Origin of the sequence: Microbacterium schleiferi (assembly GCF_020781975.1) — a bacterium.
GTDB lineage: Bacteria > Actinomycetota > Actinomycetes > Actinomycetales > Microbacteriaceae > Microbacterium.
Genome location: NZ_JAJGNI010000002.1, coordinates 171347 through 229017, shown reverse-complemented (window position 1 = coordinate 229017; position 57671 = coordinate 171347). Strand labels below are relative to the sequence as shown.

Below are 57671 nucleotides of genomic sequence, written 5' to 3'. Positions count from 1 at the left end.
CGGTGAGATGTAGAGGATGCGGGTGCCCGCGGCATCCTGCGGGGTTTCAGCCTTCTCCCGGAACACACGGTCGATGGCCCACAGGAATGCCGAGAGCGTCTTGCCGGAACCGGTCGGAGCAACCACGAGCGCGTGGCGGCCCGCCGAGATCGCCTCCCACGCGCCGGCCTGAGCCGGGGTCGGTGCGGTGAATGCGCCGCGGAACCAATCCTGCGTGGCAGGACCGAACCTCTCGAGCACATCCGCCATCCCCCTATCTTCGCCCGCCCCACCGACATCCGGGGCGGTCTCGGTCCCAGCCCGCAGCGAACTCCTCAGAACGGGCGACGGATGCTGCGTGGGGCGCCTGCGGCCACGGTAGGTGGCCCGATCTTGAGGAGTTAGCGACGCTGTGCATCGCGGGGTTCGTCCCGGCCCTGACGCAGAACGTCGACGCGAACGGGGCTGCCCCAGCGAGTTGACAGACGAACCGGGCGGCGCCGCCCCCAAGGGAGTACCGTGACGGTGAGCAAAGGAGCGACCATGGCATTCGACCAGGTGGTGCACGGACGGCAGGACGATTTCGAGGCCCGGCACGGCGACCGTGGACGGTTCACGTTCGCCAAGCACGTCGTTGTTCCCAAAGAGGGCACTCAGCTACAGGTCTCATTCATGGAGATCCCGCCGGGTCAGTCGGCGTACCCATATCACTGGCACGCTGGCGTCACCGAGGCCTACGTCATCCTGTCGGGAACGGGTCGGGTGCGTACCCCGGGTGCTGAATTCGACATCGGCCCGGGGGAGGTCGTCGTCTTTCCACCCGGGCCGGCGGGCGCGCACCGGATGACGGCTACCGGCGGTGAGCCGCTCCGGTACGTCGACCTGGACACGACATCCGAACAGGACGTGATCGGCTACCCGGACTCGCGAAAGACGATGGCGTACACGACCGCCCGCCCCACGATGCTCTTCCGTGACGACGACGCCGTGGACTACTACGACGGTGAGCCTGACGCTGGGTGAGGGGCGAGACCGGGTGAGCGGGTGACGCGGAGCGCACACATGTGAGCGCGGACGTGCGAGAGTGACGTACGGAGGATCCCATGCGTGCCACCCCAACCGTCCTCGCCGCGACTCTTCTCACCGCGTTCCTCGTCGGCATCGGCGCCGCACCCGCCCTCGCGGAGCCCGGAACCGGCCCCGGCGTCAGCGATCCCCCGCGGGCTTCGACCGAAGCCACGGTCGTCGCGATGCGGCACCAGAGCGGTCTGTTCGGAGCCCAGGAGACGGCGATCACCGACCCGCAAACCCCCTACCCGACGACGATCACCGGCTCGGGAAGGACGGTCGAGACAGCGCAGATCGTGCTCAACGACCCGAGCTCGAGCAGCCCGGGCGACATCCCGTCGAGAACTCGGGAACGCTCGCCGCCGGCACTCCGGCGGGAACGACCCGGGTGGTGACCCTGTCGGCTGTGCCCGCCGGCGCAACGTGCATCGTCACGCAGACCGCTGACGGGCACACTGCCGATGCGGTGCTGGCGTCCACCACGACGGTTCCGGCATCCGTTGTTGCGGTGGCGAACTCCACGGTATCGGCGACGGTCACCGACGCCTTCGCTGCACCGACGCCAACGCCGACACCCACCCCGAGTCCCACCTCGACCCGGCTTCCCGACACCGGAGCGTCGGCGCCGCCATCCTGGGGGATGCCGGCGGCTCTGCTGACCGCGGGGCTCGCCGTCATCGCTCTCGACCACGTTCGCCGTCGCTCGCGCGCATCACGCTAGCCCGGGGGTTCCCGGTGGCGAACTCCTCAAGACCGGGGTTCTACAGCCGCCGCGGAGCGGAAACGCAGCTTCCTGGCGCCGAGATTGAGGAGTTGGCTACGCGCCGGACTCGGGTTCGACGTCCCCTGCCGACGAGTCTTTGACTGAGCCGGCCGCCGCGTCTGCCGCGAGGCCTGCGACGAACTCGAGTTTGTCGAGCACCGGAGTGGACAGGACGAACGGGTAGAGGTCGTCGTAGCCCATCGACCGGTTCATCATGTTCAGAGCGGTCGACAGTGGCATCCACGTCTTCGTGACGCGCTCGCGGAACGAGGCGGTCGGCGCGGGGCGGAGCAGGCCGAATTCCTCGGCGGTCTGGATGCTGTCGCTGATGTGAAGGTAGTGGGCCCAGGTTTCGGCGAAGTCCTCCCACGGGTGCATCGTCGCGTATTGCGAGATGAAGTGCTGTTGCCAGTCATCCGGAGCACCTTCGGCGTAGTGGCGATCGATCGCCGCCTGATAGTCCTCGGACTCGTCGCCGAAGAGCTCTCGTGCGCGGTCGCGCGTCTGGTCGTCGGTGATGAGAAAAGACTCGTAGTAGTGCCCGATCTCATGGCGGAAGTGACCGAGCATCGTGCGGTACGGCTCGTCGAGCATCGCCCGCACCTTCTCGCGGTGCGCATCCTCTGCCTCGGCGAGGTCGATCGTGACGATGCCGTCAGCGTGCCCGATCGTCACCTGTTCCGCAACGCTCGAGAGCAGGTCGAAGGCGACGCCGCGGGGGTCGTCGGTGCGGTCGAGAATCGGGATGCCGAGCTCGTCGAGCTCCGCGATGAGGTGGCGTTTGGCGCGTTCGGCGGGAGCGTAGTTCGAGATCCCCTCGAGGTCGGCGTCGTTGGGACGTGTGCGGGTCAAGCCGCAGCTGAAGCACAGCCCGCCGGCATCCGTCGTGAGCCAGGTGCAGCCCGATAGCCCCAGGTTTGCGCACACGTGCCAGACGCCACCCTCGGCATCCGTGTACGTGCGGTCGTCGGTATCGAGCGGCACGATGTCGCGCTCGGCGCGGGAGTATCCCAGCGGTGTCTCGCATGAGACGCAGACCGAGTTCTCGAAGAACAGGCGATTGCCGCAGACCCGGCAGGTGTAGGACTTCACGGGCGAATCCTCGCACACGAACACGACGTGTCAGGAGGGCTTGCGCTCGCGGCGATCCGCGTCCGCGCGCAGGTCGCAACGGCGCATGGAGTCGGCGGCGCGCCGGGCGGACGGGCTGGATGCCGGCGTGTCGCGCACAAACTGCGCCGTTGCGACCTGGGGCCGGTGGGGCGGAGTCGTCAGGATGCCGGGGTGGGGGATGCCGGTGCCGGGGCGACGTCGACCGAGACGCGCAGGGTCGAACGCTTCGCGGTGGTGAAGATGATGCCTTTGACGGGGGAGACATCGCCGTAGTCCCGCCCCCAGGCGACGGTGACGTAGCGGTCGTTAGCCCACTGGTCGTTGGTCGGGTCGATCGCGAGCCACTCGTCAGATCCCGGCATCCAGACCGCGAGCCATGCGTGCGAGGCGTCGGCGCCGACGATCCGCTCGCGACCGGGCGGCGGCTGGGTCGCGAGGTATCCGCTCACGTAGCGCGCCGCGACTCCGTGGCTGCGAAGGCACGCGAGGGCGAGGTGCGCGAAGTCCTGGCAGACCCCCGCACGCGTCCGGAACACCTCGGCTACCGAGCTGGTGACCGTGGTCGCCGTCTTGTCGTAGTCGAAGTCGGCCTTGATGCGGTGCATGAGGTCGGTGGCCGCTTCGCCGATCGGTCGCCCGGGGGTCAAGGATGCAGCGGCATACGCGTGGGCGTCGGTGACGTGCTCAGCCTTCGGGGACTCCACAGCGAACTCCGCGGCGGCCCAGGCGCCGGGCGCATCAGGATGCTGCACCGGACGCGATTGCTCCCAGGGCAGCGCCAGCGCCGCACCGTCATAGCGGGGTGCTTCGACGGTCACGTCGGTGCGCGCGTCGACGACCAGGCGCGTGTGGGGCACAGTGACGTGGAAGTACGTCACGACGTTGCCGAAGGCATCCCGCTCGTGGCTGATGTCGTTCGGCTCGGGATCGATCGTCACGGTGTGCGACGCGATCTGCTGCCACGCGACCGGTCTCGGGGCCACGTGCGCAAGCCCGAGACTGTTGCGCACATCGTCGCTGTATTCGTAGACGGTCCGGTGCGACACCGCGTACTTCATGCGTCGCTCCTCACGAGAGTGCCCCCGTGAGTTCGGTCAGCGACAGCGATGCGTAGGTCTGCAGCGGGGGGCCAGCCGAGAAGTGCAGTGCCTCGATCGCCCGCGCGATCTCACGCAGCTGCGCATCGGCATCCGTGAGGGTGTCGTGGAGCGTCGACCGGCGGTCATCGATGGCCATTGCGAGGTCGGCGACCTGTACGTCCGCGATCTGGGCCTCGAGCTGATCGAGCAGTCGCTCGGGGCGAGTCGACCCGGTCGACAGCGGCTGGGCGGCCAGGTGCTCCCGGATGCGCGCCACGGCGAATCGCAGTGATCGGGGGTTCTCGGGGTCACGGACCAGCAGATCGATCACGCCGCTCGCGTAGAGCCCGCCGCGGTACCGGCGGCGGTGCGTGACCACGCTTTCGCTGGCACGCAGCACCGCTTCGAGAACTTCTTGTTCGACGTCGCCGACGAGGCGGTCGACCATCGTCGCTCGCAGCAGGATGCCGATCTGCAGCGCGCGCTCGATGGCCCGCCCGGTCTCGATCATGTGCCAGCCGGCATCGCGGATCATGTTCGCCGAGGTGCCCTGCAGCGCCAGAAGCGCCGTGAGCATCTGTCCCGCTGCCTCGCCGATGCCGTGGGCGTGCGGAGTGATCCGCAGGGCAGCGCCGGCGCGATCGGTGGCGGCGAACACCCGCCAGGTGTCGGCCGAGAGCTGATCGCGCACTCCCTCGAGGGTCGTCCGCAAGCGTGAGAGCGAGTGCGCCACCGAGCCGGGACGAGCGCCGTCGAGCAGTACCGACCGGAACTCGTCGTCGAGGTCGAGCCACCGCGTGCCGCACAGGCGCTGCGTCGCGCCCACGAGCACCTGGGTGCTCTGCGCCGCGGTCAATCCGGGTGCGGTGAGCTGATCGGCATCCGATCGGATCGCGAGAACGAGCCGCAGCAGATCCTCAGCGCGCTCCGCGTAGCGTCCCGACCAGAACAGGTCGTCGAGTGCGCGCGGGGCCACCTCGGGGACTGACTGGACGACGGCGACCGTTGTGGCGTCCGGCAAGCCTTGATCGAGGTCCGCCGGATCGGCCTTGAGAACCCACACGTCCTTCGATGCGGTCGGAAGTGCGGCGTCAGCGACGGCGGTGGCAAGCCCGCCGATGAGCGGACGGTAGGTCGACTGATGCCGGAGCGTGAATGTTCGCAGCACCACCGGCCTCGCGTCGACCTGGCCGGGCGAGCGCCACGTCGGTGCCTGCGAGAGCGGGAGGAGCTCTTGCGCGGCGAAACGGTGCGGGCTGTGCCGTATGCTGTCGACGAGCCGGGCGGGGTCGGATGCGTCGAGCGGTGTCCGAGGCCCGTCGATGGCCCGAACGACAACCGTCGGGTCTGCTCCGAGCAGCCGCGGGGTGAGCAGGTCCAGAGCGTCAGGATCGCCGCACCACCAGGTCGGCGTCGACGCGAGGCGCAACTGTTCGCCGAGCAGGCGCTCGCACAGCGCGGGAAGGAACGGAAGCAGCGCCGGGTTCTCGAGCACACCGGCGCCGAGCCCGTTGACAAGGCGCACGCCGCCCCGGCGAACCGCCTCGGTCAACCCCGCGACGCCGAGTTGCGAGTTTCCCCGCAGCTCGAGGGGGTCGCACCATTCGGCATCCACGCGACGCAGAATGACGTCGACGCGCTCCCGCGGTGTCACCTCGGGCCATCCTGCGGGTTTCATCCAGACCTTGCCGTCTCGCACGACGAGGTCTGCCCCCTGCACGAGCGGGAAGCCGAGCATGCCCGCCAGGAATGCCTGGTCGTAGGCGGTTTCTGACAGGGCGCCGGGGGTGAGAACCACGACGCGTGCATCGGGGCGGGCATCCGGTGCCGCCGCGATGAGCGCTTCGCGCAGAGCGTCGAAGTAGGGCTCGATGCGGTGCAGCGTGGCGCCGTGGAACAGCTCGGGAACGACCTGCGAGACGATCCGGCGGTTCTCCATCGCGTAGCCGAGCCCCGAGGGTGCCTGCACGCGATCGGAGATGACCCGCCACTCGCCGTCGCCGTCGCGCCCGAGATCGGTGGCGCTGAACAGCAGGGGGTGCGGGTCGGTGGATCCGGTTCCGGCGACCGCCCGGATGTAGCCGGCGTGCCCCAGCACTGTCGCTGCAGGCAGGATGCCTTCGCGCAGCATCCGGCGCTCGCCGTAGACGTCCACGAGCAGAGCGTTGAGGAGTTCGGCGCGCTGCGCGAGTCCGACATCGAGCTTGGCCCAGTCGCTGCTGTCGAGCACGAGGGGCACGGGATCCAGGCGCCACGGCTCGGGTTCGGAGTCGGCCGGGTTGTAGGTCACGCCGTCATCGGCCAGGAGTGCCCCGACTTCGCGGTTCAGTCGCGACAGGTCGTCGATGGTGAGGGTGAGTGCTCCGGGGGCCATCGCGCGCCACGCGGGTCGCAACGTGCCGTCGGGTGCGATGACCTCGTCGAAGCGCGCCGAGGATCCCCGGGGTGAAGCGAAGGGCAGCGTGGGTTGGGTGACCGCGGCGGCATAGTCGCGGAGGACGCTCACGCCGGGGCGATCCTGCGCAGGTCGAGGGTGTGCGGATAGTCGGCGGATGCCGCGTGGCGGCCGCGCTCGCGGAGGGCGCCCACATCGACGTGCCCGGGAGTGTGTCCGTGGGCCTCGAAGCGGCTCGCACGGCGAGCCTCAGCCTCGAACGCGTTCACCGGCGGGTGCTTGTACGCCCGTCCGCCCGGGTGGACGACGTGGTAGGTAGCGCCGCCGAGGCTCGCCTCGGCACGCGTGTCGATCACGTCGACGGTCAGCGGCGAGTGCACCTCGATCGAGGGATGCAGCGCCGACCACGGCTGCCAGGCGCGATAGCGCACGCCCGCGTAGAACTCGCCGAGCGTGCCGGTCGAGGTGAGAGGCACAGGTACACCATTGCACGTCACAAGGTGTCGGCGCTCGTCGATGCCGCGCACCGTGACCTGAATGCGCTCCACAGAGGAGTCCACGTAGCGCGCGGTTCCCGATCCCGTGGCTTCTTCGCCGAGCACGTGCCACGGTTCGATCGCCTGCCGAAGTTCGAGTTCGATGCGTGCTCCGGGCGCCGAGATCCGAGCCAGCCCGATGCGCGGGAAGCGGAACTCTGCGAAGGCGTCGAGCCAGGACTGCTCGAACGGGATGCCCGCGCGGTTCAGGTCGTCGACGACGCCTTCGATATCGAGCAGCGTCCCGTGAGGGAGGAGGAATTCGTCGTGAAGGCGCGTTCCCCAGCGCACGAGCGGCTCGTCGTAGGGCGTGTCCCAGAACCAGGCGATGAGGCTGCGCACCAGGAGAGCCTGGACGAGGGCGAGTTCGGGATGCGGCGGCATCTCGAATCCGCGGAGTTCGAGCAGCCCGAGGCGTCCCCGGCTGGAGTCGGGGCTGTACAGCTTGTCGATGCAGAACTCGGCCCGGTGGGTGTTCCCGGTCAGGTCGGTCAAGAGGTGGCGCAGGGCCCGGTCCACGATCCAGGGGCGGGCGCTGCCGCCGGCGGCTGCAGCCTCGGCATCCAGCCGCCGCAGCTCGCGCAGCGCGACCTCCATCTCGTACACAGCCTCGGGCCTGCCCTCGTCGAAACGCGGAGCTTGGCTCGTGGGGCCGATGAACCGCCCCGAGAAGAGGTAGGACAGGCTCGGATGCCGCTGCCAGTAGGTGATCAGGCTTGCCAGCAGGTCGGGGCGACGAAGCAGCGGCGAGTCGATGGGCTGAATGCCGCCGATCGTGATGTGGTTGCCGCCGCCGGTTCCGGTGTGCAGGCCGTCGAGGTCGAACTTCTCGGTGGACAGGCGGCTGCGCCGGGCAAGGTCGTAGAGCGATGTGGTCAGCTCGCGCTGCTGCGCCCACGACGACACCGGCTGCACGTTCACCTCGATGACGCCGGGATCGGGGGTCACGACGAGCTGCTCGAGCCGCGTGTCGGGCGGCGGCGCATACCCCTCGATCACGAGACGGATGCCGGTGGCAGAGGCCGCCTGCTCGAGGACGTGCAGCAGGTCGGTGTAGTCCTCGAGGTGCGCGACCGGGGGGAGGAAGACGTGCACCTGACCATCGCGGGCCTCGAACGCGACAGCGGTGGTCGCGGTGGTTGCCACACCCTGCAGCGACACGTCCGGGATCTCGGGCTCGCGAAGCGGTGACTCTTCGAGATACGAGGGTTCTGCCGTCAGCTCCGGGGGTGTCCACGACACCGAATCCAGCGGCAGGCGCAGGCCGATGGGGCTCGTGCCGGGGCTGAGTACGAGCCGGCCGCGACGGAACGTCCACACGGGGCTCGTCCAGTGCCCGTCGGTCGTGAGGGGCAAGACCCAGCCGGTGGGGGTGTCGACATCACGGTCGAGGGCGGCGAGGTCGTGCTCGTCGAATCCCTCGACGTCGGTGGGTTCACCGGCGGGCTTGCGCACCTCCGCCGCCAGCGCCGCGAGCGGGTCTTCGTAGGCGGGCAGCAGGCGGCTATTCGGGATGCCGAGGGTCTGGGTGACGCGCCGGGCCAGGGTTTCGGCATCCGTCGTCGCGCCTGGCTGGGGTTCATCGGACCACGGGTCGGCGAACAGGGACGGGTCGTTCCACAGCGGCACCCCGTCTTTGCGCCACTGCAGCGCGATGTTCCAGCGAGGCAGCGGCTCGCCCGGGTACCACTTGCCCTGGCCGCGGTGCACGATGCCGCCGCCCGCGTACCGCTCGCGCAGCTTCTCGGCGAGCGTGTCTGCGAGCTCCCGCTTGTGGTCGCCGTCGGCGTCGGTGTTCCATTCGGGGGCCGTCGTATCATCGACCGAGATGAACGTCGGCTCGCCGCCCATGGTCAGGCGCACATCCGCGGCGGTCAGCCGTTCATCGACGGCCTCGCCGAGCTCGTCGATGCGCTGCCACTGCGCGTCGGTGTAGGGGCGGGTCGTGCGGGGGTCCTCGTGGATGCGGCGCACCTCGTTGTGGAACGAGAACTCCACCTCGACAGCCTCGGTAGCACCCGAGATGGGGGCAGCCGACGAGGGTTCGGGTGTGGCGCTCAGTGGAATGTGGCCCTCGCCCGCGAACAGGCCGCTCGTGGCATCCAGCCCGATCCAGCCGGCTCCAGGAATGTAGACCTCGGCCCACGCGTGCAGGTCGGTGAAGTCGGCGGCCGGCCCGCTGGGCCCGTCGAGCGACGCCTGGTCGGGGGCGAGCTGGACGAGATATCCCGAGACGAACCGCGCGGCCAGCCCGTACTGGCGCAGCAGGCTCACGAGCAACCAGGCGCTGTCGCGGCACGAGCCGATGCCGCTGCGAAGCGTATGGTTTGGGGTCTGCACTCCGGCTTCCATCCGCACGCTGTATGAGACCCGCTGCTGCACGGCGCGGTTCAGGTCGGCGAGGAACGTGACGGTCGGAACTCCGTCCTCGGGCAGCGGCGGCAGGGTCTCGCGCCATCTTTGGGCGCGACCGCTGCCGGGGACAGAACGCAGGTAGGGGGCGAGATCGGATGCCAGGTCCGGGCGGTACTCGAAGGGGAACCGCTCCGCGTACTCCTCGATGAAGAAGTCGAGCGGATTGATGACCATCATGTCGGCGACCAGGCCCACCGTGATCTCGAGCCGGTCCACCTTCTCGGGAAAGACCAGGCGGGCCACCCAGTTACCGAAGGGATCCTGCTGCCAGTTGACGAAGTGGTTCTTCGGGCTCACCTCGAGCGAGTACGCCTCGATGGGGGTCCGTGAGTGCGGGGCCGGCCTCAGCCGAACGAGGTGGGGTGCGACCGAGATCGGCCGGGCGAACTCGTACGCGGTGCGGTGCTCGAGAGCCACCTTGATCGACATGCACACAGCGTGGCGGAGAACTGTTGCGCGCGGGTTACGGTTTGCCGACCAGTCCGACCTGTCCCGACCCTCAGAGCGCGGCGAGTTGTGCGTCGAGGAACTCGCGGACGTCGGCGAGTTCCTGCTCCGAGACACTGTGCGTCAGTCCCGGGTACGCGCCGCCCGAGAGCGTGGCGTGGGCGGGCAGCCACTGCATCGTGTGCTCAACGAGCGCCTGGGGGATGACGTCATCGTGCGTCCCGCGGCCCCAGAACACCGGCGGCTTTCGCTCGGCCATCGCCGCATCGCCCTCCAGGTCGCCCGGGGCCACGTAGCCGCTGAGGTTGACGGCGAACGCGAACCGGTGCGGCTCCAGCCGCAGCGCTTGCATCGAGACCGCCGCACCCTGCGAGAAACCGAGAAGCCCGACCGGGTCGTCGCCCGCGAGGGTGTCGACCCACTCGATGAGGCGACGCGCGGCGTCCGTCACCCGCGACGGGTCGCGGCCATCCAGTCCTTCGATCGGATACCAGGAGTATCCCGGCGCGGGCCACGGGGGCGTGAGGGGTGCGCGAACGGCGGCGACCGTGACGTCCGCCGGAAGGTACGGCCGTAGCCCGAACAGATCGTGTTCGTCGGACCCGTAGCCGTGCAGCAGCACGAGCAGCGGCCGTCCGGCGCGGTCCTCGGGGTCGCTCGACCAGAGGACCGTATCGTCGGCGAGCGCCGGCGTGTCGATCTCGCTCATGGCCTCAGGGTATACAAGAGACATGCCGGTACGGACCCCAGACCCTGACCCCAACGAGCGCGATGACGAGGGAGCGCCCCGCGATCCGCTGGGCGGGATCGGCTCCTCGTTCGGTCGCGCCGGTCATCCCGTCGGCGACGGAAGCTTCGGATCTCCCGCCCCCGGCAACGCCTCCAATCCGGGTTGGCTCACCGACATCGAACTCGCCGAGGCGCGACGGCGCCTGCCCATGCTCTACGTCGAGGCGCTCCCGGTGCGCACTGACGGTGTGGGCCTGGTCACCGAGGTCGGCATCCTGCTTCGCGCTACCCCCCTCGGTGAGATCACCCGCTCGCTCGTCTCGGGGCGCGTCCGCTACGGCGAGACTGTTCGCGACGCGCTGTTCCGCCACCTCGAGAACGACCTCGGACCGATGGCGTTCCCGCTGCTGCCGCCACAGCCCGTGCCGTTCACGGTCGCCGAGTACTTCCCGATTCCGGGCGTCAGTCCGTTCTTCGATGACCGTCAGCACGCGGTCTCGCTCGCGTTCGTCGTGCCCGTGACCGGCACGTGCGAACCGCGCCAGGACGCGCTCGAGGTCACGTGGATGTCGCCGCAGGAAGCGGCATCCGACTCGCTGGCGGACGAGATGGAAGGTGGCAGGGGAACGCTCGTGCGCCTTGCGCTGGCCAGCGTCGGCGCGCTGCGCTGACTCCCGGAGAGTCGATGCCCACCAACGTCCAGCTCGTCGAGTTCGCCGTCGGACTCCCGATCGCTCTAGGGATCTCGTACCTCATCGCGCTCGCAATGCGGCGGCTGTTCCGAGAGCGCCTCCCCCTGTCGCTCCCGGTGATGATCCTCACCTCCGTGGTAGGGACCGCGATCGGGCTCTTCATCGCGGGATGGTTCGTCGTGGACGCCCGCCTGTGGACGCCCTTGACCCTGCTGATCGCGTTCGGTTCCAGCATCCTGGTCACTTTCGCCGTTTCGGGGCTGTTCGTCGGTCTGCGGCGTGACCCCGGCAAGGTCGACATCGGCGCGCTGCTGGCTGCCGGAGAATCCGATCGCGTCGAGTTCAAAGAGACGGCGCGGTGGAACGTGCGGGAGAACAAGAAGGACGCGCGGATGGAGCAGGTGGTCGCAAAGACCGTCGCCGCCTTCCTCAACAGTGGCGGCGGAACTCTGGTCGTGGGCGCCAGCGACGATGGCGAGGCTCTGGGGCTTGGCCGCGATCTCGCGACCCTTCGCACTCCCGATGCCGACCGCTTCGAGCTGTGGTTGCGCGACATGCTCTCCACGCTCCTGGGGCGCAACGCGGCGGCGTTGCCGATCGTGAGGTTTCCCACGGCGCCGAACGGGGAGATGGTCTGCGCGATCGTTTGTCCGCCCTCGCCACGACCCGTTTTCGTGACGCAGGCGAAGGACGGATCCTCGACGGAACTGTGGGTTCGGGTGGGCAATTCCACGCGCTCCTTCGCGGTCGACGAGGCTGTCGAGTACGTTGCGCGGCACTGGGCTCGTCGGGGCGTGCTGCGACGCACGGCCGATCCCAAGCATCCCGCTACCTGATCGTCATCTGGGCGCGGTACGGTGTGTGCGCTCGGGGGAGATTGATCCCGCACGTCCCGGAGGACCGGATGCCCGACAACGCCCCATCTGCTCACACCGACGCATCGCTGTCGACTCCGTTCGATGAGCTCATGAATGCTGCGCCGGATTCCAGGTTCTCGACGGGCGGCACCGGATTTGCCACTGTCTTCCGTGGCTACGACCGCGACGACGTGGATGCCGCGGTCTCGCGGCTCACGGCGAACCTTGCGACTGAATCACAGCGCGCCGCCGAGAGCGCCGCGCGCGCCGACGCCGCCGCAGAACGCGTTGCCCGCCTCGAGGGGGATCTCACCGCCGTCCGCGCCCAACTGGCAGAAGCCGAGAGTCGCATCGCTGCGCTCACCGAGGAACTCGCCGACGGTTCGGCAGCCTCGCCGAACCGGCGTCATTTCGAAGAGGTGCTGCGGGTCGCCGAAGAGCAGGCGAGCACCATCATCCACAACGCCACGAACCAGGCCGACAAACTGCTCCAGGCTGCAAGCGCCGAAGGCGACAGTCGTCGCGCCGAGGCCGAGGCCGATGCCGCGCAGATCATCGCGCGGGCGAACAGCGAGGCCGAGCAGGTCCGGCTGCGGATGCAGACGGAGCTGACCGCTCACACTGCTCGCCTCGAGCGTGAGGCCGCAGCGTCGGCGGATGCTGTCGTCCAGGCCGAGCAGGAGGCGGCAGCGATCCGTACCGAGGCGGAGAAGGCTGCGGCTACCACTCGCGCCGCTGTCGCGCGGGAGACCGAGCAGTCGCGGGCCGCCGCTGAAGAGGCGGTGCGCGAGCTGCGGATGCGGGCTGCTGAGTTCGAGGAGTCGCTGACCCGCCGTCAGGATGACGCGCAGCAGGAGTTCCTGGTGCTGCACAATCAGGCGGTCGCGCACGCCGAGCGCATCACGACCGACGCGAACGCGCAGGTGGCTGCGGCGCTCGAGCATGCGCAGCGGATCACCGCGAAGGCTGACGACTTCGACAAGCTCATGCGTTCACAGGCGCAGCAGATCGAGGCAGACGCACGGATGCGTGCCGCCGAGCAGCTCGACCGGGCGCGGGAGAAGGCGCAGCGCATCATCGACGCCGTGACGACCCAGGCCGACACGGTGCTCCGCGACGCGGAGGATCGCACCCGGCAGCTGCGCTGGCAGCAGCACCAGCTCACGAGCTTCATGGCCGAGGTCAAGGAGATGATCCGTCCGGACGGTGTGAGCGCGCAGCCCCCGTCATCCGAGTGGGAGCCATCCGAGTACCGCGACGCCGCCGCGGGTGCCGACATCGCGCCGACCGGAGACGGTGCCGCCGAGCACGCGTAGTCTGGCCGGAGCCCGTGAGGGAGGTTCGGCATGGTCCAGGTACGCGTCGCCGGGGTGGCGATGGACTCGATGGCACAGCACGTCATCCTGCTCAAACCGCTGGGTGATGCTCCCGGGACCGGGTCGATCGTTCCCATCTGGATCGGTGCCCAGGAGGCGACATCCATCCTCGTCGCCGTCGAACACGCGGTGACACCGCGACCGCTTGCTCACGACCTCATGTCGGTGATGCTGAAGCAGTTGCACGCCCAGGTGACGCGCGTCGAGGTGACCCGGATCACGGACGGCACGTTCTATGCCGAGATCACCATCGTCCACGGCGACCAGGTTCTTGTCATCGACGCGCGACCATCGGATGCGATCGCGTTGGCGTCGCGAACGGGGGCCGCGATCTGGGTGGCAGACGCGGTTCTCGAGGAAGCCGGCATGCCCGACATGCTCGACGAGGATGACGCTGAAGTGTCAGTCGACGAGTTCAAACGCTTTCTCGACGAGGTCGATCCCGAGGACTTTCGCGGCTGAGCGTCTCGGGGCCGGCGCCTGAGGTGCCGGTCGAGCCGCGTACCACCAGGGTCGTCGGCAATTCGATGATGCGCGCTTGTGGGTCGGCGCCGTGGGCGATGGCGACGAGTTCATCGATAGCGGCCGCCGCCATCTCACGAATCGGCTGGCGAACCGTCGTCAGGGCGGGCTGAACCCACTTCGCTCCCCGCACGTCATCGAACCCGACCACGAGAACGTCCTGTCCCACCCGCATGCCGAGGTCGGCGGCGGCGCGATACACCCCGATGGCCATCTCGTCCGAGATCGCGAAGACGCCGATCGGCCCGGATGCCGCGGCCTCGCGCAGCGCGGGAAGGCTTGCGCGCCAGGCGCCCGGGGAGCTCCAGTCCGCGCGGATCCGGTGAATGGTGGCGGTCGGATGCCGGGAACGCACCGTGGTCTCGAAGCCGTCCACGCGTGCACGTCCGAAGCGGTATGACGGTGCGGCATCCATGACGATGAACTGCTCGGCTCCGGCGTCGAGCAGGTGCTCTGCGGCCGCAGCTGCGCCGGCTCTGTCGGTCGTGCGCACACTGGTTAGCGAGATCCCCGCCTCCGCGCGCGGATCCATCAGCACGATCGGGATACCCGCGTCGCGCAGCACCGCGAGCTGCGCGGCGGTGGGCAGGATGAGGCCGAGGACGACCCCCGCCGACCCGCGACCCCGGATCCGCAGGGGCCAGTCGTCGTCTGGGGTATCCCGCTCTGCCGTGAGGACGAGGTCGAATCGATGGCGCGCTGCGGCCAGGTGCGCGCCGGCTGTCACTTCGTCCGCGTAGGGGTCGTGGAAAGCCCCCAGCACCAGGTCGAACAGACGCGAGGTTCCCGTTCGCGGGCGTCCTCTGCGAACGCCGGTGTTCGAATACCCGTGCCGCTGTGCCGCGGCAAGCACGCGCGCCCGCGTCTGCGCTGACATCTCGCCCTTGCCCCGCAGCGCGCGGGACGCTGTTGAGACGCTGACCCCGCTCTCGGCGGCGATTTGGGCAAGAGAGCTCACGCTCCGATTTTTGCGCAAAAGTGAGGAAGCGCGCGACGGCGAGTGGCATCCTGGTGCGCGGATCGCGAGAGAAGGGCGATGTCGATGGGGATATCCAGTTCACCCGTCCTGCGGGTCGCCATCGTCGGCACCGGCTTCATGGGCAAGATGCACGCCCACGCGTGGCGCACCGCCCACCGCTTCTTCAGAATGGATGCCGTCCCCGAGCTCGCCGTTCTTGTCGGGCGTGACGCGGAACGCGCTTCCGATGCCGCCCGCGACTTCGGGGCGCTCGCAGCGTCGACCGACTGGCGGGAGGTTGTGGCGCGATCAGACATCGACGTCGTCGACATCTGCACGCCAGGTGACACGCACGCGGAGATCACGCTTGCGGCGCTCGCCGCCGGAAAGCACGTGTTGTGCGAGAAGCCGCTCGCCAATAGCGTCACCGATGCCGACCGCATGGTCGAGGCCGCAGCTGAAGCTCCCGACCTCGTTGCGATGTGCGGATTCAGTTATCGCCGCACGCCGGCGCTGTCGCTGGCCAGAGAACTGATCACAGCCGGGCGGCTGGGTGAGATCCGGCACGTCCGGGCACAGTATCTGCAGGACTGGCTGAGCGAGCCCGACGCTCCGTTCACCTGGCGACTGGACAGGCACCGTGCCGGCTCGGGAACCCTGGGCGACATCGGTGCGCACAGCATCGACACCGCCCAGTGGCTCACCGGCGAGCGGATCACTGCCGTGTCAGCGATCACGCGAACGTTCGTGACCGACCGCCCCGAACTCACGGAGCAGGTCGGACTCGGCGGGCGAGCCGTCGACGGCGCGGCCCGACGCGACGTGACAGTCGACGACGCCGCCGCGTTCACCGCCACCTTCGCCGGCGGCGCGCTGGGCGTGTTCGAGGCAACTCGCATGGCGACCGGCAGGCGCAACGCCAACCGCATCGAGATCAACGGATCGCGCGGATCGATCTCCTTCGACTTCGAGCGCATGAACGAGCTCGAGTTCTATGACGCCACCGATCCGGCAGGCGAGCAGGGCTTCCGTCGCATCCAGGTCACGGAGCCGCAGCATCCGTACGCGGCAGCCTGGTGGCCCGCGGGCCACGGGCTTGGATACGAACACGGCTTCACGCACCAGATCGTCGACCTCGTGCGCGCGATCACCAGCGGGGCGCCGGCATCGCCCTCGTTCGCTGAGGCTGCGCAGGTGCAGCGTGTGCTCGCTGCCGTGGAAGACAGCGCGGCACGGGGCAGCATCATGACAGCCGTGGAAGGAGCACCATCATGACCACCAGACAAGCTCTCGTCGTCCGCGGCGGGTGGGAGGGGCACCGACCCGTCGAAGCCACCGACCTGTTCATCCCGTTCCTGGAGTCCAGTGGATTTTCGGTGCGGGTCGAGGACTCGCCCGAGATCTATGCCGACGAGGCGACCATGCGAGCAACGGACCTCGTGCTGCAGTGCTTCACGATGTCAGAGATCTCGCAGGATGCCCTGGCGGGACTGCGGGCGGCCGTGAGGGGCGGTCTGGGGTTGGCCGGCTGGCACGGGGGGATCGCGGATTCGTATCGGAACAGTTCGGATTACCTGCAGTTGATCGGCGGGCAGTTCGCGACGCATCCGTCGAAGAGTCCGGACCTGTGCACGGGCGACCAGAGCGATAACTATCTGCCGTACACCATCGAGATGACAGACCTCGGACGCGAGCACGAGATCACGGCGGGAATCGCTGACTTCGAGCTCACCACCGAGCAGTACTGGGTGCTCCACGACGATCTCAACGACGTGCTGGCGACCACGACGCATCCGACCCAGCCCTACCACCCCTGGCATCGCCCGATCACATCTCCCGCGATCTGGACCCGGTTGTGGGGAGCTGGACGTGTCTTCGTCGCGACGCCCGGCCACAGCCTGGATGTCCTCGAGGACACCAACGTCCGCACGATCATCGAGAGGGGGCTGCTGTGGGCAGCACGCACGGCGTCGGAGTAGTCGGACTCGGGGTCATCTTCGCGCAGTACCGCGAGACCCTCGTCGGGCTCAGCGACATCGCGATCGTCGCGGTAGCCGACCTCGATGAGGCTCGCGCTCAGGAGGTCGCTGCGACGATCCCCGGATGCCGCGCCCTGAGCGTTGCCGAGCTGATGGCGGACCCTGCCGTCGACACCGTGCTGAACCTCACGATCCCCGCCGCGCATGCCGAGATCGCGCTTGCGGCTCTTGCCGGCGGCAAGAACGTCTACGGCGAAAAGCCGCTCGCGGCAACGTTCGCGCAGGCCCAGGCCATGCTCGCCGCGCGCGACCAGGCGTGGGTGGGTGGTGCACCCGACACGGTGCTCGGAACCGGCATCCAGACCGCCCGCGAGGTCGTCGATTCGGGGCGGATCGGTGCGCCGCTCGCGGCGACAGCCACCTGGGTAGCTCCGGGGCACGAGTTCTGGCACCCGAACCCCGACTTCTACTATCGCGAGGGCGGGGGGCCCCTCATGGACATGGGCCCGTACTATCTGACCTCGCTCGTCCACCTCCTCGGGCCCGTCGAGAGCGTCAGCGGCGCATCGTCGCGCAGTCGCGACACGCGAACCATCGCGTCGGGCCCTCGCGCGGGGGAGGAGATCCCGGTGGAGGTCGACACGTATGTCACGGGCACGCTGCGGCACACCGGTGGCGCGATCTCGACCGTGGTGTTCAGTTTCGACAGCGTGGCCACGCACGCCACGCCCATCGAGGTCCATGGCGAGAGCGGCTCGATCACAGTTCCCGACCCGAACATGTTCGAGGGCGACGTGCAGGTGCAACTGCTGGGCGCGCCGGAGTGGCAGACCGTCGCCCCGTCAGCCGGCTACGGCGGCGCCGGGCGGGGCATCGGACTCATCGATCATGTTCGAACCGGGGCGGACCGCGCCAGCGGAGCCCTCGCCCTCCACGTGCTCGAGATCATGACGGGGCTGCTGCGCTCTGCCCGCGAAAACGCGCCTTTCACCCTCACAACCACGGTCCAGCGACCGGAGCTGGTTCCGCTGACCCCTGCATCCGACTGGAGATGAGCCCATGACCGAAACCGCACGTGCCGTCGTCGACCTCGACGTCACCGGCTCCCGGATCAACCGTCACCTCTACGGCCACTTCGCCGAGCACCTCGGCCGCTGCATCTACGACGGGTTCTGGGTCGGTGAGGACTCGCCGATCCCCAACGAGCGCGGCATCCGTCTCGACATCGTCGAGGCCCTGCGCGCCGTGAACATCCCGAACCTGCGCTGGCCAGGCGGGTGCTTTGCCGACGAATACCACTGGCGGGACGGCATCGGTCCCCGCGATCAGCGCCCCCGCATGGCCAACACCCACTGGGGCGATGTCATCGAGAACAACCACTTCGGCACGCACGAGTTCATGGACCTGTGCGACATGCTCGGCGCCGACCCCTACGTGAACGGGAACCTCGGTAGCGGAACCGTTCAGGAGATGAGCGAGTGGGTCGAATACCTCACCCGCGACGATGACAGCCCGATGGCGCGGTTGCGGCGTGAGAACGGTCGCGATGAGCCCTGGAGGGTGCCGTTCTGGGGCCTTGGCAATGAGGCGTGGGGATGCGGTGGCAACATGTCGCCGGAGCACTATGCGCAAGAGGCCCGTCGCTACGCCACCTTCTGCCGCAACCACGGGGGCAACGAGCTGACCCGCATCGCCGCCGGTGCCAACGAGGGCGACCTGCGCTGGACCCGCGCCCTCATGGAGGCGGTGAACTGCCTCGGCTGCACGAAGGACGACAACCCCGTCTACCAGGCGATTTCGTTCCACTACTACACGCACTCCGGAACGGGCATCAACACCGAGGATGCGGCGGGCTTCACCGACGATCAGTACTACCGGACCATGGCGTACGCGGCAGGCATCGAGCGGATCCTCGCGTCCCACGTCGCGCTGATGGACGCCTACGACCCGCGCGGGCGCATCGACCTCGTCTGTGATGAGTGGGGCACGTGGTGGAACGTCGAGAAGGGCACGAACCCCGGATTCCTCTTCCAGCAGAACACCGTGCGCGATGCTCTGGTGGCAGGCTTGCACTTCGATATCTTCCACCGGCACGCGCGTCGGTTGACGATGGCCAACATCGCCCAGGCCGTCAACGTGCTGCAGGCCATGATCCTCACCGACGGCGAGAGCCTCGTGCTGACACCCACCTACCACGTGTTCGAGATGAACAAGGGTCACCAGGATGCGTTGCAGCTGGGCGCTCACGTCCTCGAGGTGCCGAGCGAGACGGTGGGGGATGAGGACCTACCGTTGTTGTCGCTCTCGGCATCCGTCAAGGACGAGACCGCCCTGGTGTCGTTGACGCACCTCTCGGCACACGACGACCTCGATGTCCGCATCGACCTGCGCGGTCGTGCTGCCACCGTTGTCCGTGCCCGGGTACTCACCGCCGAGAGCGCGTCGGACTTCAACGACCCGAGTGCACCCGATCGGGTGGCGCCGGTGTCGCTGGAGACGCGGATCGAGGACGGCATGCTCTCGGTGCGGCTCCCGGCGCACTCCTTCGCGACCGTCGAGCTCAATCTGGGTTGAGGGAGCCCGCGCGAGGTGCCTCAGGCGTTTGTCGCGCGGGCGATCGCCTCGATCAGGGCGTCGATGTCGGACTCGGTGGTGTCGAAGCTGCACACCCACCGAACCTCGCCGACCGAGGCATCCCAGTCGTAGAACCGGAAGCTCTCGCGCACGCGCTCGGCAGCTCCCGGCGGCAGGGTGGCGAAGATGCCGTTGGCCTGCGTCTGCTGTGTGAAGCCGACCCCGGTGATGGTGCCCGCGGCGATCGCTTCCTCGAGCCCACGCCGCAGCCGCGCTGCCATCGCGTTGGCATGGCGTGCGTTACGCAGGAACAGGTCGCCCTCGTACAGCGCGACGAGCTGGGCTGAGACGAACCGCATCTTCGAGGCCAGCTGCATGTTCATCTTGCGCAGGTAGTGCAGCCCCACGGATGCCGACTCGTTGAGCACCACGATCGCTTCAGCGGCAAGCGCCCCGTTCTTGGTGCCGCCGACGCTGACCACATCGACACCCGCATCCGTCGTGAAGGCATGCAGGGGGAGGCCCAGGGCCGCGGCGGCATTCGAGATCCGAGCGCCGTCCATGTAGAGGAGCATTCCGCGCTCGTGGACGTGGTCCGCGATCGCCCGGATCTCGGCCGGCGTATAGAGCGTGCCGAGTTCGCTCGACTGCGTGATGGCGACAACCAGCGGCTGAGCGCGGTGTTCATCACCCCACCCCCACGCCTCGGTGTCGATCAGCTCGGGCGTCAGCTTGCCGTCGGGAGTCGGGATCGTCAGGAGCTTGATGCCGCCGACCTTCTCGGGCGCGCCCCCTTCGTCGCTGTTGACGTGTGCCGTGGATGCCGCGATCACCGCCCCCCACCGGGGCAGCATCGACTGCAGTGCCGTGACGTTCGCGCCCGTGCCGTTGAAGACCGGGAACACCTCGACGGGCTTGCCGAAGTGACCAGCGAACACACCGTGGAGCCGTTCGGTCACCGAATCGGCGCCATACGCGGGCTCGTGATCGACGTTCGCGGCGGCGATCGCTGCGAGCACCTCGGGATGGATGCCTGAATAGTTGTCGGAGGCGAAGCCGCGGGCGTGGACGGGGGTGCTGGTCACCGTCTCAGCCTACGGTTCGCGCAGGCGTGCACTCGCGAGGCCGTCATGCGTCGCCAGCCCGGATGCCGGCCGTCGAGGCGATCACCGGGCGCATCTTCTTCTCCAGTGCTTCGTAGAACATCGACAGCGGGAACTCGTCGTCGAGCACGGCATCCGTGTAGCCCGAGAGGGGGCCAGCGAGCACGTCGTCGGGGAGTCCCCGGTTCCAGCGCGAGGCGGGGTGGGGCGGCAGCGTGTGGCGGATGAGGTCGTAGGCCGCCAGCCAGTGCACGGGCTTGGGGCGGTCGATCGATGCCCAGTACAACTCGTCGATGCTGTCGGCGAGCGCAACGACGGCGGCAGGGACGGCGTCCCAGTCGATCGACAGGGCGGTATCGGTCCAGTTGAGCACGCCGCGCTGATGCAGCCAGGCGAACAGCAACTGCCCGCCCAGCCCGTCGTAATTGCGCACCCGGGAGCCCGTGATCGCGAAGCGGAAGATGCGGTCGAACACGACGGCGTACTGGACCAGTCGCGCGTGTTCGAGTGTTTCCTCCTCGGTCCCGCTCAGCGGCTCTCCGCCCTCGAGCCGAGCCTGCAGCCGCTCGTGGATCCGCACGCTCTCGCGGAACGCCGTGAGGTCGCAGCGCAGCTCTTCGAGGGCGTACAGGAAGTACGGCATCCGCTGTTTGATCATGAACGGGTCGAAGGGCAGATCGCCCCGCATGTGGGTGCGGTCGTGGATGAGATCCCACATCACGAACGTGCGCTCGGCGAGGGCGGCGTCATCCAGCATTCGAGCCGCGTCGGCGGGAAGGTCGAGCTTCGTGATCTCGGCCGCCGCGCGGACGACCCGGCGGTAGCGGGCAGCCTCGCGGTCCTGGAAGATCCCTCCCCACGTGAAGGTCGGGATCTCGCGCATCGCCACGGTCTCGGGAAAGAGCACAGCAGAGTTCGTGTCGTAGCCCGACGTGAAATCGATCAGGCGCAGCGAGACGAAGAGGGCATTGCCGTAGTCGGTGCTCTCGAGCTCGGCGACGAATTCTGGCCAGATGGCCTCGACCAGCACGGCTTCGACGTGGCGCTGCCTCGACCCGTTCTGCGTGTACATCGGGAAGACGACGAGGTGACGGATGCCGTCGACACGCTGCCGCTGCGGTTGGAACTCCACGAGCGAGTCGAGGAAGTCCGGGATGCCGAATCCGCTCTCGACCCAGCGGTTGAAGTCCCGGGTGAGGGCGTTGAGGTAGTCGCTATCGTGCGGGAATGCGGGTGCCAGCTCCTCGACGGCGCGCATGATCGCCCCGACGTGCTCGCGGGCGGCGGCGTGATGCGCGGCATCCGGAATCGAGCCGTCGGCAGCCTGCAGCGGGTGCAGCGCCTCGGCTGCGGACTTCAACGCAAGCCAGGCCGCGGACACCTCGACCGAGGCGGCGATCTCGGCGGGCGCGAGGGGAGTGAGGGGTGCGGGGGACGACAGGGTCGACATGAGGCCTCCGAACGTAGGGTCGTCGCGATTCTAGATTTTCTCCGTTCCTAATGCGTTTGGGCAGGAATATTTCCGGCTTTCGGCCGTTGCGGTCGATAGGCTCGTTCGCATGGTTCCGGAAACGCTGCTCCCTCGGCTCGATGACGACACCGATGCCCGCATCCTGCGCGCGCTATCGGTGGATGCGCGTGCGACTCTCGCCGACCTGTCAGCGGCAGTCGGTCTGTCGGTGTCGGCGGTGCAAGCGCGGGTGCGCCGACTGGAGAGCCGCGGGATCATCACGGGCTACCGGGTCGTCGTTGATCCCGAGGCGGTCGGGAAGCCCCTCGCCGCGTTCGTCGAGATCACCCCCCTCGACCCGGCTCAGCCCGACACGGCCCCCGAGCTGCTCGCCCACCTCGAGGAGATCGAGGCGTGCCATTCGGTTGCGGGAGCGGCGAGCTACCTCCTGCTGGTGCGGGTCGCCACTCCGCGGCACCTCGAGTCGCTGTTGCGAGAGGTTCGCGCGGCAGCCAATGTGAGCACGCGAACGACCGTCGTGCTCCAGACGTTCTACGAGAACAGGCCGGTCGCGCCCGCTGCCCGCACCTGACGCGCGGCAGCTGCGGGTCACGTGTTCTGCGGGAACCCCAGGTTGACGCCGCCGTGCGAGGGGTCGAGCCAGCGAGACGTGACAGCCTTCTCTCGCGTGAAGAACGAGAAGGCCTGCGGTCCGTACGCCTTCGCGTCGCCGAACAGCGACGCCTTCCATCCGCCGAACGAGTGGTACGCGACCGGCACCGGGATGGGCACGTTGATGCCGACCATTCCGACGCTCACCTCGCGTTGGAACCGTCGCGCTGCGCCGCCGTCGTTCGTGAAGATCGCGGTGCCGTTGCCGTACGGGCTCGCGTTGATGATCTCGATCGCCTCGTCGTACGCGCCGACGCGCACGACCGACAGGACCGGCCCGAAGATCTCGTCGCGATACGCGGCAGACGAGGTCGGCACGGCGTCGAGCAGGGTGGGACCGAGCCAGAACCCCCCGGGTTCGCCGTCGACCTCGACACCCGCGCCGTCGACCACGACCGTCGCACCGTCGTCGCGGGCGACCCCGATGTACGAGGCCACCTTGTCGCGGTGCGCCGCCGTGATGAGCGGGCCCATGTCGCACCCGCGCAGACCGTCACCGGTGCGCAGCGTCGCCATGCGTTCGGCGATCTTGTCGACGAGGGTGTCCGCGATCGAGTCGACCGCGAGCACGACGGACACCGCCATGCACCGCTCGCCCGCCGAACCGAAACCGGCATTGACCGCCGAGTCGGCCGCGAGGTCGAGGTCGGCATCCGGCAGCACCAGCATGTGGTTCTTCGCTCCGCCCAGAGCCTGCACGCGCTTGCCGTGCGCGCTCGCGGTCTCGTAGATGTACTTCGCGATGGGGGTCGAGCCGACGAACGACACCGACGCGATGTCGGGGTGCTCGAGGATCGCGTCGACGGCCTCCTTGTCGCCGTGCACGACCGAGAGCACTCCCGCCGGCAGCCCCGCCTCGGCGTAGCGCTCTGCGATCCAGTTCGCCGCCGAGGGGTCCTTCTCGCTGGGCTTGAGGACGACCGCGTTGCCGGCGGCCAGGGCGATCGGCAAGAACCACAAGGGAACCATGGCGGGGAAGTTGAAGGGACTGATCACACCGACCACCCCGAGGGGTTGGCGCAGAGTGTACACATCGACGCCCGTCGACACGCTCTCGGAGTACTCACCCTTGAGCAGGTGCGGTGCGGCGCAGGCGAACTCGACGACCTCCAGGCCCCGGGCGATCTCGCCGTGAGCGTCGGCGAGCACCTTGCCGTGCTCCGACGTGAGGATGCGGGCCAGCTCCTCCTTGCGGGCGTTCAGGATCTCGCGAAAGGCGAACATGACGCCCTGCCGCTTGGCGAGGCTCGCGTCACGCCAGGCGGGTGCCGCGGCGGTCGCGGACGCGACGGCGGCGGCGACGTCGTCGGCTCCGGCCAGGCGCACCTCGCGCTGCGCTTCGCCGCGCGCCGGGTCGTACACCGGTGCCGTACGGGTCGAGGTGCCGGGCCAGGCGGCGCCGCCGACCCAGTGATCGAGGACGGGAAGATCGGACATCGGAGTGCCTTTCGTGAGGCGGGCGGTCTCGGCCGCGCCGGAGGGGGTCAGAGAGCGGCATCCAACAGGGCGAGCACGTCGTCGTAGATCTCGACGGCGCGCGCGACCTCGTCAGCGCTGACGGTGCACGGCGGCACGACATGGATGCGGTTGTCGACGGTGAATGGGAGCAGGCCGCGGGCGAGCATCTCGGACTTCGCCCGCGCGATCTCGCCCGCGCGCAGCGGGTCGCGGGTGTCGCGGTCAGCGACGAGCTCGAGGGCCCAGAACACACCCTCGCCGCGCACTTCCCCGACCACGGGATGGCGTTCGGCGAGGTCGGTGAGCGCGGGGGCGAGCACGTCCGAGCCGATGCGCCGCGCGTTCTCGACGATGCCCTCCGATTCCATGGCGTCGATCGTGGCGACGATCGACGCGGCCGCCAACGGGTGGCCGCTGTAGGTGAGGCCACCGGGAAACACGCGATCGTCGAACGCGTGAGCGATGGGGGCGCTGATCAGTACGCCGCCGATCGGGACGTAGCCAGAGTTGACGCCCTTCGCGAAGGTGATCAGATCGGGCACGACTTCGTGGCCCTCGAAGGCGAACCAGCGACCCGTTCGCCCGAACCCGGCCATCACCTCGTCGAGGATCAGCAGGATGTCGAACTCGTCGGCCAGTTCCCGCACCCCCGCGAGATAACCGGGCGGGGGCAGGAGGACCCCGGCGGTTCCGGGGATCGACTCGAGCAGGATCGCCGCGATCGTCGACGGACCTTCGGCTTCGATCACGCGCCGGAGATGGTGGAGGGCGCGTTCGCACTCCTGCTCGACGCTGTCGGCCCAGAACTCGCTGCGGTACAGGTATGGGCCGAAGAAGTGCACGTGGCCGCGAGCGAACTCGTTCGGCATCCGTCGCCAGTCGCCGGTCGACACGATCGCCGCCCCGGTATTGCCGTGATACGAGCGGTACGTCGAGAGCACTTTGTCGCGTCCCGTGACCAGGCGTGCCATTCGGATCGCGTTCTCGTTCGCGTCGGCCCCACCGTTGGTGAAGAAGACCTTCTCGAAGCCATCCGGTGCGTGCGCCACGATGCGCTGCGCGGCACGACCGCGCGCCAGGTTCGCAGCGGTCGGCGCGATGGTCGTCAGCACATCGGCCTGTGCCGCGATCGCCGACGTGACCGCCGGATGCTGGTGTCCGATGTTCACATTCACGAGCTGGCTCGAGAAGTCGAGGTATCGCTTACCCGACTCGTCCCAGAGCTCGGTGCCGGAGCCGCCCGCGAACACGAGCGGTGACAGCGCCGCCTGCGCCGACCACGAGTGGAACACGTGCGCACGATCGAGATCAAATGCTTCGCTGTCGGTGGTCATGAGCCCTGCTTCGTGGGGGGTGATGCCGGGTCGGCCGGCGATGCCGACCGACCCGGCGCGGGAGTTACTGGCCGCCCTCGGTGAGGGTGACCTCGATCGGGGTGTACGTCGCCGAGACGTCGTAGCCCTCCTCGACGAGTTCCGCGAGCGCCTGCTCGATGTACTCGTTCGAGTACGCCGACGCCGGCGGCTCGGCCGTGATGAGGTTCAGTCCGTCCTGGTTGACAGCCGACAGGGCCCCGGCGACAGTCTTGTCCCAGGCTGCCGGGTCCATCACGCCGAACTCCGAACCGTTCCAGATGAGCTTGTTGACCTCGTTCATCATCCACTCCTGGTGCACGGGTCCCACCGGGAAGGCAGCTTCGGCGTTGATCGCGTAGTCGTAGGTGATGGCGGCTGCCTCGACGGGATTGTCGCGGGCGTAGATCCAGCCCTTGGCGATGGCCTTCAGGAACCGCACCGCCGCATCGGCGTATGCCGGGTCGGAGGCCAGGCGCTCGGTGTCGGCCCAGATCGCGTCCTGCAACATCGCGCCCTCGGTCTCTTCGTACGAAATGACGTTGAGGTCCTCGAGAGTGTAGAGCTCACCGGTCTCGGGGTTGACGGTCTCGAGCACCTGCGCGAGTTCGTTGTAGGTCATCGCTTGGGCGGCGTCGACGTCTCCGTCCAGCAGCGCGTTCATGCTGAAGTCCTGCGTCGTGATCGACACCGTCGTGGAGTCGAGGTCCTCGGCGGCCATCGCCGCGAAGATCTCCCACTCGTTGCCGAAGCCCCACGAGCCGATCCGCTTGCCCTCGAAGTCGGCGACGCTCTCGATCCCCGAGTCGGCCCACGACACCTGGGTCGTCCCCGATTCCTGGTAGACCTGCGCGATGTCGGTGAGTTCCGCGCCGGTCGCCTCGAGGCTGCCGAGCACCTTCGGGACCCAGGCGATCGCGAAGTCCACGTCGCCGGCGATCAGCGCGTCCTGCGGCACGATGTCACCGCCCGAGGGGACGATCTCGACATCGTCGAAGCCCTCTTCGGCGAAGTAGCCCTGGTCGAGGGCGACGTAGTAGCCCGCGAACTGTGCTTGCGGCAGCCATTGCAGCTGCAAACTCACGGACGTGAGCGGCTCGAACTCGCCGCTGTCTTCGGTCGTTGCGGGTTCGGATGATCCCGCGCACGCCGCCAGTGCGAGTGCGGCGACGGTGAGGGTGGATGCGGCCACGAGGCCGCGTCTGGTGCTGTGTCTCACGGTGTTCCCTTCATCTGTGGGGTGCTCTCTCGGTGGTACGGGTGGTGCTCGATGCCGGTTAGACCGGCATCCTTCGGGTCGCCAGCCGCTCGAGCAGCGAGGTGACCAGGAAGAAGAAGAGGCCGATGATGATTCCGCCGAGGACGAAGGCCCAGGCGAGCGCGGCCCGCCCCGACTTGGCGTACGTCGCGATCGCGGTGCCGATGCCGTCAGCGGGCCCGCCGAAGTACTCCGCGACGAGGGCCGCGATGACCGCCAGCGAACTTGCGATCCGCAGACCCGTCATGAGGTAGGGCAGGGCCGTCGGCAGGGTCAGCAGTCGGAAAGTCTGCGCCGACGTGGCAGCCGACGCGCGGAACAGGTCGCGGTGCACGGGCCGGCTCTGCCGCAGGCCCCGCAACACGTTGACGAACACCGGGATGAACGCGGCAAGACCTGCAACCGCCTGCCTCCCGAACTGGCTGGACGCCCCGAACATCGTGTTCAACACCGGCGTGATCGCGACGATCGGAATCACCGCGAGCGCCGCGACGAGGGGGGCCAGCATCCCGTCGATCGGCCGGATCGCCGCGGCGAGCGCGGCCAGCGCGATGGCGATGAGCGATCCCGCGATGAGCCCCACGAAGGCGTTGGTCGCGGTGACGGCCATCCCCTCGGCGATGATGTTCCACCGCAGCACGAACTCCTGCGCGATCGCGATCGGACTCGGCAGCATCCGGGGCGCGGCGGCTGCGACGTCCACGTACAGCACCCAGGCCACGAGCCCGAGGATGCCGACCCCGACGGGAGCGGCGGTGCGCACCCACGACGGCAGCGCGGGAGCGGTGGGTTCGCGCAGGCTCATCGTTCGTTCGCCCTCTCGATCTTCGAGCCGTGCAACGCTTCGCGTACAGCCGTGACCCGCTCGAAATAGGCGGGGGACTCGCGCAGGTCGTCGTCACGCGCGTCGCCGAGTCCCACCGTGACGACTTCGGTGATGCGGCCCGGTCGCGGGCTCATCACGACGACACGGTCAGACAGGAACACCGCCTCGGGGATCGAGTGCGTCACGAACACCACCGCGGCGCCGGTCTCGGCGGCGATGCGGGTCAGCTCGGACTGCAGGTACTCGCGGGTCATCTCATCGAGCGCCCCGAACGGCTCGTCCATCAGCAGCAGGCGCGGACGGGTCGCGAGGGCGCGCGCGATTGCGACACGCTGTTGCATCCCGCCCGACAACTGGTCGGGATAGCGTTCGGTGAAATCCGACAACCCCACGAGTTCGGCGAGCTCCGCGACCCGCGCGGCGCGTTCCGGCTTGGCGGTGCCGTGAAGCTCGAGCGGCAGGGCGATGTTCGCGGCCACAGTGCGCCACGGCAGCAGTCCCGCCTGCTGGAACGCGATGCCGTAGTCCTGGTCGACCCGGGCGCGCGCCGCGGGTTTGCCGAAGATCTGCAGATCCCCGCTCGTGGCCGAATCGAGATCGGCGATCAGGCGCAGCAGCGTCGACTTTCCGCATCCCGAGGGCCCGATCAGCGAGACGAACTCGCCGGCCGCGACTTCGAGATCGACGCCCGTCAGCGCCGTGACATCGCCCGCCTTCGTCGGGAAGAACTTGCCCACGTCGCGTGCGTGCACGGCGGCGGTCGCGGTCGGCGCGGTCGGTGTCTGAGGGGTCATGCGGTGGCCTCTCCTCGTCGGTAGCGGTGGAGTCCGACCCCGATCAGCGCGACGGACCCGGCGGCGATCAGACCCAGCACGATCGAGCCGAAGATGGGTCCCCACGGGGCGGCCGGATCGCTGGATCCCTGGCCGGCGAGTTGGATCAGCATCCGCCCGATTCCGCCGCGCATCCCGATCGAGACCTCTGCGACGACGACACCGAGCACGGCGTTCGCTGCCGCCAGGCGCAGCGCGGGCAGCAGGTGGGGTACGGCGGCGGGCAGCCGCAGGTGGCGCAGCGTCGACCAGTACCCGACGGCGTAGGTGCGCATGAGGTCGACGTGGATCCGGTCGGGGGCTTCGAGTCCGCGCAGAGCGCCGACAGCGACGGGGAAGAACGCGAGATACGACGCGATGACGGCGACCGACAGCCATTGCGGCCAGCTCGTCCCGCCGCGGTCGATCTGGTTGCCGATCGCGTTGATGACCGGGGCGAAGGCGATGAGCGGGACCGTCTGGCTTACGACGATCCAGGGCAGCAGCCCCCACTCCAGCAGCTGCCAGCGCTGCATCACGAGTGCCAGTGCGCCGCCGACGATGACGCCGAGCACCCACCCGACGGCGGCGATTCCCAGCGTCGTGACGGCCGCGATCGCGACTGTCGCGATCAGCGGCGGGGTTTCCCCCCCGCTGGTCGGCTCGAACAGTCGCGCGAGCATGTCCCACACGTGCGGCATCGCACGGTCGTGGGTGCGGGGCAGGATCATGACCCTCGAGCCCGTCTGACCCTCGACGGCGCCGATCACGACACCCTCCGCGGGCCCCAGGAACTTGTAGGCCTCCCAGAGCAGCACGATCGCGAGCACGCCGAGGATGCCCCAGCCCAGTCCCGTCGCCCTCCGGCTCATGTCTGCAGCCGCTTCACTCGCCGTCACGCCTCACGACTTGGCCGTGACCTTCTCGCGCAGGGCCGGGATCACGGTCTCGCCGTAGACGCGGAGGGTCTCCTCCTTGTTGTCGTGCTGCAGGTACCCCGCGAACTGCGTGACGCCGAGCTCCCGTAGCGCCCCGAGCTTGGCGATGTGCTCTTCGGCGGTGCCGAGGACGCAGAATCGGTCGACGATCTCGTCGGGAACGAAGTCCACGTGGTCGTTGTCGCTCTTGCCGTGGGAGTTGTAGTCGTACCCGGTGCGTCCCGCGATGTAGTCGGTGAGAGCACGCGGCACGCTGCCGTCGGTGCCGTACTTCGCGACGATGTCGGCGACGTGATTGCCGACCATCCCCCCGAACCACCGGCACTGGTCGCGCATGTGCTCCCAGTCCTCGCCGATGTACATGGGGGCCGCGACGCAGAAGTCGATCGACTCGGGGTCGCGGCCGGCTGCCGCTGCGGCATCCTTGACCGTCTTGATCATCCAGGCCGCGATGTCGAGGTCCGCCAGCTGCAGGATGAATCCGTCGGCCACTTCGCCCGTGAGCTTCAGCGCGAGCGGCCCGTACGCTGCGACCCAGACGTTCAGCTCGGACCCCTGGCTCCACGGGAACTGCAGCGTCGATCCCTTGTACTCGACGGCTCGAGAGTTCGCGAGCTCCCGGATCACGTGGATGGACTCCCGCAGTTCGGCCAGCGTCGACGGCTTGCCGTTGGTGACCCGCACCGCCGAGTCGCCGCGCCCGATGCCGCAGATCGTGCGGTTTCCGTACATCTCGTTCAAGGTCGCGAACACGGATGCCGTGACCGTCCAGTCCCGTGTCGCGGGGTTCGTCACGAACGGGCCGACGACGACCTTGCGGGTCTCGGCGAGGATCGCTGAGTAGATCACGTACGGTTCCTCCCACAGCAGGTGGGAGTCGAAGGTCCAGACGTGGCTGAAACCGTGCGCTTCGGCCAGCTTCGACAGCTGGATCACGCGCGACGCGGGAGGATTCGTCTGCAGGACGACACCGAAGTCCATCGTCATCGCCTCACACCAGGTACTGGCTCAGGCCGCGCTTGACGAAGCTGCCGTCGCCCTTGCGTCCGAGGTACTGGCCTGCGTCGACGATCACCTTGCCCTTGGAGATCACGGTGTCGACGTGCCCGTCGATCTCGAACCCCTCCCAGGCGGAGTGGTCCATGTTCATGTGGTGGGACTTGCCGGTGCTATGACCCAGGTCGTCGACCGGGAGGCCGATGGAGGTGTGACCGTTCGGATCGTAGACGACGATGTCGGCATCCGCCCCGGGCTGGATGACACCCTTCTTGCCGTACATGCCGAACATGCGCGCCGGGGTGGTGCTCGTGAGTTCGACCCACCGCTCCAGGGTGATCTCGCCGGTGACGACGCCCTGGTACATGAGATCCATCCGGTGCTCGACTGAGCCGATGCCGTTGGGGATCTTACGGAAGTCCTCCAGGCCCAGGGTCTTCTGATCCTTCATGCAGAACGGGCAGTGGTCGGTGGAGACCATCTGCAGATCGTTGGTGCGCAGGGCCTGCCACATGTGGTCCTGGTGGCCCTCGGCGCGCGAGCGCAGCGGCGTCGAGCACACCCACTTGGCGCCCTCGAACTGGCCCCACTGCTCGCTCGAGGCGCCCAACTGCTCTTCCAGCGACAGGTAGAGATACTGCGGGCAGGTCTCGCCGAATACGTTGAATCCGTTGTCGCGAGCGGCCGCGAGCTGCGCGACAGCCTGTTTCGCCGAGACGTGCACGACGTACAACGGCGCCCCGGTGATGTTCGAGAGCATGATCGCGCGGTGGGTGGCCTCTTCTTCGGCCTGCCAAACGCGGGCCTTGCCGTGGAAGAAGGGTGAGGTCTTGCCGGCATCGACGAGTTGCTGGGCGAGCACGTCGATGACGGGGCCGTTCTCGGCGTGCATCATCGTGAGCAGCCCCGTGTCGGCGGCGACCTGCATCGCTTTCAGGATCTGGGCATCGTCCGAGTAGAAGACGCCGGGGTAGGCCATGAACAGCTTGTAGCTCGTGATGCCTTCGTCAACGAGGGTCGGCAAGAACGCGAGCGATTCGTCGTCGATGCCGCCGACGATCTGGTGGAACCCGTAGTCGATCGCGCAGTTTCCCGCTGCCAACTCGTGCCACTTCGCAAGGCCGTCGGGCACTTTCGTGCCGTACGTCTGCACGGCGAAGTCGACGATGGTCGTCGTACCGCCCCACGCTGCCGCGCGCGTGCCGGTTTCGAACGTGTCGCTCGCGAACGTGCCCCCGAAAGGCAGCTGCATGTGCGTGTGGGCGTCGATGCCGCCGGGGATGACGTACTTGGCGCTCGCATCGACGACAGTGTCGACGGATGCCGCCAGGTTCGTGCCGAGCAGTTCCGAGCCGGGCGCGAGGACGGCGACGATCTTCTCGCCGTCGACGAGGACATCGGCCGGAGCCCGCCCGGTGGCGGAGACGACGGTGCCGCCGGTGATCAGTGTCGTGCTCACGGTGCGGAGATCCCTTCGTAGCTGTCGGGGCGACGGTCGCGGTAGAACTGCCAGTCGTCGCGCATCTCCTGCACCATGTCGAGGTTCAGGTCGCGAATGAGGACCTCCTCGTGCTCGCTCGAGCCCAGCGCCCCGACGAAATTGCCGCGCGGGTCGATCACCTGGCTCGTGCCGTAGAAGCTGACAGCCTCGTCGCCGTACTCGTTGTCCTCGCGGCCGACGCGATTGGGCTGGAGGACGAAGTAGCCGTTGGCAACAGCCGCGCACGGCCCCTCGACCTCCCACAGGCGGTTGGACAGGCCCGGCTTGGTCGCATTGGGGTTGAAGACCATGTGCGCGCCGTTCAGGCCGAGCTCGCGCCACCCCTCCGGGAAATGGCGGTCGTAGCAGATGTACATGCCGACCTTTCCGACCGCCGAGTCGAAGACGGGGTAGCCGAGGTTGCCCGGACGGAAGTAGAACTTCTCCCAGAACTTCTCGACGTGGGGGATGTGGTTCTTGCGATACGTCCCCAGCACGGTGCCGTCGGCATCCACGAGAACCGCCGTGTTGTAGTAGACCCCGGTCTGCGCCTCCTCGTAGATCGGCAGCACCATCACAGTGCCGAGCTCCTTCGCTACCGCGGCGAAGCGCTCCACGATCGGGCCGTCGACCGGCTCGGCATAGCGGTAGTACTTCTTGTCCTGTGTGATGCCGAAGTAGGGCCCGTAGAAGAGCTCCTGGAAGCACACCACCTGCGCGCCGTCGGCGGCGGCATCCCTCGCGAATTGCTCGTGCCTGTCGAGCATGGATGCCTTGTCGCCGGTCCACGTCGTCTGCGTGATGGCCGCTCTCACCGTCGTCATCTCGTGCACTCTCCGTCCGGTCGAAGGGGCCACGAAGCGCCGTGGCGTGTCTGTTATTGTTCGGCGTGAACATTTCCCTTCGGTTTCGTCCCGTGTCGCGACCGTAAATGTTGGTGTGATCGAGATTGGGTGGGCGATGACCACGGTGATCGATCGTGCGCACTTCACCGATCCCACGCCGCGCGCTATCGCGGCAGAGCTTGCCCGCCTGATCACGGCCGGAGATCTGGCCGCCGGTGAGCGACTGCCGACCGTGCGCGAGGTCGCGGGACGGCTCGGTGTGAGCCCTGCGACAGTGAGCGCTGCATGGAAGGCGCTCTCGCAGGCCGGGCTGATCGTCTCGCGTGGGCGGGCAGGATCGTTCGTGCGCGAGGAACGGCAGGAGTGGATGTCGCCGCGCGTGCAGGGCCTTGCCCAGCATCCGGGATCGCCGCGGCTCGACCTCTCGGGAGGGACTCCGGATGCCGACCTGCTCCCCGACCTCGCGCGTGCCTTCTCGCGGGTGTCGCCGCGCGCTCACACCGGTCGATACCACGAGTCGCCCGTGCTACCCGAACTGGAGACGTTGCTCCGCCGGGTGTGGCCGAGCGATGCGGAGGCGATCACTGTCGTCGACGGTGCCCTGGACGGCGTCGGTCGTGCGCTCGAACAGGTCGTGCGCTTCGGAGACCGCGTGGTGGTCGAAAACCCCGGCTTCCCGTACTTCTTCGACCTCATCGAGCACCTGGGGGCGCAGCCGATCCCCGTAGAACTCGACGCCGAGGGGATCGCGCCGAGTAGCTTCGCGCGTGCGCTTGCGACGAGGCCGACCGCGGTGCTTCTGCAGCCGCGCGCACACAACCCCACGGGTGTGTCGACGAGCCCCGAGCGCGCGGCTGAGCTTGCGCGATTGGTACGCGCCTCGCGAAACGGAGCGCGGTTCGTCATCATCGAGGACGACCATTCCGGGCTCGTAGCCGCAGCGCCCGAGGTGACGCTCGCCCGGTGGCTGCCAGAGCAGGTCGTGCACGTACGCAGCTTCTCGAAATCCCACGGTCCCGATCTGCGCATCGCCGCGCTCGGAGGCCCATCGCGCATCGTCGACCGCGTCGTGGCGCGCAGGCTGCTGGGGCCGGGATGGACCTCACGTACCATCCAGGCCGTACTCTTCGATCTCTTGTCAGACCCCGTATCGATCGAGGCTGTGGTTCGCGCCCGCGAGAGCTACCGGACTCGTCAGCGGGAGCTGGCCGGCGCACTGCGCCGCCACGGAGTCTCAGCCGTTGCCGGTGACGGCCTCAACGTCTCCTGGGACGTCGCGGACGAGCGCGCGGCGCTCCTTCATCTCGCTGCGGCCGGCGTCGGTGTGGCGGCGGGGTCGCCCTTTTTCCTCTCAGACCGCACCGCTCGCCCCCTCATCCGCGTCACTGTCGGTCTCGTGAGCGGTGACGTCGATGCCGTGGCTGCCTCGCTCGCGCGTGCGGTGCGCGTGACGGGCTGAGCGCCACCGCCCCAGTTGCGGCATCCGGCTGTTCCCGACGTCCGAGCCGCGCAGTGCGCTTCCCCGCATGACGACTCCCGCTCCGGCGGATCCCACAGTTGCGCCGCGCACGCGGTTGATCCGTACCCCGAACGAGCGCGTGTTCCTCCACGTTCTCGTGAACACTGCGGCTGCGAACATCACGACGAGCTACCTCTGGTTCGCGCTGACCTTCTGGGTGTACCTCGAGACTCGCTCCGTGGTGGCGACCGGGATCATCGGCGGCACGTACATGCTGCTGTTGGCCGTCTTCGCGATGTGGTTCGGCACGCTCGTCGACCGGCATCGCAAGCATCGCGTAATGGTCTTCTCCGCTGCCGCCACACTGGTGGCCTTTCTGATCGCAGGCGCTCTCTACCTCGCTCAGCCGGAGTCCGCGCTCGTCGACATCAACGGCCCGTGGTTCTGGCTGTTCGCGGGAATCATCCTGCTCGGATCCATCGTCGAGAACATGCGCAACATCGCTCTGTCGACGACCGTGACACTCCTCGTCCCCGAAGAGCGGCACGCGAATGCCAACGGTCTGGTCGGCACAGTGCAGGGGATCGCCTTCATCATCACCAGCGTGTTCAGCGGCCTGTCGGTCGGCCCGCTCGGCATGGGGTGGACGCTGCTCATCGCCATCGTCGCAACCGCGATCGCGGGTGTTCACCTGCTCCTGCTCCGGATTCCCGAGGAGCAGCCGGCGGCATCCGTCGGACGCGGTGTCGACCTGCGCGGCGCGATCACCGCTGTGAGACTGGCGCCCGGGCTCTTCGCACTCATCATCTTCTCGACGTTCAACAACCTCATCGGTGGGGTCTACATCGCCCTGATGGACCCGTACGGGCTGACCCTGTTCAGTGTCGAAGCCTGGGGCACCGTGTTCGGGGTCGCCGCGACGGGGTTCATCGTCGGCGGCGTCCTGATCGCCAGGTTCGGCCTCGGACGCAACCCGATTCGCACGATGTTGCTCGTGGTCGCGGGCATGGGGCTACTGGGCGCGCTGTTCACGATCCGCGACTGGTGGCTGCTCTACGCCGTCGGGATCTGGCTCTACATGGCCCTCGTGCCCGCGGTCGAGGCAGCCGAGCAGACCGTGATCCAGAAGGTCGTGCCGTACGGATCGCAGGGGCGTGTGTTCGGGTTCGCCGCGGCTTTCGAATCGGCAGCCGCCCCCATCACCGCGTTCCTGATCGCGCCGATCGCGGAGTTCTGGGTCATCCCCTACATGGAAACGCCGAGCGGCCAGCAGACGTGGGGATGGCTTCTTGGGGACGGGGAGGTGCGCGGCATCGCGCTCGTGTTCGTCTTCGCGGGGCTTGCCATGGTCGTCATCGCCCTGCTCGCATTCGCGACGCGGTCGTACCGGCTCATCACCGAGCAATACCGGACCGCGCCCGAGACGCCGTCGCAGACCGAGTCCGAGACCGAGCGGACGCCTGCACCGTAGGCGGTCGGCCCGGCGCACATACATCTTCAGACTGACGCGCTCTGGGCGCGCGTTCCGTAGCGTGGGTGAGGTGAGACGCTCCGCACTCTTTCGTGAACTCCTGCCGTACCAGGTGGCAACCGATGTGTCGGTTGCGGGAGTGTTCGGGCTGCTCTGTCTCCCCTTTGAGCTGACGATCGGCGGCTGGGCAGCCGAGTCGGCACTGCCGACCGTGGTCATGTGCCTTCTCTTCGCGGCGGCGCTCGCGCTGCGGCGGCTCTCGCCGCCCCTCGCGCTCGCTACGGCGTGGGTCGGCGCGACGATGCAGATGCTGATGCTGCGTCCACCGTCGCCCGTCGACCTCGCGATCTTTGCCGTGCTCTACGCGACGGCAGCCTACGGGAGCGCGCTGGTGTACTGGCTCGGATTCTCGTCGGCGATCGTCGGGGCCGCCGTCATCACCGGCTATCTCTTCGGTTCGCAGCTGCTCAGTGCCGCGTCGTGGAGCGTCCTTCCGCTGGCAGCCGCTGTTCTCATCGCTGCGGGGTTCGCGTTGCTCCTGGCCTGGACCGTGGGTGCTCTGGTTCGAACGTCCCTGCGCGCTCGACGCACCCAGCGTGAGCGCGAGCGTGCCGAACGGGAACGCGTCGAGGAGCAGGAGCGAGGTCGGATCGCGCGCGACATGCACGATGTCGTCGGTCATTCGCTGGCCGTCATCATCGCCCAGGCCGATGGGGCTCGGTACGCAGCCGACGCCGATCCGCAGGCGGGGAAGGACGCGCTCGCGACGATCTCGACGACGGCGCGCAGCGCGCTCGCTGATGTTCGGCTGCTGCTGGCGCAGTTGCGCCACAGCGAAGGGATGGCGCCGCAGCCGATGCTGAACGATCTGGAGAGTCTGTACTCCCAGGTGCGAGCTGCCGGGCTCGCGGTGCGCGTAGACGTGGAACCGATGCCTCCCGCGAACGTGCCGGCTGCCGTGCAGTTGGCCATCTACCGCGTGCTGCAGGAGGCGCTCACGAACGCCATCCGCCACGGCAACGGAGATGTCGAGGTGACGATGCGCTGGCTCCCGGACCGTCTGCACCTGTGGGCATCGAATCCTGTCGCGGAGCCCGTCGACCCGCCCGCGGCGGATGCCGCGCCCCTGACTGACCCCGCCGGAGTGACCCACGGTATCGTCGGCATGCGCGAGCGGGCGCGGCTGGTCGGTGGGGCAGTGGAGGCAGGGATGGTCGGGGAGCTGTGGGTCGTGCGGGCGACCTTCCCCTTCGCCGCGGAACCGCAACCTCACGGGTCCGCGGCACGATGAACGACCAGAGCAACCCCGGTCCGGGCGTCATCCGTGTCGCGCTCGTGGATGACCAGGCGCTCTTTCGCGCCGGCATCCGCATGGTGATCGACTCCCAACCCGACATGGCCGTCGTCGGCGAGGCGGGAGACGGCCAGGCGGCCCTGTCGATGGCGCGAGACACGCGTCCGGATGTCGTGCTCATGGACATCCGGATGCCCGTCATGGACGGGATCGAGGCGACGGCGCATTTGCTACAGGACCCTGACGCGCCACGGATCGTGATGCTGACGACGTTCGACCTCGATGAGGCAGCCGCACGCGCGATCCGCGGCGGCGCGAGCGGATTCCTGCTCAAGGATGCCGAGCCGGAGTTCGTGCTCGCCGCAATCCGCAGCGTGTACTCCGGTTCGGCGGTGATCGCGGCAACGGCCACGGCGCAGCTGTTCGCGCACTTCCGGGACGAACAGACCCGGCCGGCGCCGCGAGCGTTCGGCGAGCTGACCGAGAGAGAACGCGAGATCTTCGGTCTCGCCGCGCGGGGCCTGTCAAACGCCGAGATCGCGGCGCGAGAGTACCTTTCCGAGGCAACGGTGAAGACGCACGTCAGTCGCATCCTCGGCAAGCTCGAGCTGCGTGATCGCGTCCAACTCGTCGTTTTCGCCTACGAGCACGGCCTGGTCTGACACCGATCATGGGGCCGCTGGCCGCAGCCTCGCACGAGACGGATGCCGAGGAATCATCCTTCCGATGGATGACGGCGCGACTTCGGGCTGACGCGGGGGTACGGGCCTGATTCCTAGCGTCGGAGGTATGAAAATCACCACGACGCAGATGGGCTTGGCGGCCCGCGTAGAGAACCTCGGCAAGACCTATGGCTCCGGCAGCGGAACGGTCAGGGCGCTCGATGACGTCACTGTCGGCATCCGTCGCGGGGAGTTCACCGCGATCATGGGTCCCTCCGGCTCGGGCAAGTCGACCCTCATGCACATCATGGCTGGGCTCGACGCCCCGACTGCCGGGCGGGTGTGGATCGGCGACACTGACATCACCGATCTCGGTGACCTCGAACTCACGATCCTCCGTCGTCGTCGTGTCGGTTTCGTGTTCCAGTCCTTCAACCTCGTGCCGACCCTCGATGCGCTCGGCAACATCCTGTTGCCCTTCGACCTGGACGGCCGCACGCCGAGTGTGTTGGAACGCTCGCGCATCGACGGGCTGATCGACACCCTCGGGCTTCGCTCGCGCTTGAATCACCGGCCGCACGAGCTCTCGGGTGGCCAGCAGCAGCGTGTTGCGATAGCCCGCGCCCTGGCGACCGCGCCCGACCTGCTCTTCGCCGACGAGCCGACGGGAAACCTCGACTCGCGCTCGGGGCGTGAGGTGCTCGCTCTGCTGGCTGAAGCGAGCCGCACCCGGGGGCAATCGATCGCCATGGTCACCCATGACCCCGTCGCCGCCAGCCACGCTGACCGGGTCCTGTTCCTCGGCGACGGGCGCCTCGTCGCCGACAAGCCCGCGCAGACCGCCGAGCAGATTTCGGCTCACATGCTGGCAGCCGACGCCGGCGCGCAGACTCGTCGGGCGGAGGTCGGCGCATGAGCGCGGTCGTGGCATCCGTCGATAAGCCGTCGCTGCGCGTGCCGCGCGCCCGGGCTAACGTCGCGTGGCTGCGTGAACGCGGGATGGGGGCGAGCATCCTGGTCGCTGCAATCTCGACCGTGTTCGGGGTCGTGCTCATCGCCACGACCGACTTTCTGGCGGCGATGCTGCGGGCGGACCCGTACATCGGCGACAGCGGCACCCTCGCCTTCATCCTCGGATTCCTCACGCTCCTGCTCGTCGCGCTCGCGGTCTATGTCGCCGGCATCGTCACGGCCAACACGTTCGCGACTGTCGTCGCCGGACGATCGCGCCAGATCGCCCTGCTGCGTCTGATCGGCGCGTCGGCGCGGTCGCAGCGAGCACGCGTGGCCTCCCAGGGCCTGATCGTCGGCGTGCTCGGCGCGACGATCGGCACGGTGCTGGGCATCGTCGTCTCTGCCGCCGGAGCGCAGATCGCGATAGTCCGCCTCGGGCTTGATGGCGTGCACGTCGCGCCCGTCACGCCGTCGATGCTGCTGCCCGCCGTGATCGTCGCACTCACCACGTGGCTGGCGGCGTGGATCGGTTCCCGGCGAGTTCTCGCGGTCACCCCGCTGCAGGCAGTGTCGGGCTCGGTTCCCCTCGCCACCGATGAGGTAGGCGCCCGTCGAGGCAAGCACGCGGTTGCCGGCATCCTGTTCGCCCTCGGCGCGGTTGCGCTTGCCGCGGGCATCCTGCTGGGACTTGTCTCACCGCTCGGCGTGGTCGTCGCCTTCGTCGGTGGAGTCCTCTCGTTCACCGGCATCACGATGGCAGCTCCGCTGGTCATGCCTCCGGCGCTGCGCCTGGTCGGCCGTGCTTTCGGGCGCTCCGCTCCTGCGCGGCTCGCGGTGCAGAATGCCTACCGGAACCCGGAGCGCTCCGCCCGGACATCGATCGGCATCGTCATCGGCGTGACGCTCGTGACGATGTTCGCGGTAGCTATCGAGTCGGTGAAGGCGGTGCTCACGGCCAACGCGGGGGGCGAGCTCGATCCTGAGCTCGCGAGCATCATGGACACGTTCGCGGCAATCATGATGGGACTGGTTGCGATCTCGGCGGTGATCGCGGGCGTCGGGCTCGTGAACCTGCTGACCCTCGGCGTCATCCAGCGCACCCGGGAACTGGGCCTCCTCCGCGCCCTCGGCGTCTCGATCGCGCAGATCCGCCGGATGGTGCTGTTGGAGGCGGTGCACGTGACGGTGACCGCGACAGTCCTGGGCGTTCTCCTCGGCATCGCCTACGGCTGGGCCGGAGCGCAGTCCCTCCTCGGCAGCGTTCCCACGAACCCGGACGGGATCATCCAGGCCGGCATCGTCTACCCCGCGGTCCCGATGGTTCCGCTGCTGGTGATCGTGGCGGCGACGGCGATCCTCACCGTCGTTGCGTCAGTCACCCCCACGCGCCTGGCAACCCGCGTCGCGCCGGTGGCGGCGCTGAGCGAGTAGCCGGTTCGGAGGTCAGGCCGTGGCGGCCGCGTCGGCTTCTCCTGACTCGGCCGTCACGGCATCCGGATCGTGCGCCCACGACGGCGCGATCTGACGGATGCGGGCTGCCCGCCACTGCCAGAGCGCCCAGAGGCCCGGCCATAGCGCGGGTGCAGCAGTGCCACCGATCACGAGGCGCTCTCGCCACAGGGTGCGGCCATCCGGAAGGGGAGACACCGCCATCTGGTGGTCCCAGACGTCGAGGACCGCGAGTGGGCCGGTCAGCGGCATCCCGGAGTCACGGATGATCCGCACGCGCACCCCGCCTACCTCACGTTCGGCATCCGTGATCGAGATGAGCTGACGGCCGACCGGGATAAGCCCGGCGACGCTGAGCCCGACTGCGGCATTCTGGCCGTGCTCCCACTGCGTCGGGATCGCTTCCAGCGGCTGCATGTCGAGGAACGGTCCGTACACCTCGGCGAGTACCCGCGGTGAGTGCAGAGCGCGCCAGGCGGCGTCGGCGTCGCAATCGATCGTGAACTTGCTGAGCACGCGCATGCGGCAAGTCTCGCATCCGGTCTCGCCCTACGCTGGACGGATGCCGACAGTCGAGCCCGCGCCTCGCGAAGAACAGTCCCGGTACCAGGTGCGTTTCGATTGGGGTCTTGCCGGCCTCGACCGGGTCGCGCCGGCCGAGATCACGATCGTGGTCGACGTGCTGGCTTCGGGCACGGATGCCGAGCTCCTCGCCTCACGAGCCGCCGATCGCGGCGCCGTCGTGATCCGCGCTGACCTGCGCACAGCGAGCGCCGCAGCCGACGCTGCCGTCGCAGAACAGCACCGTCGGGCGGCGCGCACGAGTATTGCGGTGATCGCGGTCGGGCAAACCGACGCCAGTTCTGGTGCACTGAGGTTCGCGGTGGAGGACCTCTTCGGGGCGGGGGCCGTGATCGACGCACTCGCTGCGCGAGGGATCGATCATTCGTCTCCCGAGGCTGCTGCCGCTTGTGAGGCGTTCCGGGGACTGCGCCCCGCGCTTCGCCACCTGCTCACCGCCAGCGTCACCGGCCAGTGCTGGCTCGAAGAGGGTCGGCGCGACGCGGTTTTGGCCGCGGCCGAGGTCGACGCGGCTCGGTGAACTGCGTCGCCGAGAGAGGCGAAACCGAACGACACGCGGGTTTCGCGAGGCGTTGAGTCGCGTTCACGTCGCGGCCATGTTAGCGATAACTTCTGTCATCCTTCGCGGTTAGGTTCGTCCCCCGTCGGCATCGCCCGGTGCCGTCGTGGAAAGGAATCCTCCGTTCATGACCGTCGATCGACGCGTCACTCGGAGCGCTGCTGCAGCCTGTGCTGCACTCGCGCTCGGGTGCGCTCTCCTCGTTCCCGCTGTCGCTACCGCTGAAGACGGAAATCAGCTCGTCGGCCCCGCCGAGACGCTTCTCATCGAGAACGTCCATGCCGCAGGCAAGGTGCTCGTGATCGGCTCCGAGCAGGCTCCGCTGACCAATCCCGATGACACACCAGCTGCCGCAGCCATCTTCGAGATCGGTGACACCGCGTCGGCGATCACCGCGCAGGAGGTCCTCGCATACCCGGTGCTCGGCACCACGTAGCCATCGTGAACGATCCGGCAGCCGACACCGCGATCATGTACGTCGATGGCGTTCCGGTTCTGCGCAACGCGTCGTCGGTTGGCGGGATGATGGCAGCTGACTTCATGCCATGGATCATCGGCACCTCCACCTGGGAGACCGAGCCCGATCACGGCTGGTACGGATGCGTCGGTGAGACCCGCATCGTCGATCACGCGCTCACCACCTCGCAGTTCCTCTACAACCGAGTGAACATCGCCGATTCCTTTGCGGTGACGACCGATTTCGGCGCTGTCTACGCCCCCGACCAACAGCTCACCGAGGTCACGGGAACGGGCCTGCCCGGCTCCGGCGTGCGCATCGCGGACGCGGACGGCACCCTCGGTAGCGCCGAGGTCGGCGAGGACGGATCGTGGACGGTGACCCTCTCGACGCCCGTCGGCGGTCCCGGCGCGCATCCGTTGACGATCACTCCGAGCTTCGGAACACGCGACGGTGCCGCTCAGGAGGTCGTCTATCTGGTCGGCGTCACCGATCAGTGGCGCCCGTCGGACAGCGAGCTGACCGCTGACCTCGAGAACGCCATCACCGTCGCCCCGAACCCGTTCGCGCCGGGAGACACCGTGACGATCACCCTGCCGGCCGGTCACGAGGGAGACGCGGTGTACGTGTTCGCCTTCTCCGAGCCCACGGCGCTGGGGTCGGCGACGGTGTCGGGCGCCGCGCGCATCACGATGGTGACGCCCTCGAGTGTGCCGCTTGGAGCACACCGGGTTGCGGTCTACGCCGCCGACGGCACGCTCCTCGGTTGGCAGTCGGTCACGGTAGCTACCGCGACGCCGGCGAACCCGGCCGACCCCGGCGCGGCCCCTGGTGGATCCTCGCAGGGCGGCGACCTCGCCTCGACCGGCGGCCTCATCGGTGTGTCGGTCGCGCTAGCCGCGTTCGCTGCGGCCCTGGTGGGCGGCGGGCTGTGGCTCGTGCGTCGGCGCCGCACGGTGAGCTAACGAATCGCGCTCTCAGCCCGAGCCCGCCTTCCGTAACCTGTGGGAGGCGGGCTCGGGCGTTGCGGCGCCGGCGGCAGCCCCGCCGTCAGCGCGGGGTCATCGCCGCCAGGCGCGTGGACGCCGTGATCTCGCGCCTGGTCCACGTGAGCAGGTAGCGCTCGTCGAAGCGGGGAGCGCAGCGGGCGCAGGAGGTCTGCCGGCTCGCGCGGCGATGCCGGTAGGCGACGTGACCGGCGGGGCACACGCCGACCCAGGGCGCGAGTTCTGTCGCTGTCTCGCCGTGGTGCGTGGTCCCGCCCACATAGCCGAGGTCTCGCGCGATCGCTTTCCAGCGCGGCCCATGGCCTGCTGCCGCGCCGGCGAGGGCGTGCGCCACCTCGTGCAGCAGCGTCTGGTGGTTGGTGTCATCATCGTGGCGGGCCGCGAGATACCGGGACACCGTGATGCGCTTGCGGGTGAAGTCACAGAGGCCCGCGCGCCGCTTCGCGTTGTCGAAACCGAACGACCACTCCGGGCTCAGGTGCACCGAGAGCAGGGCCTCGGCCCAGTGGCGAACGCGGTGCAACTCGGACATGACGACAGCGTAAGTCGGGCCTCAGACACCGGCCGGTCAGCTGGCGACTGCCGCGCCGGCCTCGGCCCGCCGGCGCTCGGCGGCGTCGATCGCGAGAAGAGTCGACTCGAGCTGGTCGTCGGGGGCTGACGTGCTCTGGCGAGCGAAGAGTGCGCGCTTGAAGTCAGCGCGAGCTGCGTCGAAGTCTCCCGCGTCGTAGTGCACTTTGCCGCGGTGCTGGTACGCGAACGCGGCGATCGATGCCCAGCCTGCCCCCTCGGCCTCGACGGCGCAGGTGGTGAGCTCTTGCGCGGCGGCAGCGAGCGAGCCGCGAAACTGCAGCACTGTCGCGTGCAGGATGCGTGCGCGCAGCAGATCCTTGCGCGTTCCCGCCATCCGGGCCGTGCGCACCGTCTGGTCGGCGATCTCGAGCGCGTCGTCGAGGCGGTCCAGAACCTTCAGAAGCCACACCCGCTCGAGCAGGGCGGGGAGCGAGCGCTGGTCGCCGAGTTCGTCGAGGCGGTCGCGGCAGTCGCGGGGGTTGACTACTTCGCGCAGCGTGACGGGGTCGTAGCCGTGGATATAGCTCACTCGCGCTCCTTCCCGCAGAGCGGTGATCGCCGCGGTCAGGCCGCCCGATTCCGCATCCTTGCCGCACCTCGCCCCATACGCGGTGCGCTCTCATTGTGACGGCGTCGGCGAATCGCGCCGGCTTCCCACGCCGTCAGCGCTCGAACAGCGTCGCCGAGGGCGCTGGCGACGGCGCGGCGTCGGCATCCGTGACAGGGCGCGAACCTGCGACGAACGCGTCGATCTCTGCGCCCTGCGCCACCTTCGCCGGATGCGGTCCTGCAGCCATCAGCCGCGGGAGCCACGCGGTGGGAAGCGGGGTCCGGGATGCCGCGATCACGATGTTCCCGAACCGCCTGCCCTTCAAGACTTGCACTTCGGCCAGCAGCGCGACGTGCGGGAGTTCGCTGCGGACGGTGGCGGCTTGGCGCCGCGCAAAGGCGAGCCCCGCGCCGTCGGCGACGTTGACCAGCAGCACGCCAGTCTCCGTGAGGTAGCGCGCAACGAGGCAGTAGAACTCGAGACTCGTGACGTGAGCCGGCGTCCGCGCGCCGTGGAAGATGTCTGAGATCACCAGGTCGGCCTGACCGCGAATGCCCGCTGGCAGCCGTTCCAGCACGGCCCGGGCATCTCCGGTCCGCGTGCGGATCGAGCCGCCGGCGCGTGAACTGGACGGCAGCGGCAGATGTTCGCGGACGAGCGAAACCAGAGCCGGTTCGAGTTCGATGACCTGCTGCCGGGACCCCGGTCGGGTCGCTTCGACGTACCGGGGGAGCGTATAGGCGCCGGCCCCCAGATGAATGGCGGTGAGCGGCTCGCCCGGCTCTCCGAGCTGATCGATGACGGCGCCCATCCGTGCGACGTACTCGAAGTGCAGGTGGGTGGGATCGGCGAGGTCGACATGGGACTGCGGGGTGCCGCCGACCTCGAGTTCCCATCCGCTTGCGAATGCCGACGGGACGATGCGCGCCACGGATCCGTCCGACAGCCGCACCTGCGGCGGCGGGGCTTCGACGTGCGCTCGGGCCACGCATCCACCGTAGACCGGGCGTACCGTGGTCGCATGAGGACCATCGACCTGAACGCCGACCTCGGCGAAACGGTCGACGGGGTGCCTACCGCTGACGACGAGGCGCTTTTCGCCGTCATCTCCAGCGCAAACATCGCCTGCGGTGGTCACGCCGGAGACCTGGACTCCATGGTTGAGGCTGTCGAACGGGCTGCCCGGTTCGGGGTGGTGATCGGCGCTCACCCCTCCTACCCCGACAGGCCCGGATTCGGCAGGCTGCCGCTCGCGATGGCGACGGCCGAGCTTCGCGGCACCGTGTCTGCGCAGCTGGATGCTCTCGCGGACGTCGGCGCCGACATCCGGTATGTCAAACCCCACGGTGCGCTGTATCACGCTGTTCGCACGGATGCCGCGCACGCGGCGGCGCTCGCCGCCGCTGTGGCAGATCTGTCGGGTCAGCTGGGCCGAAGACTGCCGATCCTCGCTATGCCGGGCGAGATCTCCGAGGCGGCGCGAGAGCACGGTCTGGAGGTCGTAGCTGAAGCGTTTCTCGACCGCGGCTACACGCCGAGCGGAGAGCTCGTCCCCCGCGGCGAGCCCGGCGCGGTTCTCGAGAATCCTGATGCCGCCGCGATCCGGGCCGTCCGCCTGGCACGCCAGGGCACCGTCGTCGCCGTTGACGGCACGAGTATCGCGGTGAGCGCTGCCTCCCTCTGCCTGCACGGCGACTCGCCAGGGTCGGTTGCGGCGGCTCGTGCGGTGCGGGCGGCCCTGGATGCTGCGTCAATATCAGTGCGAGCGCCGTGGTGAGCAGCGCCGGGGTCCGAGTCTTCGGCGACACGGGTCTGCTCGCTGAGGTGCCCGAGAGCATCAGCCCCGCCGAGGCGCTGCGGGTCGTCATCTCGCTCCGCGAGCGACTCTCCAGTTCACAGCCCGCGGGCGTCGTGGATCTCGTCCCTGCCGCGCGCACCGTCCTCGTGCGGTTCGCACCGCGCGAGGTAGCCACCTCGGTCGTGCGCGCCTGGATCGAGAAGAGTCTCGCCGATGCCCTCGCGGTGACTGACGTACCGGCGCGTGCGGCCGTGGACGGGAACACGGATGTCGAGATCGGCATCCGGTATGACGGACCCGACCTCGACAAGACCGCGGCCTTCCTCGGCATCCACTCCGCTGACCTCGTCTCTGCTCATCTGGCGGCCACCTGGACGGTCGCCTTCACGGGGTTCGCGCCTGGCTTCGGGTATCTCGTGAGCGAGGACTGGCCCTTCGACGTGCCTCGCCTCGCGTCGCCGCGTACGCGGGTCCCGGCAGGCTCGGTGGGACTTGCCGGGAGCTTCTCGGGTGCCTACCCGCGATCGACGCCGGGCGGATGGCGGCTGATCGGCACCACCTCCGCCCCGCTGTTCGACCCGGATGCCGCATCCCCCGCGCTCCTACGCCCCGGCATGCGCGTTCGATTCCGCGAGGTCGCCGACCTCCCCGCGTCCGGCCCCTCCCTCGAGCGCGGCGGTTTCGTGCGTCCGCTGCGCACAAATGCGCAGCACTCGCACGAAACCGCCGCACACGCGCGAGGCGGAGTGGAGGCGGATGCCGGCAGTGGTCCCGTGCTGCGGGTCGAGGCGCCGGGGCTGCTCGCGACGGTCCAGGATGCCGGGCGCCCGGGACACGGGTCGCTGGGCGTCTCCGTCTCTGGCGCCCTCGACCGCGCGGCCCTGCGCACCGCCAATCGCCTCGTCGGGAACCCCGAGGGCGCGGCGGGCCTGGAGATCACGGCGGGCGGATTCGAAGCCACCGCGCTCGCTGACGTGTGGATCGCCGTGGCCGGCGCGTGGGGCGAGCTCACCATCGACGGACGCGGCATCGACCACGGCGCGGCGCAGCTGTGGCGGCGCGGTGAGCGCCTGCGGAAGGGGTGGTTCACGGCCGGCGTTCGCGCGTACCTCGCCGTTCGCGGCGGCATCGAGGCCCGGCGCGTCCTGGGCTCGGCCGCTACCGACACCCTCGCCGGCCTCGGGCCAGAACCCCTCCGCGCCGACGCAGTCCTCTCCGGCGGGGCGCTCGCGGTCGACGAGATCCCGGCATCCGATCTGGCGCCCTGGAGTCCCCCGCCGGCCGATCTGGTCGTCCGCCTCGTGCCCGGACCCCGCGAGGATGCCTTCACTCCGGCGTCGGGAACCGCGCTGTTCGAAGCGACGTGGACTGTCGGCGCTGCTGCCGACCGGGTCGGGATGCGGCTGGAGGGGCCGCGGCTGGATCGCACGGATGCCGGGGAGTTGCCGAGCGAGGGGATGGTTCCGGGGGCGATCCAGGTGCCACCGTCGGGCTCTCCCACGATCCTGCTGGCCGACGGTCCCGTGACCGGCGGCTACCCGGTGATCGCCACGGTTCTGGATGCCGATCTCGACCTGCTCGCACAGGCGGGGCCGGGCGCCACGATCCGCTTCATACACGCGACACAGCACTGAGATCGCTGGTTATACCGCACGAATTTCGACTCGTCAAGAATCCCGCTGGACACGGCGTGCCGGAACGCGTATAGTTGGTGGTTGCGCTCTTGGATTCCCCCTGCCCTCATATGGTGGTCGGCTGTGCCTGCGTGTCCCCGCTCGATGCGGTGCGAGACGCGCTGGTTTTCGGGGAGGACCGAACGCTTCACCTGACGACAAGGATAGTGCCCCGCCCGGGCCCACGGAGGTAATCCCCTTGGCTGCTGCGCGCAACGCAACCACCACCACATCCCCGAAGAACGGCCGCGGAGCATCCCGCCTCTCGTTCGCCAAAATCTCCGACACGCTGACGGTCCCCGACCTGCTGGCGCTGCAGACCGAGTCCTTCGATTGGCTCGTCGGAAACGAAACCTGGAAGGCCCGCCTCGCCGAAGCGCAGGCAGCCGGCCGCACCGACATCTCGGTCAAGAGCGGCCTCGAGGAGATCTTCGAGGAGATCTCGCCGATCGAGGACCTCAGCGAGACGATGCAGCTCTCGTTCACCAACCCCTACCTCGAGCCCGAGAAGTACTCGATCGAAGAGTGCAAGGAGCGTGGCAAGACCTACGCCGCTCCGCTGTACGTCGAGGCCGAGTTCATGAACCACCAGACCGGTGAGATCAAGACCCAGACGGTCTTCATGGGCGACTTCCCCCTGCAGACCGACAAGGGAACGTTCATCATCAACGGCACCGAACGTGTCGTCGTCTCCCAGCTCGTGCGTTCGCCCGGTGTCTACTTCGACAAGACTCCTGACAAGACCTCCGACAAGGACATCGTCTCGGCGCGCATCATCCCGAGCCGCGGCGCCTGGCTCGAGTTCGAAATCGACAAGCGCGACCAGGTCGGTGTGCGCATCGACCGCAAGCGCAAGCAGTCGGTCACCGTCTTCCTCAAGGCCCTGGGCCTGACCAGCGAGCAGATCCTCGAGGAGTTCGCCGGTTTCGACTCCATCGAAGAGACCCTGTCCAAGGACACGATCCTCACGAAGGAAGACGCCCTCCGCGACATCTACCGCAAGCTCCGTCCGGGCGAGCAGGTAGCCGCTGAGGCCGCCCGTGCGCTGCTGGACAACTTCTACTTCAACGCCAAGCGCTACGACCTCGCCAAGGTCGGTCGCTACAAGATCAACCAGAAGCTCGGCCTGTCGGGCCCGCTCAGCGACTCGGTGCTCACCGTCGACGACATCGTCGCGACGATCAAGTACCTCGTTCGCCTGCACCGCGGCGATGCGAGCTTCGAGGGCGTTCGCGGCGGCAAGCCGGCGACCATCCGCCTGGATGTCGATGACATCGACAACTTCGGCAACCGCCGCATCCGCGCCGTCGGCGAGCTCATCCAGAACCAGGTCCGCACGGGTCTGTCGCGCATGGAGCGTGTCGTTCGCGAGCGCATGACGACGCAGGACATCGAGGCGATCACCCCCCAGACCCTGATCAACGTGCGCCCGGTCGTTGCCGCGATCAAGGAGTTCTTCGGAACCTCGCAGCTGTCGCAGTTCATGGACCAGAACAACCCGCTCGCGGGGCTGACCCACAAGCGTCGCCTCTCGGCGCTCGGCCCCGGTGGTCTGTCGCGTGAGCGCGCAGGCGTCGAGGTCCGTGACGTTCACCCGTCGCACTACGGCCGCATGTGCCCGATCGAGACGCCGGAAGGCCCGAACATCGGTCTGATCGGTTCGCTCGCATCGTTCGCGCGGATCAACGCCTTCGGTTTCATCGAGACGCCGTACCGCAAGGTCATCGACGGTCGGGTCACCGATCAGATCGACTACCTCACCGCCGCCGAGGAGGACGACTACATCGTCGCCCAGGCCAACGCGCCGCTGAAGGCCGACGGTCACTTCGAGGAGACCCGCGTGCTCGCCCGTTCGAAGGGCGGCGAGGTGGAGCTCGTTCCCGCCGAAGACATCGGCTACATGGATGTCTCGCCGCGCCAGATGGTGTCGGTGGCGACCTCGCTCATCCCGTTCCTCGAGCACGACGACGCCAACCGCGCCCTCATGGGTGCGAACATGCAGCGTCAGGCTGTGCCGCTGCTGCGCAGCGACTCGCCCGTCGTCGGAACCGGTATGGAGGGCTTCGCCGCGATCGACGCCGGTGACGTGGTCACCGCCAAGCGCTCCGGTGTCGTCATCGAGGTCTCGGCGGACGTCGTCGCCGTCCAGACCGACGAGGGCGGGATCGACGAGTACTTCCTGCGCAAGTTCGACCGCTCGAACCAGGGCACGTCCTACAACCAGCGCGTCATCGTCTCGGCTGGTGAGCGGATCGAAGCCGGCGAGGTCATCGCCGACGGTCCTGCCACCGAGAACGGTGAGCTGGCCCTCGGAAAGAACCTCCTCGTCGCGTTCATGACGTGGGAAGGCCACAACTTCGAGGACGCCATCATCCTGAGCCAGGACCTGGTGAAGGATGACACCCTCTCGTCGATCCACATCGAGGAGTACGAGGTCGACGCCCGTGACACGAAGCTCGGCAAGGAGGAGATCACCCGTGATCTCCCCAACGTCAGCCCCGACCTGCTGAAGGACCTCGACGAGCGCGGCATCATCCGCATCGGCGCCGAGGTTCGTCCCGGCGACATCCTGGTCGGCAAGGTCACGCCCAAGGGTGAGACCGAGCTGTCGGCCGAGGAGCGACTGCTTCGCGCGATCTTCAACGAGAAGAGCCGCGAGGTTCGCGACACGTCGCTGAAGGTTCCCCACGGTGAGCAGGGCACGATCATCGCCGTCAAGGAGTTCAACGCCGAAGACGGTGACGACGAGCTCGGCTCGGGTGTGAACCGCCGCGTCGTGGTCTACATCGCCCAGAAGCGCAAGATCACCGAGGGTGACAAGCTCGCCGGCCGTCACGGCAACAAGGGCGTCATCGCGAAAATCCTCCCCGTCGAAGACATGCCGTTCCTCGCGGACGGCACGCCGGTGGACATCATCCTGAACCCGCTCGGTATCCCCGGCCGCATGAACTTCGGCCAGGTGCTGGAGCTTCACCTGGGATGGATCGCCAAGCAGGGCTGGAAGATCGAGGGCAACCCCGAGTGGGCAGCGCGTCTGCCCGAGATCGCTCGCGAGGCAGCTCCCGGCACGAAGGTCGCGACCCCCGTGTTCGACGGTGCCTACGAGTCCGAGCTGGCAGGCCTGCTCGACTCGACACTGCCCAACCGGGACGGCATCCGCCTGATCGACTCGACGGGTAAGACGCAGCTGTTCGACGGACGTTCGGGTGAGCCGTTCCCGGCTCCGATCTCGGTCGGCTACATGTACATCCTGAAGCTGCACCACCTCGTCGACGACAAGATCCACGCACGCTCCACCGGTCCGTACTCGATGATCACGCAGCAGCCGCTGGGTGGCAAGGCGCAGTTCGGTGGCCAGCGTTTCGGTGAGATGGAGGTGTGGGCCCTCGAGGCCTACGGCGCCGCGTACGCGCTCCAGGAGCTCCTCACGATCAAGTCCGACGACATCCTCGGCCGCGTCAAGGTGTACGAGGCGATCGTCAAGGGCGAGAACATCCAGGAGCCCGGCATCCCCGAGTCGTTCAAGGTCCTCATGAAGGAAATGCAGTCGCTCTGCCTGAACGTCGAGGTCCTCTCGGCCGACGGCACCGCGGTCAACCTCCGCGACACCGACGACGACGCCTTCCGTGCTGCCGAGGAGCTCGGCATCAACATCTCCAGCCGCTTCGAGTCCTCGTCGATCGACGAGATCTGACCCGGCCAGGCAACACAGAATTCCGATACAGGAGAACTGAGAACTCGTGCTCGAATCAACAACTTTCGATCAGCTTCGCATCGGCCTGGCCACCGCTGACGACATCCGTCGCTGGTCCTTCGGTGAGGTCAAGAAGCCCGAAACCATCAACTACCGCACCCTGAAGCCCGAGAAGGACGGTCTGTTCGGTGAGCAGATCTTCGGCCCCTCGCGCGACTGGGAGTGTGCGTGTGGCAAGTACAAGCGCGTGCGCTTCAAGGGCATCGTCTGTGAGCGCTGCGGCGTGGAGGTCACCAAGTCCTCCGTGCGGCGCGAGCGCATGGGCCACATTGAGCTCGCCGCTCCCGTCACGCACATCTGGTACTTCAAGGGCGTTCCCTCGCGCCTGGGCTACCTGCTCGACATGGCGCCGAAGGACCTCGAGAAGGTCATCTACTTCGCCGCGTACATGGTGATCTCGGTCGACGAGGATGCTCGTCACCGCGACCTCGCGACGCAGGAGAACAACATCCGTCTCGAGCTGAAGACGCTCGCCGACCGTCGCGATGCGCGGATCGCCGCTCGCCTCCAGAAGTTGGAGGAGGAGCTCGCCGCGCTCGAGGCCGAGGGTGCGAAGTCCGACCAGAAGAAGAAGGTCAAGGACGCCGCCGAGAAGGACATGTCGCAGGCCCGGAAGCAGGCCGACGACCAGATCGCCAAGCTTGAGCGCGTGTGGGAAGAGTTCCGCACGCTCGAGGTCGGCTCGCTCAAGGCTGAAGACGAGATCTTCCAGGAGCTGCAGGACCGGTTCGGTCAGTACTTCGAAGCCCACATGGGTGCCGAGTCGATCCAGCGGCGTCTTGCTGCCTTCGACCTGGCAGCCGAGGCCGAGAGCCTGCACCTGCAGATCGCCGAGGGCAAGGGCCAGCGCAAGATCCGTGCGATCAAGCGCCTGAAGGTCGTCAACTCGTTCCTGCAGACCGGCATGAGCCCGGCATCCATGGTGCTCGACGTCGTTCCGGTCATCCCGCCGGAGCTTCGCCCCATGGTGCAGCTGGACGGTGGCCGCTTCGCGACCTCCGACCTGAACGACCTGTACCGCCGCGTCATCAACCGCAACAACCGTCTCCGTCGCCTGATCGACCTCGGTGCCCCCGAGATCATCGTCAACAACGAGAAGCGGATGCTGCAGGAGGCCGTCGACGCCCTGTTCGACAACGGTCGTCGCGGTCGCCCCGTCACCGGCACCGGCAACCGTGCCCTGAAGTCCCTCAGCGACATGCTGAAGGGTAAGCAGGGTCGGTTCCGTCAGAACCTGCTCGGTAAGCGCGTGGACTACTCGGGCCGTTCGGTCATCGTCGTCGGTCCCCGTCTGCAGCTGCACCAGTGTGGTCTTCCCAAGCAGATGGCCCTCGAGCTGTTCAAGCCGTTCGTGATCAAGCGCCTCATCGACCTCGGTCACTCGCAGAACATCAAGGCCGCCAAGCGTGCCGTCGAGCGCACGCGTCCCGAGGTCTGGGACGTGCTCGAAGAGATCATCCGCGAGCGCCCGGTGCTGCTGAACCGTGCACCCACCCTGCACCGTCTGGGCATCCAGGCGTTCGAGCCGCAGCTCGTCGAGGGCAAGGCCATCCAGCTCCACCCGCTCGTGTGTGCAGCCTTCAACGCTGACTTCGACGGTGACCAGATGGCTGTGCACCTGCCGCTGTCGGTCGAGGCTCAGGCCGAGGCCCGCATCCTGATGCTCGCCTCGAACAACATCCTCAAGCCCTCGGACGGCCGTCCCGTGACCCTGCCTTCGCAGGACATGATCATTGGCCTCCACCACCTGACCACGGTCAAGGAGGGGGCGACCGGTGAAGGCCGCGTGTTCGGTTCGGTGTCGGAGGCGATCCTCGCCAAGGACGAGGGCACCCTCGACCTGCAGGCCAAGGTCCGCATCCGTGTCCCCGGCCTCACGTTCCTCGAGGGCGACGCCCCCGAGGGCTACGAGCGCCACGGGCTGCTGGATGCCTCGCTCGGCCAGGCGATCTTCAACGACGCGCTGCCCAAGGGATACCCGTTCGTGCGCGAGCAGGCCGACAAGGGCAAGCTCAGCCAGATCGTCAACAAGCTCGCCGAGGAATACCCCAAGGTCGAGGTTGCTGCGACGCTGGACCGCATCAAGGATGCCGGTTTCTACTGGGCCACGCGCTCGGGTGTGACAGTCGCCCTCAGCGACATCCTCACGCCGCCGTCGAAGAAGGAAATCGTCGCCGGCTACGAGAAGCAGGCCGCGAAGGTCCAGGCACAGTTCGAGAAGGGTCTCACCACCGACGCCGAGCGTCGTCAGGAGCTCATCAAGATCTGGACCGAGGCAACCGACGAGGTCCAGAAGGCGATGCGCGCCCACTTCCCCGAAGACAACACCATCAACCGCATGGTCAGCTCGGGTGCTCGTGGTAACTGGCTGCAGATCCGGAACATCGCCGGTATGCGAGGCCTGGTGAACAACCCGAAGGGTGAGATCATCCCCCGTCCGATCATCTCCTCGTACCGCGAGGGTCTGTCGGTGGCTGAGTACTTCATCGCAACGCACGGTGCCCGTAAGGGTCTGGCCGACACGGCTCTCCGTACCGCCGACTCGGGTTACCTCACGCGACGCCTCGTGGATGTCTCGCAGGATGTCATCATCCGTGAAGAGGACTGCGGCACGTCTAAGGGTCTCGAGTTCACGATCGCTGCTCCCGGTAGCGACGGCAAGCTCGTCCGCGACCCGAACGTCGAGAACTCGGTGTTCGCGCGGACCCTCGCTGCGGACGTCATCGGCGAGAACGGCGATGTCGTGGCCGAGGCCGGCGACGACGTGGGCGATGTGCTCATCGACAGGCTGGTTGCTGCCGGTGTCACCTCCATCAAGGTGCGTTCGGTTCTGACCTGTGACTCGGCTGTCGGTGTCTGCGCGACCTGCTACGGCCGCTCGCTTGCCACCGGCAAGATCGTCGACATCGGTGAGGCAGTCGGCATCATCGCTGCCCAGTCGATCGGTGAGCCCGGAACCCAGCTGACGATGCGTACCTTCCACACCGGTGGTTCGGCCTCCGCGGAAGACATCACGCAGGGTCTGCCCCGTGTGCAGGAGCTCTTCGAGGCCCGTACCCCCAAGAGTGCGTCGCCGATCGCGGAGTTCGACGGTCGCATCACGATCGACGAGACCGACAAGTCGAAGAAGATCATCCTCACGCCCGACAACGGCGACGAGGCTGTGGTGTACCCCGTCCTCAAGCGCGCGACGCTGCTGGTCGAAGACGGCCAGCACGTCACCGTCGGTCAGCCCCTGCAGGTCGGCACGCTCGACCCCAAGGAGGTCATGCGTGTCCAGGGTGCTCGCGAGGTGCAGAAGTACCTCGTGAACGGTGTGCAGGGCGTGTACCGCTCGCAGGGTGTGCCGATCCACGACAAGCACATCGAGGTCATCGTGCGCCAGATGCTGCGCAAGGTCACGGTCGTCGACCACGGCGACACCAACCTGCTGCCCGGTGAGCTGGTCGACTTCCGTCGCTACCAGGACATCAACCGCCAGGCTGTCGCCGAGGGCAAGCGCCCGGCATCCGGTCGCCCGGAGCTGATGGGTATCACCAAGGCGTCGCTCGCTACCGAGTCGTGGCTGTCGGCCGCCTCCTTCCAGGAGACGACCCGCGTGCTCACGCAGGCTGCGATGGAGGGCAAGAGCGACCCGCTGGTCGGCCTCAAGGAGAACGTCATCATCGGAAAGCTCATCCCCGCCGGAACCGGACTTGCGAAGTATCGCAACGTCGCGGTCGAGGCGACGGAAGAGGCCAAGAGCGAGCGGTACCCCAACCGCATCTTCGCCTCGGACGGCGCGTACAGCGACGCCGACCTGAGCTTCGTCGACTTCGACAGCTTCTCGACCGACGACTTCACGGGCAACTACAACTGACCCACGTCGTCACCCCACGCAGGGCCTCGGGATTTCCCGGGGCCCTGCGTCGTTCCCAGCATCCCCTCACCCCTCCGCCGAGTTGTCCTTCCCTCCGCCGAGTTGTCCTTCCCTCCGCCGAGTTGTCCTTCCCTCCGCCGAGTTGTCCTTCATGTCCGGCTCCGCGGCACACGCGGGTCGCGGGGACATGCCCTCGCCGGCTGCGCCGGCTCCCGCCAGACCCGGTGCCAGCCCCGCGACCCGCGTGTGCCACTGCGCCTTGGCATCTGAGTGGAAAAAACGGAAAGGAACTGTCGCGTCTTGCGGGCTTCGCGACACTCGCGCCAACTTTTCCGGGCGTCGCGAGCGGTTCCGACCGGCTCGAACGGTGTCGGCGTCGTACGGTTGCTGGCGGAGGTCACCATGGCTCGCGTTCCCGGTCGCGACAACCGCATCGCTGTCCCCGCGATGGTGCTGTCTCTGGCGATTGTCGGGGCGCTCGTCTGGTTCGCCGTCCCCGCCATGCCGCTGGTTATGGCGTGGGCGGGAGGTGCAGCGGGCAACGCCGTCACCATGCTCGCCGCGACCCCGACGCCGCACACTGTCGTCGCCGAAGGGCTGGACGTCGCCGAGACCGACTGCCGCGAGCTGTACCCGAACGACCTGTGGAACGAGCTCACCTGGACATCCGATGCGATTCTGAGTCAGTCCACGGCGGGACCGGCAACGGCGATGTCTGACCTCGTCGCGGCCCTGGCGCCCACCGCAGCCCGGACCTGCACGTGGACCACCAGCGCAGGGCAGGCCGTCGTCACGACCTTTGCGACTGTGTCAGCGGATGCCGCGGGGATGGCAGAGGCTTCCCTGCGCGGTCAAGGCTTCGCCTGCGCGACGACGGAGGGCACGCTGGAATGTTCGTCGACGACGGATGCCGGCACCGAACATCAAGCTGTGCACGGCCCGCTCTGGGTGACGACCATCTCGAGCGCGTGGTACCCGGAGGACTACGACCACCGCATCGCGATCCATCTCTGGCAGTGATGTCAGCGAGTTGGGGGTGGCTCAGCGGTGTCGCCGAGAATCCATATCGGCATCCGCACGGCCTCGTTCCGCGGATCTGAACCCGGGTCGGGGTATTCTGCGAGCCGAGGATCTACCTCGGGAGGAGTTTCGCATGAGTGACGACAAGCCCACGCCCGGCGAGCCCGTGGAGGAACCGGTCGGCGAGCCCGTCGCCGAGGAGCCGCCCGTCGATGACGTTGTCGGCAGCGCGCGCGAGAGCCTCGCGGATGCCGAAGCCGCTGGGTCGGCAACGCCCGAGGCTGATGCACCTCCCGCCGAGCCCGTGGTCGTTGAACCCGTCGTGGTCGAGCCTGTGGCAGAGCCGACGAGCGTCGAACCCGAGGCCGAGCCCGTTGTTGTCGAATCCGCGCCAGCGGAGGCGGCAGCCCCCACCGAAGCATACGAGGCCACCGTTGTCGCACCCGTGGTGACGGCGAGCGAGCCGGGCGTGGGACCCTACGGTGCGCAGCCGATCTTCGTTCAGGCGCCTGAGGCTCCGCGTCCTCGCGGCAACCGTGCCGCTGCGGGCGCGATCGGCCTGCTCGCGGCGCTCTCGTTCGGAGTTCTCTACCTCGCCGTCTGGGTCGGTCTTGGCCTCATCGACGGATCCGTGACCGTGGGCAGCATCGGCACCGCGCTGCTTGCGGCGCTGGGGACCTGGGCCCTGTGGGTGCCGGTCGTTGTGTTCTTCGTCGCGTTCTGGTTGCTTGGTGCGATCATCAACCGCGGCCGCTGGGCGGCGTGGGTGATCTTCGGTCTCATCGTCGGGGTCGCGGCCTACGGGGGGCACCTGCTGGGGCAGCTGTTCCAGGCGCCGTTCTGGAACCTCACGGCCGCGGAGGGCGCAGAGCTGGTCGAAGGCCAGCTGTTGGCTCCGTTGGCTATCGCTGCCTTCATCATCGGCCGTGAGCTCACGATCTGGTTCGGTTCGTGGGTTGCCGCGCGCGGCAAGCGGATGACCGAGCTCAACGTCGAGGCGCGCCGTGAGTATGAGCGCACTCTCGAGGCGGGTCCGCAGCTGCACCAGTACTAAGGCGCGGTGGGAGCACCCGTGACGGTGGCTCGGAGCGCGTCCAGCTCATGAGCCGGTCGCGGAGGGCAGCAGCAACGGCGGCGGGAGCCGTGCTGTTCGCGGCGGTGCTCATCGCAGCGTTCGGTATCGTCAGCCTGCTCCTGGACGAGGACGTCATCGTCACGCCGGGCCTGGGTCAGGCGCCGGGCATCATCGCCGTCGGCGCTTCGCTCGCGGCGGTGGCGGCGACGATCTGGGCGCGGATGCTGTCCCCAGGCATCTGGGGAACGCTGTTGTGGAGCGGCCTTGCCGGCTTCCTCGGTTACCTCGCGGGGCTGGGCGCGGCATCCGTGTTCGCGTCGGGGGATGTCGCCCGTGCGCTCTCCGCCGTCGGGCGCGCAGCAACCACTTGGCCGGGTCTGGTCGTGATCGCAGCGGCGATCCTGGCAGCGGCGATGGCTCTGGCAGTCGTGCGCGGCGCCGATGAAAACGCCCGGTGGCCGTGGGAACGAGAGGACGACGAGTGAGCGCCTCGACACGCGCAGTCTGCGACGGAGCCTCGGCGGACGAGGGCTCCGGCGCTACCGTAGAGGTGTGGAGCGCTCGCTCGAGACGGAGGTGAGCCAGGCAGTCGATGCCTGGCTGCGCTGGCTTCCGCGCTGGGAACCCGCGACCCACCGCGGGCGGGTGGCGCCGTGTCGACGGTGCTTCGGGTCACCAATCCTGTCGGCGGCGGGTCTTGGCTCCGATGTGCCGCACGGTGTGCAGCACGGCCTGTCGACCCGCATCAAGACGATCGTCGACCATGCGGTTGCCGATTACACGGCACAGAACCTCCCGATGCT

Annotated in this window: 51 protein-coding genes (2 of these 51 running past the window's edge); 29 read left to right on the top strand and 22 right to left on the bottom strand. The window is 68.2% G+C overall.

From position 1 onward, the window contains the following. A protein-coding gene (locus tag LL236_RS03355; protein WP_228177379.1) for an Lhr family ATP-dependent helicase crosses the window boundary here: on the bottom strand, positions 1-249 show its 5' portion. It extends 4509 nt beyond the left edge of the window; 249 of the gene's 4758 nt are visible here — the first part of the coding sequence; it begins with the start codon at positions 247-249; its stop codon lies off the left edge, out of view. Between the two features lie 273 nt (positions 250-522). Between LL236_RS03355 and LL236_RS03350 the strand changes: the two genes are divergently transcribed. The 3 genes from LL236_RS03350 (at position 523) to LL236_RS03340 (ending at position 1768) form a co-directional block, all read left to right on the top strand. Beyond that, a complete protein-coding gene (locus LL236_RS03350; protein ID WP_228177378.1) occupies positions 523-1002 on the top strand; it encodes a cupin domain-containing protein in 480 nt (159 codons plus the stop codon). An 80-nt stretch (positions 1003-1082) separates the two neighbouring features. Beyond that, entirely contained in the window at positions 1083-1442 is a 360-nt protein-coding gene (locus LL236_RS03345) for a hypothetical protein (protein WP_228177377.1), read from the top strand. Next, positions 1439-1768 carry a hypothetical protein gene (locus tag LL236_RS03340; RefSeq protein ID WP_228177376.1) on the top strand — a complete coding sequence of 110 codons (330 nt, stop codon included), beginning with the start codon at positions 1439-1441 and terminating at the stop codon, positions 1766-1768. The genes LL236_RS03345 and LL236_RS03340 overlap by 4 nt, the downstream gene beginning before the upstream one ends. Positions 1769-1864: 96 nt before the next feature. Here LL236_RS03340 and LL236_RS03335 read toward each other — a convergent pair whose 3' ends face one another. The 5 genes from LL236_RS03335 to LL236_RS03315 all read right to left on the bottom strand — a co-directional run bounded on the left by LL236_RS03335 (position 1865) and on the right by LL236_RS03315 (position 10504). Continuing rightward, positions 1865-2902: a zinc-binding metallopeptidase family protein gene (locus tag LL236_RS03335; protein WP_228177375.1), complete on the bottom strand. Its 1038-nt coding sequence runs from the start codon at positions 2900-2902 to the stop codon at positions 1865-1867. A 179-nt stretch (positions 2903-3081) separates the two neighbouring features. After that, the gene (locus LL236_RS03330) at positions 3082-3981 is read right to left on the bottom strand and encodes a transglutaminase family protein (protein WP_228177374.1); all 900 of its coding nucleotides are present in this window, start codon (positions 3979-3981) and stop codon (positions 3082-3084) included. Between the two features lie 10 nt (positions 3982-3991). Then, entirely contained in the window at positions 3992-6508 is a 2517-nt protein-coding gene (locus tag LL236_RS03325) for a circularly permuted type 2 ATP-grasp protein (RefSeq protein WP_228177373.1), read from the bottom strand. Then, entirely contained in the window at positions 6505-9777 is a 3273-nt protein-coding gene (locus LL236_RS03320) for a transglutaminase family protein (protein WP_228177372.1), read from the bottom strand. Before LL236_RS03320 ends, LL236_RS03325 begins: the two co-directional genes overlap by 4 nt. Before the next feature lie 70 nt (positions 9778-9847). Beyond that, positions 9848-10504: an alpha/beta hydrolase gene (locus LL236_RS03315; protein WP_228177371.1), complete on the bottom strand. Its 657-nt coding sequence runs from the start codon at positions 10502-10504 to the stop codon at positions 9848-9850. Between the two features lie 22 nt (positions 10505-10526). On the opposite strand from LL236_RS03315, the gene LL236_RS03310 reads away from it, so the two are divergent. The 4 genes from LL236_RS03310 (at position 10527) to LL236_RS03295 (ending at position 13911) form a co-directional block, all read left to right on the top strand. Beyond that, positions 10527-11195, top strand: coding sequence for an NUDIX hydrolase family protein (locus tag LL236_RS03310; protein WP_228177370.1), 669 nt, complete (start codon positions 10527-10529; stop codon positions 11193-11195). A gap of 14 nt (positions 11196-11209) precedes the next feature. After that, positions 11210-12052, top strand: a complete 843-nt coding sequence (locus tag LL236_RS03305) for an AlbA family DNA-binding domain-containing protein (RefSeq protein WP_228177369.1) — start codon at positions 11210-11212, stop codon at positions 12050-12052. Positions 12053-12120: 68 nt separating this feature from the next. Further along, positions 12121-13389 carry a cell division initiation protein gene (locus LL236_RS03300; protein ID WP_228177368.1) on the top strand — a complete coding sequence of 423 codons (1269 nt, stop codon included), beginning with the start codon at positions 12121-12123 and terminating at the stop codon, positions 13387-13389. A gap of 30 nt (positions 13390-13419) precedes the next feature. Further along, positions 13420-13911, top strand: a complete 492-nt coding sequence (locus LL236_RS03295; protein ID WP_228177367.1) for a bifunctional nuclease family protein — start codon at positions 13420-13422, stop codon at positions 13909-13911. Here the strand turns inward: LL236_RS03295 and LL236_RS03290 are convergent. Next, on the bottom strand, positions 13865-14929 hold the full coding sequence (locus tag LL236_RS03290) for a LacI family DNA-binding transcriptional regulator (RefSeq protein WP_228177366.1): 1065 nt from the start codon (positions 14927-14929) through the stop codon (positions 13865-13867). The two genes, LL236_RS03295 and LL236_RS03290, sit on opposite strands and share 47 nt — an antisense overlap. Before the next feature lie 84 nt (positions 14930-15013). Here LL236_RS03290 and LL236_RS03285 point away from each other — a divergent pair, with 84 nt between their 5' ends. From LL236_RS03285 to LL236_RS03270, 4 genes are read left to right on the top strand one after another with little or no spacing between them, the layout of a single operon-like run. Then, positions 15014-16204, top strand: a complete 1191-nt coding sequence (locus tag LL236_RS03285; RefSeq protein WP_374197999.1) for a Gfo/Idh/MocA family protein — start codon at positions 15014-15016, stop codon at positions 16202-16204. Then, positions 16201-16908, top strand: coding sequence for a ThuA domain-containing protein (locus tag LL236_RS03280; protein ID WP_228177364.1), 708 nt, complete (start codon positions 16201-16203; stop codon positions 16906-16908). Before LL236_RS03285 ends, LL236_RS03280 begins: the two co-directional genes overlap by 4 nt. Beyond that, a complete protein-coding gene (locus tag LL236_RS03275) occupies positions 16881-17963 on the top strand; it encodes a Gfo/Idh/MocA family protein (RefSeq protein WP_228177363.1) in 1083 nt (360 codons plus the stop codon). Before LL236_RS03280 ends, LL236_RS03275 begins: the two co-directional genes overlap by 28 nt. 4 nt (positions 17964-17967) lie before the next feature. Next, the gene (locus tag LL236_RS03270) at positions 17968-19482 is read left to right on the top strand and encodes an alpha-N-arabinofuranosidase (RefSeq protein WP_228177362.1); all 1515 of its coding nucleotides are present in this window, start codon (positions 17968-17970) and stop codon (positions 19480-19482) included. Positions 19483-19502: 20 nt separating this feature from the next. Here LL236_RS03270 and LL236_RS03265 read toward each other — a convergent pair whose 3' ends face one another. Both LL236_RS03265 and LL236_RS03260 read right to left on the bottom strand, forming a co-directional pair. Further along, positions 19503-20567: a threonine aldolase family protein gene (locus LL236_RS03265; protein WP_228177361.1), complete on the bottom strand. Its 1065-nt coding sequence runs from the start codon at positions 20565-20567 to the stop codon at positions 19503-19505. A gap of 43 nt (positions 20568-20610) precedes the next feature. After that, the gene (locus LL236_RS03260) at positions 20611-22035 is read right to left on the bottom strand and encodes a DUF6421 family protein (protein WP_228177360.1); all 1425 of its coding nucleotides are present in this window, start codon (positions 22033-22035) and stop codon (positions 20611-20613) included. A 109-nt stretch (positions 22036-22144) separates the two neighbouring features. Between LL236_RS03260 and LL236_RS03255 the strand changes: the two genes are divergently transcribed. After that, positions 22145-22627, top strand: coding sequence for an Lrp/AsnC family transcriptional regulator (locus tag LL236_RS03255; protein WP_228177359.1), 483 nt, complete (start codon positions 22145-22147; stop codon positions 22625-22627). 17 nt (positions 22628-22644) lie between these two features. On the opposite strand, the gene LL236_RS03250 is transcribed toward LL236_RS03255, so the two are convergent. The 9 genes from LL236_RS03250 to LL236_RS03210 all read right to left on the bottom strand — a co-directional run bounded on the left by LL236_RS03250 (position 22645) and on the right by LL236_RS03210 (position 32651). Further along, positions 22645-24144 (bottom strand): CoA-acylating methylmalonate-semialdehyde dehydrogenase, encoded by a 1500-nt coding sequence (locus LL236_RS03250; protein WP_228177358.1) that lies wholly within the window; start codon positions 24142-24144, stop codon positions 22645-22647. Between the two features lie 47 nt (positions 24145-24191). After that, the gene (locus LL236_RS03245; RefSeq protein ID WP_228177357.1) at positions 24192-25499 is read right to left on the bottom strand and encodes an aspartate aminotransferase family protein; all 1308 of its coding nucleotides are present in this window, start codon (positions 25497-25499) and stop codon (positions 24192-24194) included. A 64-nt stretch (positions 25500-25563) separates the two neighbouring features. Beyond that, positions 25564-26736, bottom strand: coding sequence for an ABC transporter substrate-binding protein (locus LL236_RS03240; RefSeq protein ID WP_228177356.1), 1173 nt, complete (start codon positions 26734-26736; stop codon positions 25564-25566). A gap of 58 nt (positions 26737-26794) precedes the next feature. After that, positions 26795-27580, bottom strand: a complete 786-nt coding sequence (locus tag LL236_RS03235; RefSeq protein ID WP_228177355.1) for an ABC transporter permease — start codon at positions 27578-27580, stop codon at positions 26795-26797. Beyond that, complete coding sequence (locus LL236_RS03230) at positions 27577-28395, bottom strand: ABC transporter ATP-binding protein (RefSeq protein WP_228177354.1); 819 nt, start codon at positions 28393-28395, stop codon at positions 27577-27579. Before LL236_RS03230 ends, LL236_RS03235 begins: the two co-directional genes overlap by 4 nt. Beyond that, the gene (locus LL236_RS03225; protein ID WP_228177353.1) at positions 28392-29285 is read right to left on the bottom strand and encodes an ABC transporter permease; all 894 of its coding nucleotides are present in this window, start codon (positions 29283-29285) and stop codon (positions 28392-28394) included. The genes LL236_RS03230 and LL236_RS03225 overlap by 4 nt, the downstream gene beginning before the upstream one ends. A gap of 30 nt (positions 29286-29315) precedes the next feature. After that, positions 29316-30332 (bottom strand): TIGR03842 family LLM class F420-dependent oxidoreductase, encoded by a 1017-nt coding sequence (locus LL236_RS03220; RefSeq protein WP_228177509.1) that lies wholly within the window; start codon positions 30330-30332, stop codon positions 29316-29318. Positions 30333-30342: 10 nt separating this feature from the next. Next, positions 30343-31806 (bottom strand): dihydropyrimidinase, encoded by a 1464-nt coding sequence (hydA, locus tag LL236_RS03215; RefSeq protein ID WP_228177352.1) that lies wholly within the window; start codon positions 31804-31806, stop codon positions 30343-30345. Continuing rightward, entirely contained in the window at positions 31803-32651 is an 849-nt protein-coding gene (locus LL236_RS03210) for a nitrilase-related carbon-nitrogen hydrolase (protein WP_228177351.1), read from the bottom strand. Before LL236_RS03210 ends, hydA begins: the two co-directional genes overlap by 4 nt. A 115-nt stretch (positions 32652-32766) precedes the next feature. Between LL236_RS03210 and LL236_RS03205 the strand changes: the two genes are divergently transcribed. The 6 genes from LL236_RS03205 (at position 32767) to LL236_RS03180 (ending at position 39943) form a co-directional block, all read left to right on the top strand. Next, positions 32767-34131, top strand: coding sequence for an aminotransferase class I/II-fold pyridoxal phosphate-dependent enzyme (locus LL236_RS03205; RefSeq protein ID WP_228177350.1), 1365 nt, complete (start codon positions 32767-32769; stop codon positions 34129-34131). Positions 34132-34198: 67 nt separating this feature from the next. Continuing rightward, a complete protein-coding gene (locus tag LL236_RS03200; RefSeq protein WP_228177349.1) occupies positions 34199-35602 on the top strand; it encodes an MFS transporter in 1404 nt (467 codons plus the stop codon). Positions 35603-35672: 70 nt separating this feature from the next. Continuing rightward, entirely contained in the window at positions 35673-36893 is a 1221-nt protein-coding gene (locus LL236_RS03195) for a sensor histidine kinase (protein ID WP_228177348.1), read from the top strand. Continuing rightward, positions 36890-37558 carry a response regulator gene (locus LL236_RS03190; protein WP_228177347.1) on the top strand — a complete coding sequence of 223 codons (669 nt, stop codon included), beginning with the start codon at positions 36890-36892 and terminating at the stop codon, positions 37556-37558. Before LL236_RS03195 ends, LL236_RS03190 begins: the two co-directional genes overlap by 4 nt. A gap of 127 nt (positions 37559-37685) precedes the next feature. Further along, positions 37686-38474 carry an ABC transporter ATP-binding protein gene (locus LL236_RS03185; RefSeq protein WP_228177346.1) on the top strand — a complete coding sequence of 263 codons (789 nt, stop codon included), beginning with the start codon at positions 37686-37688 and terminating at the stop codon, positions 38472-38474. Beyond that, a complete protein-coding gene (locus LL236_RS03180; RefSeq protein WP_228177345.1) occupies positions 38471-39943 on the top strand; it encodes an ABC transporter permease in 1473 nt (490 codons plus the stop codon). The genes LL236_RS03185 and LL236_RS03180 overlap by 4 nt, the downstream gene beginning before the upstream one ends. A gap of 12 nt (positions 39944-39955) precedes the next feature. On the opposite strand, the gene LL236_RS03175 is transcribed toward LL236_RS03180, so the two are convergent. Continuing rightward, on the bottom strand, positions 39956-40483 hold the full coding sequence (locus tag LL236_RS03175; protein ID WP_228177344.1) for a hypothetical protein: 528 nt from the start codon (positions 40481-40483) through the stop codon (positions 39956-39958). 40 nt (positions 40484-40523) lie between these two features. Between LL236_RS03175 and LL236_RS03170 the strand changes: the two genes are divergently transcribed. The 3 genes from LL236_RS03170 to LL236_RS03160 all read left to right on the top strand — a co-directional run bounded on the left by LL236_RS03170 (position 40524) and on the right by LL236_RS03160 (position 42524). Further along, positions 40524-41063, top strand: coding sequence for a phosphosulfolactate phosphohydrolase (locus tag LL236_RS03170; protein WP_228177343.1), 540 nt, complete (start codon positions 40524-40526; stop codon positions 41061-41063). Between the two features lie 166 nt (positions 41064-41229). Further along, positions 41230-41538 (top strand): hypothetical protein, encoded by a 309-nt coding sequence (locus tag LL236_RS03165; RefSeq protein ID WP_228177342.1) that lies wholly within the window; start codon positions 41230-41232, stop codon positions 41536-41538. 5 nt (positions 41539-41543) lie between these two features. Then, entirely contained in the window at positions 41544-42524 is a 981-nt protein-coding gene (locus tag LL236_RS03160; RefSeq protein WP_228177341.1) for an Ig-like domain-containing protein, read from the top strand. Between the two features lie 85 nt (positions 42525-42609). Here LL236_RS03160 and LL236_RS03155 read toward each other — a convergent pair whose 3' ends face one another. From LL236_RS03155 to LL236_RS03145, 3 genes are all read right to left on the bottom strand, one after another. Beyond that, positions 42610-43098, bottom strand: a complete 489-nt coding sequence (locus LL236_RS03155; protein ID WP_228177340.1) for a SprT-like domain-containing protein — start codon at positions 43096-43098, stop codon at positions 42610-42612. 36 nt (positions 43099-43134) lie between these two features. Then, positions 43135-43668 (bottom strand): tetratricopeptide repeat protein, encoded by a 534-nt coding sequence (locus tag LL236_RS03150; protein WP_228177339.1) that lies wholly within the window; start codon positions 43666-43668, stop codon positions 43135-43137. Positions 43669-43801: 133 nt separating this feature from the next. Further along, the gene (locus LL236_RS03145) at positions 43802-44677 is read right to left on the bottom strand and encodes a spermidine synthase (protein ID WP_228177338.1); all 876 of its coding nucleotides are present in this window, start codon (positions 44675-44677) and stop codon (positions 43802-43804) included. A 33-nt stretch (positions 44678-44710) separates the two neighbouring features. Between LL236_RS03145 and LL236_RS03140 the strand changes: the two genes are divergently transcribed. From LL236_RS03140 to LL236_RS03105, 8 genes are all read left to right on the top strand, one after another. Further along, positions 44711-45466 (top strand): 5-oxoprolinase subunit PxpA, encoded by a 756-nt coding sequence (locus LL236_RS03140; protein ID WP_228177337.1) that lies wholly within the window; start codon positions 44711-44713, stop codon positions 45464-45466. Next, complete coding sequence (locus LL236_RS03135; protein ID WP_228177336.1) at positions 45463-47121, top strand: 5-oxoprolinase subunit B/C family protein; 1659 nt, start codon at positions 45463-45465, stop codon at positions 47119-47121. The genes LL236_RS03140 and LL236_RS03135 overlap by 4 nt, the downstream gene beginning before the upstream one ends. Before the next feature lie 238 nt (positions 47122-47359). Further along, on the top strand, positions 47360-50854 hold the full coding sequence (gene rpoB / locus LL236_RS03130) for a DNA-directed RNA polymerase subunit beta (RefSeq protein WP_228177335.1): 3495 nt from the start codon (positions 47360-47362) through the stop codon (positions 50852-50854). A 46-nt stretch (positions 50855-50900) separates the two neighbouring features. Next, positions 50901-54773 carry a DNA-directed RNA polymerase subunit beta' gene (rpoC, locus tag LL236_RS03125; protein WP_228177334.1) on the top strand — a complete coding sequence of 1291 codons (3873 nt, stop codon included), beginning with the start codon at positions 50901-50903 and terminating at the stop codon, positions 54771-54773. A 402-nt stretch (positions 54774-55175) separates the two neighbouring features. Further along, positions 55176-55793, top strand: coding sequence for a hypothetical protein (locus LL236_RS03120; RefSeq protein WP_228177333.1), 618 nt, complete (start codon positions 55176-55178; stop codon positions 55791-55793). Between the two features lie 133 nt (positions 55794-55926). Then, positions 55927-56847, top strand: a complete 921-nt coding sequence (locus LL236_RS03115; protein WP_228177332.1) for an ABC transporter — start codon at positions 55927-55929, stop codon at positions 56845-56847. Between the two features lie 47 nt (positions 56848-56894). After that, a complete protein-coding gene (locus LL236_RS03110; RefSeq protein WP_228177331.1) occupies positions 56895-57353 on the top strand; it encodes a hypothetical protein in 459 nt (152 codons plus the stop codon). Between the two features lie 67 nt (positions 57354-57420). Beyond that, positions 57421-57671, top strand: the start of a protein-coding gene (locus LL236_RS03105; RefSeq protein ID WP_228177330.1) for a spermidine/putrescine ABC transporter substrate-binding protein. It continues 406 nt past the right edge of the window; the window shows 251 of its 657 coding nt (coding positions 1-251); it begins with the start codon at positions 57421-57423; the stop codon falls past the right edge of the window.

Excerpts from the sequence above, each read along its gene's own strand:
- LL236_RS03350 (WP_228177378.1), top strand. The coding sequence starts at position 523 with ATGGCATTCGACCAGGTGGTGCACGGACGGCAGGACGATTTCGAGGCC.
- LL236_RS03345 (WP_228177377.1), top strand. The coding sequence starts at position 1,083 with ATGCGTGCCACCCCAACCGTCCTCGCCGCGACTCTTCTCACCGCGTTC.
- LL236_RS03330 (WP_228177374.1), bottom strand. The coding sequence starts at position 3,981 with ATGAAGTACGCGGTGTCGCACCGGACCGTCTACGAATACAGCGACGAT.
- LL236_RS03320 (WP_228177372.1), bottom strand. The coding sequence starts at position 9,777 with ATGTCGATCAAGGTGGCTCTCGAGCACCGCACCGCGTACGAGTTCGCC.
- LL236_RS03315 (WP_228177371.1), bottom strand. The coding sequence starts at position 10,504 with ATGAGCGAGATCGACACGCCGGCGCTCGCCGACGATACGGTCCTCTGG.
- LL236_RS03310 (WP_228177370.1), top strand. The coding sequence starts at position 10,527 with ATGCCGGTACGGACCCCAGACCCTGACCCCAACGAGCGCGATGACGAG.
- LL236_RS03305 (WP_228177369.1), top strand. The coding sequence starts at position 11,210 with ATGCCCACCAACGTCCAGCTCGTCGAGTTCGCCGTCGGACTCCCGATC.
- LL236_RS03300 (WP_228177368.1), top strand. The coding sequence starts at position 12,121 with ATGCCCGACAACGCCCCATCTGCTCACACCGACGCATCGCTGTCGACT.
- LL236_RS03295 (WP_228177367.1), top strand. The coding sequence starts at position 13,420 with ATGGTCCAGGTACGCGTCGCCGGGGTGGCGATGGACTCGATGGCACAG.
- LL236_RS03285 (WP_374197999.1), top strand. The coding sequence starts at position 15,014 with ATGGGGATATCCAGTTCACCCGTCCTGCGGGTCGCCATCGTCGGCACC.
- LL236_RS03280 (WP_228177364.1), top strand. The coding sequence starts at position 16,201 with ATGACCACCAGACAAGCTCTCGTCGTCCGCGGCGGGTGGGAGGGGCAC.
- LL236_RS03270 (WP_228177362.1), top strand. The coding sequence starts at position 17,968 with ATGACCGAAACCGCACGTGCCGTCGTCGACCTCGACGTCACCGGCTCC.
- LL236_RS03260 (WP_228177360.1), bottom strand. The coding sequence starts at position 22,035 with ATGTCGACCCTGTCGTCCCCCGCACCCCTCACTCCCCTCGCGCCCGCC.
- LL236_RS03255 (WP_228177359.1), top strand. The coding sequence starts at position 22,145 with ATGGTTCCGGAAACGCTGCTCCCTCGGCTCGATGACGACACCGATGCC.
- LL236_RS03250 (WP_228177358.1), bottom strand. The coding sequence starts at position 24,144 with ATGTCCGATCTTCCCGTCCTCGATCACTGGGTCGGCGGCGCCGCCTGG.
- LL236_RS03245 (WP_228177357.1), bottom strand. The coding sequence starts at position 25,499 with ATGACCACCGACAGCGAAGCATTTGATCTCGATCGTGCGCACGTGTTC.
- LL236_RS03235 (WP_228177355.1), bottom strand. The coding sequence starts at position 27,580 with ATGAGCCTGCGCGAACCCACCGCTCCCGCGCTGCCGTCGTGGGTGCGC.
- LL236_RS03230 (WP_228177354.1), bottom strand. The coding sequence starts at position 28,395 with ATGACCCCTCAGACACCGACCGCGCCGACCGCGACCGCCGCCGTGCAC.
- LL236_RS03225 (WP_228177353.1), bottom strand. The coding sequence starts at position 29,285 with ATGAGCCGGAGGGCGACGGGACTGGGCTGGGGCATCCTCGGCGTGCTC.
- LL236_RS03220 (WP_228177509.1), bottom strand. The coding sequence starts at position 30,332 with ATGGACTTCGGTGTCGTCCTGCAGACGAATCCTCCCGCGTCGCGCGTG.
- LL236_RS03210 (WP_228177351.1), bottom strand. The coding sequence starts at position 32,651 with ATGACGACGGTGAGAGCGGCCATCACGCAGACGACGTGGACCGGCGAC.
- LL236_RS03200 (WP_228177349.1), top strand. The coding sequence starts at position 34,199 with ATGACGACTCCCGCTCCGGCGGATCCCACAGTTGCGCCGCGCACGCGG.
- LL236_RS03190 (WP_228177347.1), top strand. The coding sequence starts at position 36,890 with ATGAACGACCAGAGCAACCCCGGTCCGGGCGTCATCCGTGTCGCGCTC.
- LL236_RS03185 (WP_228177346.1), top strand. The coding sequence starts at position 37,686 with ATGAAAATCACCACGACGCAGATGGGCTTGGCGGCCCGCGTAGAGAAC.
- LL236_RS03180 (WP_228177345.1), top strand. The coding sequence starts at position 38,471 with ATGAGCGCGGTCGTGGCATCCGTCGATAAGCCGTCGCTGCGCGTGCCG.
- LL236_RS03175 (WP_228177344.1), bottom strand. The coding sequence starts at position 40,483 with ATGCGCGTGCTCAGCAAGTTCACGATCGATTGCGACGCCGACGCCGCC.
- LL236_RS03170 (WP_228177343.1), top strand. The coding sequence starts at position 40,524 with ATGCCGACAGTCGAGCCCGCGCCTCGCGAAGAACAGTCCCGGTACCAG.
- LL236_RS03165 (WP_228177342.1), top strand. The coding sequence starts at position 41,230 with ATGACCGTCGATCGACGCGTCACTCGGAGCGCTGCTGCAGCCTGTGCT.
- LL236_RS03155 (WP_228177340.1), bottom strand. The coding sequence starts at position 43,098 with ATGTCCGAGTTGCACCGCGTTCGCCACTGGGCCGAGGCCCTGCTCTCG.
- LL236_RS03140 (WP_228177337.1), top strand. The coding sequence starts at position 44,711 with ATGAGGACCATCGACCTGAACGCCGACCTCGGCGAAACGGTCGACGGG.
- LL236_RS03120 (WP_228177333.1), top strand. The coding sequence starts at position 55,176 with ATGGCTCGCGTTCCCGGTCGCGACAACCGCATCGCTGTCCCCGCGATG.
- LL236_RS03115 (WP_228177332.1), top strand. The coding sequence starts at position 55,927 with ATGAGTGACGACAAGCCCACGCCCGGCGAGCCCGTGGAGGAACCGGTC.
- LL236_RS03110 (WP_228177331.1), top strand. The coding sequence starts at position 56,895 with ATGAGCCGGTCGCGGAGGGCAGCAGCAACGGCGGCGGGAGCCGTGCTG.